Raw genomic sequence first — 57,671 nt, forward strand, 5'->3', positions numbered from 1 at the left:
AGGTTGAGCGCGCGCAAGGCGCGAATCTGCGCTTCGTCCTTGATCTTGAAATTGCTGAAGGCGAAATCATGCTCCCACCAGCTCAGGTCCAGATGAACGTAGAGGCCGACGCAAAGCTGATCGGGGGTGATGGTGGGCAGAGGGGCGGGCATGCCGGGCTCGTCGATCGATGGCTAATTGCCCGCAGTTTAGTCCGGCTGATGGCCTGAAGGCATTAGTTGTTCAGGCCATCACGTCGATGCTGTTGCCCAGGTTGGGCGGATTGCTGGGGGCGCTGACCGGTGCAGCTGACTGCACTAGCCCTGTGATATTGGCGGCCTGCAGCTCCAGCGTCTTGCGCAGCAGCAGAAGCGACATCTGCGCGGAGATCTGCGCCGATGCCTGACTCGATACCTGGCTGGAAATGCTGCTCAGCTCCACGACCCGTTACCCGTGCTCAAGATTCAGGGGGTAGACATACGCCTGTTCCGCCGAGGCCGCAATAGCCGCCCGGATTCTTCGCCAGGTATTGTTGGTGATAGGTCTCGGCGTAGTAGAAGGTCGGCGCCTCGGCGATTTCAGTGGTGATGCTGCCCACTCCGGCCTTGTCCAGCTCGGCCTGGAAGCGTGCCTGGCTGGCCTTGGCGGCGCGAAGTTGAGCGTCGTCCTGGCAGTAGATCGCCGAGCGGTACTGAGTGCCCTGGTCGTTGCCCTGGCGCATGCCCTGGGTTGGGTTATGCACTTCCCAGAACACCTTGAGCAGCGCTTCGAAGCTGGTCTGCTGCGGATCGAACACCACCAGTACCACTTCGGTGTGTCCGGTCAGGCCCGAGCAGACTTCCTCATAGGTGGGGTTGGGCGTGAGGCCACCGGCATAGCCGACCGCCGTGCTGAACACGCCAGGCTGTTGCCAGAAGCGTCGTTCGGCGCCCCAGAAGCAGCCGAGACCGAACACCGCCTGTTGCAGGCCGGCGGGGAAGGGCGCTTTGATCGGATTGCCGTTGACGTAATGAGTGTCTGCCACTGGCATCGCCTCTGCGCGGCCGGGCAAGGCCTGCTCGGCAGACGGCAGGACATCCTTGTTAACGAGAATCTGGGAACGCAGAACCATGTCGGTCTCCTGGAAGTGGGTAGGTAGTGGACTACGCGCAGTGAGGCGTATTACGTCCGTTGGTCGGCCTGTGGCCGGCAGGGGTAGCGGCGCAGGCTGTCGATCAGTTCGCGGCCGGGAATCGGCTTGTCGAACAGGTAGCCCTGACCTACGTCGCATTGCTGGCGGCGCAGGAAACCGAGCTGGGCACCAGTCTCGATGCCTTCTGCGACCACCTTGAGCTTGAGGTTGTGGGCCATGGCAATCACCGCTGAGGTGATCTCCATGTCGTCCTGATTGTCGGGAATGTCCTTGATGAAACTGCGATCGATCTTGATCACGTCGATGGGGAATTTCTTCAGGTAGCTGAGCGAGGAATAACCGGTGCCGAAGTCGTCCATGGCCAGGGTCAGGCCCAGGCTCTTGAGGCGGCCGAGCTGGTGGCGGGTGTCCTCGGTGGCTTCCAGCAGCAGGCTCTCGGTCAGCTCCAGCTCCAGCAGGCGCGGGTCGAGCTGTTCTTCGTGCAGGATGGCGGCGATGGAGCCGACCAGATCGGGGTCGGAGAACTGCTTGGGTGACAGGTTGATCGCCACCTGCAGTTCGCCCATGCCGATGGCGGCGATCTGCTTGCTCATGCGGCAGGCCTGACGCACTACCCACTTGCCGATGGGAATGATCAGGCCGGTTTCCTCGGCGACGCTGATGAACTGGTCAGGGCGGATCATGCCCTTCTCCGGATGGTGCCAGCGCAGCAGCGCTTCCAGGCCCAGCAACTGGCCGTTTTTTAGGCACAGCTTGGGTTGGTAGAACACCTCCAGTTCACTCTGGGTCAAGGCTCGGCGCAGATTGTTCTCGACGAACAGCTTGTAGTTGGCCTCGGCATTGAGCTCTTCGGTGAACAGCTGCACCTGATGCTTGCCGTTGGCCTTGGCCTTGTGCAGGGCAAGGCCGGCGTGCTTCATCAACGTCTGCGGGTCGTCGCCGTGTTCCGGGGCCAGGGCCAGGCCAAGCGAGCCGGTGATGCTTATCAACTGGTTATCGACGAACAGCGGCTTGTCCAGGGTCTGCAGCACCTGATGAGCGACGCGCAGGCCAGTGTCCTGATCGCCACCGTCGAGCAGGATGGCGAATTCGTTGCTGGCAAAGCGTGCCAGTGTGCCCTTGGCGCCGAGGCTGTTGCGCAGGCGCCGGGCCAGGGCCGAGAGCAGCTTGTCGCCGGTCTGGTGGCCGAGGCTGTCGTTGATCCGCTTGAAGTTGTCGATGTCCACCAACAGCAGGACCAGCGGCTGCTGCGTATTCTGAGCAAAGCGTTGTTCGAGGCTGCGGATGAACGAGGGGCGATTGCCCAGATTGGTCAGGTTGTCGGTATAGGCCAGGCGTTCGATGCGCTGCTGCGCCAGCTTGGCTTCGGTGACGTCTTCGTAGATGCCGATGTAGTGGGTCAGCTCGCCATCGTCGCCATACACCTTGGATATCGACAGATGGCCCCAGTAGGGGTCCAGGTTCTTGCGTCGGCTGCGGAACTCGCCCTGCCAACTGCTGTGCTCGGCCAGGCTCGAGCCGGCATCGAACAGCAGGTCGCTGAGGTTGTTCAGCGCCGGCAGCTCGGACAGGCGGTGACCACAGACCTCGTCGCTGCTGTACAGGGTGATGGCCGTGAAGCTGGGGTTGACGTACTCCACCCGGCCGTCGCGGTCGACGAGCAGAAAGGCGCTGGCGCTCTGTTCGACGGCGCGCTGGAACAGATGCAGGGCGCTGGTGGCGCTGCGTTTCTGTTGGTTGATCAGCACCTGGGCGAACTGATCAGCCAACTCGCCGGCGAAGGCGATCTCGTCGGCCTGCCAGGTGCGCAGGCCGCCGATATGCTCCAGGCAGAGCACGCCGACTACTTCACCTTCGATGCGTATGCTGGCGTCGAGCATCGAGCAGATATCCAGCGGCTGCAGGTAGCTGGCGGCCAGTTCGCAGGTGCGCGGATCGCGCTGGGCGTCGTGCGCGTCGATGGCGCGGCCGCTGTGCAGCGCTTGCAGATACTGCGGAAAATTACGTGCGTTTATCGACGGTAGTTGTTCGTGACGATCCAGGTCGCGGCGGTACAGCGACACGGAATCCAGGTGATGACTGCTCAGCTTCCAGATGCCGGCGCGAGCGACACCGTAGACCTCGCAGGCGGCCTGGGTGATCAGTTCGGCCGCTTCCTGCTGAGGGTCGCTGGAGGTGTAGCGCTGGCGCGCCAGACGCACGATCAGCTGCTGCTGGGTACGCGAACGGGCGAGGTGTTGTAGGTGGTCATTCTGAGTGCGCTGATATTGCTGCAGAGAGCTGCGCAGTTGCTGATTTTGCGTGTACAGCTCCTGTTCGGCAGGGGCGAACTGATCGAGGCTCTCGTCCGCTACCAGCAGATAGCCGCGCAGCAACTGGCGGTTGCGCTGTTTGAAGGGTTCGCCCATCTCCAGCAGGGTCAGAGCACCTTGCGGGGTATGCAGGGTGTAGCGCACCAGGTAATGCGGGCCTTGCAGCAGTTGCTGCTGGATGGCGTCGTGCAGGCGATAGCGCGCTTCGGGCTCCATCAGGCTGGCGTAGGGGGCATCCACCAGTGCACAGAGATCGCTGGCGCTGATACCGAGCTGGCGTTCACAGGCCGGGTCTAGAAACAGCAGCGCCCAGCTTGGCTCGTTCAAGCGCTCGAAACGCAGCATGCCGAGCCGCGAGGGCACTGGCAACTGCGTCACAACCTCGGCTGCCGAGCGTGCGCTGGCATCGGGATGGCTTTTCATTGGGCGGCGGGCTTCCAGTATGCTGACCAGGCGAGGCATCCGTTCTCAGTACAGGGCCGCTGCTGCCAGAGGGCGCAGCGGCACGGACGGAGGCTAGGGCTCAGGCCTACTTCACTATAGCGTTCGGCAAGGGTGCATCATGCAAGCGAGACTGACAAGAAAACTCATGGCCATGGTGCTTGGCGGAGCACTTTTTACGGCCATACCCGCGGTTGCCGGCGCCGATGATGCGGCGACGCTGCAGGGCGCCGAGCAGGCTGCTTATCTGGACGGGCTCAAGCGTCTTTATCTGACCGACAACGAGCGCAATGCGTTGCTCGCGCACAGCAATGCATTGCTGGAAACCTACGCCCTGCGCGCGGGTTACCAGGTTGGCCAGGCGCAGCGGCAGGACCTCCTGTATCGCTTCAATGTCGGCAATGTCGGCAATGCCGGCGAGCTTATCTTGCGTGAGGAGAGTCGTGGCGCGCAGGGCACCGCCATCTCGGTGCGCAATCAGCGTGTTGCGGTGTTCGGTATCGATCCGTTCATCCGCTACGAGTGTCCGACCGGCGGTATCCGCTGTGTGCTGTTCAATCCGGCTGATGGCAGCCCGTTGCTGAGCATCGTGCGTGATCACCAGGGCGCGGGCGAGTTGGCCAAGGCGCTGAGCTTTCTGATTCGCAATGTGCAGAAGGGCTGAGAGGCCTCACACCGCTCTGAAAGAATGCAAAAAAAACCCCGCCTGAATGGGCGGGGTTGAGGATGCGAGCGTGGCGTGCTCGAAACGATTTACAGCAGGATGGTGCGGATATCGGCCAGCAGCTGCGACAGACGCTGAGTGAAGCGTGCGGCGGCAGCGCCGTTGATCACGCGGTGGTCGTAGGACAGCGACAGCGGCAGCATCAGCTTGGGCTGGAAGGCCTTGCCATCCCACACCGGCTGCATGGTCGCCTTGCTGACCCCCAGGATCGCCACTTCCGGCGCGTTGACGATCGGCGTGAAGCCGGTGCCGCCAATGTGGCCGAGGCTGGAAATGGTGAAGCAGGCGCCCTGCATGTCATCAGCCGAAAGCTTCTTGGTGCGCGCTTTTTCTGCCAGTGCGGCGGCCTCAGCCGCAAGCTGCAGCAGGCTCTTCTGATCGACGTTCTTGATCACCGGCACCAGCAGGCCGTCCGGCGTATCGACAGCGAAGCCGATGTGCACGTACTTCTTGCGGATGATCGCCTTGCCACTCGGGGCCAGCGAACTGTTGAAGTCCGGCAGTTCCTTGAGCAGGTGGGCGCAGGCCTTGAGCAGCAGCGGCAGCACGGTCAGCTTGACTCCGGCCTTTTCCGCCACGGCTTTCTGCGCGACGCGGAAGGCTTCCAGGTCGGTGATATCGGCCGAATCGAACTGGGTCACATGCGGCACGTTGAGCCAGCTGCGGTGCAGGTTGGCGGCGCCGACCTGCATCAGGCGGGTCATCGCCACTTCTTCGATTTCGCCGAACTTGCTGAAGTCCACGGTCGGGATCGGCGGGATGCCGGCGCCACCGGTGGCAGCAGCAGTCGCCTGCGGTGCGGCCTTGGCCTTGTGCATCATCGCCTTGACGTACACCTGCACGTCTTCCTTGAGGATGCGACCTTTCGGGCCGGTGCCGGCGATATCCGCCAGTTCCACGCCGAAGTCACGAGCCAGCTGACGCACAGCCGGGCCAGCATGCACCTTGGCGCCATCGCGCTTGGGTGCGTTGGCGACTTCGGCGGCAGCAGCCGACAGCGAGGCAATGGCGCGTACTTCGGCGGCCACTTCCGGTGCGGCGCCTTCCGGTACGCGGTGCACTTCCTGGCTGGCTTGCGCCGGCGCGGCTGCCGGGGCAGAACCGGCCACCTTGAGCTTGAGAATCAGGTCTCCGGTGCCAACTTCGGCGTCCAGCTTGACCAGCACTTCTTCCACCACGCCGGCAGCCGGCGAGGGGATTTCCATGGAGGCCTTGTCGGACTCCAGGGTGATCAGCGACTGGTCGGCTTCGATCGTGTCACCGGCCTTGACCATGACCTCGATGACCTTGACCTTGCCGTCGGTGCCGATGTCCGGCACGTGCACGTCCTGCACCGAAGCAGCAGTCGGGGCTGCGGCAGCGGGGGCAGGTGCGGCGGCTGGCGCAGCAGCGGGTGCTGCGGCTTGAGCCGGAGCAGTGCTGGCGGTTGCGCCACCTGCGGTACGCAGCTTGAGGATCAGGTCGCCGGTGCCAACTTCGGCATCCAGCTTGACCAGCACTTCTTCCACCACGCCGGCAGCCGGCGAAGGGATTTCCATGGAGGCCTTGTCGGACTCCAGGGTGATCAGCGACTGATCGGCTTCGATTGTGTCGCCGGCCTTGACCATGACTTCGATGACCTTGACCTTGCCGTCGGTGCCGATATCCGGCACGTGCACGTCCTGCACGCTGCTGCTGGTTGCAGCGGCGGGCGCGGCAGCCGGAGCGGCCGCTTTCGGTGCTTCGGCAGGTGCTGCTTCGGCTTTCGGCGCAGGCGCGGCTTGCGCGGCACCTTCGACTTCCAGCACCAGCAGTTCGTCGCCTTCTTTCAGGCGGTCGCCGATCTTGACCTTGATTTCCTTGACCACGCCGGCTTTGGGCGAGGGCACTTCCATGGAGGCCTTGTCGGACTCCAGGGTCAGTACGCTCTGGTCGGCTTCGATACGGTCGCCGACCTTGACCAGCAGTTCAATCACCTCGCCTTCACCGCCGAGGTCGGGTACGCGAATCAATTCACTCATCGCTACGCTCCTTAGCAGTCCAGGGGGTTGGCTTTGTCGGCGTCGATACCGAACTTGGTGATGGCATCAGCCAGCACCTTGGCTTCGATCTCGCCACGGTCTACCAGGGCTTCCAGGGCAGCCAGCACGACCCAGTTGCGATCCACTTCGAAGAAGTGACGCAGCTGCTTGCGGCTGTCGCTGCGGCCGAAGCCGTCGGTGCCCAGGACCTTGTATTCCTTGCTCGGCACCCACTGACGAACCTGTTCGGCGAACAGCTTCATGTAGTCGGTCGAAGCGATGACCGGACCCTTGCGACCGCTCAGGCATTGCTCGATGTAGGTCTGCTTGGGCTTCTGGCCCGGGTGCAGGCGATTGCTGCGCTCGACGGCCAGGCCGTCGCGACGCAGTTCGTTGAAGCTGGTAACGCTCCACACATCGGCGCCGATGTTGAACTCGTCACGCAGGATCTTCGCTGCTTCGACGACTTCACGCAGGATGGTGCCCGAGCCCAGCAGCTGCACGTGATGCGCAGCTTCCTTCTTGTCTTCCTCAAGCAGGTACATGCCCTTGATGATGCCGTCTTCCACGCCCTGCGGCATGGCCGGCTGCTGGTACGACTCGTTCATCACGGTGATGTAGTAGAAGATGTCCTGCTGCTCTTCGGTCATCTGGCGAATGCCTTCGCGGATGATCACGGCGAGTTCGTAGCCGTAGGTCGGGTCGTAGGTGCGGCAGTTGGGGATGGTCGCTGCCAGCATGTGGCTGTGACCGTCTTCGTGCTGCAGGCCTTCGCCGTTGAGGGTGGTACGGCCGGCGGTACCGCCGATCAGGAAACCACGGGTGCGGCTGTCGCCGGCGGCCCAGGCCAGGTCACCGATACGCTGGAAGCCGAACATCGAGTAGAAGATGTAGAACGGCAGCATCGGCTGGTTGTGGTTGGAGTACGAGGTGCCGGCGGCGATGAAGGAACTCATGGCGCCCGCTTCGTTGATGCCTTCCTCGAGGATCTGACCCTTCTTGTCCTCTTTGTAGAACATCACCTGGTCTTTATCGACCGGCTCGTACAGCTGGCCGACCGAGGAGTAGATGCCGAGCTGACGGAACATGCCTTCCATACCGAAGGTACGGGCTTCGTCCGGAATGATCGGGACGATGCGCTGGCCCAGTTCCTTGTCCTTGACCAGCTGCGCGAGGATGCGCACGAAAGCCATGGTGGTGGAGATTTCGCGGTCGCCCGAGCCGTCGAGGATGGCCTTGAGGGTATCCAGCGGCGGGGTGGGGATGCTGAAGCTCTGCTGGCGACGCTGCGGTACGAAGCCGCCTAGCGCGTTGCGGCGCTCGTGCAGGTACTTGTACTCGGGGCTGCCCGGCTCCGGGCGCACGAACGGCAGGTTTTCCAGGTCTTCGTCCTTGACCGGGATATCGAAGCGGTCGCGGAACTGACGCAGGCTGTCGACATCGACCTTCTTGGTATTGTGCGCGGTGTTCTTCGCTTCACCGGCGCCGGTACCGTAGCCCTTGATGGTCTTGGCCAGGATCACGGTCGGCTGGCCGCTGTGGTTCACGGCCTGGTGGTAGGCAGCGTAGACCTTGTACGGGTCGTGGCCGCCACGGTTGAGCTTCCAGATCTCGTCGTCGGAGAGGTCCTTGACCATCTCCTTGAGCTCAGGGGTGTTGAAGAAGTTTTCGCGCACGTAGGCGCCGTCTTTGGCCTTGTAGTTCTGGTATTCACCGTCGACCACTTCGTCCATGCGGCGCTGCAGGGCACCGTCTTTGTCCTTGGCGAACAGCGGATCCCAGAAGCGACCCCAGACCACCTTGTTGACGTTCCACTGGGCACCGCGGAACACGCCTTCGAGTTCCTGGATGATCTTGCCGTTACCGCGCACCGGGCCGTCGAGGCGCTGCAGGTTGCAGTTGATGACGAAGATCAGGTTGTCCAGCTTCTCGCGGCCGGCCAGGGAGATGGCGCCGAGGGATTCCGGCTCGTCGCACTCGCCGTCGCCCATGAAGCACCAAACCTTCTGCTTGCCGGCCGGGATGAAGCCGCGCGCTTCCAGATACTTCATGAAGCGGGCCTGGTAGATCGCCTGGATCGGGCCGAGGCCCATGGACACGGTGGGGAACTGCCAGAAGTCCGGCATCAGCCAGGGGTGCGGGTAGGACGACAGACCTTTGCCATCCACTTCGCGGCGGAAGTTCTTCATCTGGTCTTCGCTGATGCGGCCTTCCATGAAGGCGCGGGCGTAGACGCCAGGGCTGGCGTGGCCCTGATAGAACACCAGGTCGCCGCCGTGTTCGTCGGTCGGGGCCTGGAAGAAGTAGTTGAAGCCGATGTCATACAGCGTCGCGGAGGAGGCGAAGCTGGAGATGTGGCCGCCCAGATCCGGGTCGTCCAGGTTGGTGCGCATCACCATGGCCAGGGCGTTCCAGCGCACCAGCGAGCGGATGCGGCGTTCCATGAACAGGTCGCCGGGCATGCGAGCTTCATGGGTTACCGGGATGCTGTTGCGGTAAGGCGTGGTGATCGCGTAGGGCAGTTGCGCACCGCTACGGGTGGCCAGCTCGCCCAGACGGGTCATCAGGTAATGGGCACGGTCTTCACCCTCACGGTCGAGGACGGATTCAAGGGCGTCCAGCCATTCCTGGGTTTCGATCGGATCGAGGTCTTGCATGGCTTGCTCCAGGGCGGAAAGGCTTCCAGAATCGGAGGCCAGTTGGGTCTCACCGGCTTTTTGGGCGGGCGAGTTGAAATTCTTGGATTTACCGGGGGTAGGACCGGCCGCTTGTAGTTTTACTACATTTCGACGACGGATTCAGCCCTCTGGATACAATTCTTTCGTAGTAAAACTACAATCCGCGGCTCCGCCGGCCGCGCGTGCCCCGTTGGAGCGGGGCTGCGGGCGATTGCACCGCGCGTCCGGCAGTCCGCCAAAAGGATAGACCATGAGCCTGCCGTTGCTGGTCGAGTTGCCCCCTTCTCTTGTCCCCCTGGCCGAACGCGCCGAACAATCATTGCAAACCGCTTTGGCCGAACATCAAGCTCTGGCTGAACGTGTCGCCGCCTGGCCGCAAGAACGCCGCAATACCTGGCGGCAGGTGTCGGCGCTGAGCGATTTCGTCGCCGAGCAGGCTCAGCGTGATCCTCAGATGTTCGTCGCGCTGGCCGAGTCCGGTGAGCTGGAGCGCAGCCTGGCATCGGGCGAGCTGCGCCAGCAACTGGAGGCGCAGTTGGCCGAGTGTGCCGATGAGGATGCCTTGGGGCGCTGCCTGCGGCGTTTTCGTAATCGTCAGCAGCTGCGCATCATCTGGCGCGACTTCAGCCGCCAGGCGGCGCTCGGTGAGACCTGTCGCGATCTGTCCGATCTCGCCGATGCCTGCATCGATCTGGCCTATCACTGGCTGTACCCACGCCATTGCGCGCAGTTCGGTACGCCGGTGGGGCGGCGCAGCGGCCTGCCGCAGCACATGGTCATCCTCGGCATGGGCAAACTGGGCGCGCATGAACTCAACCTGTCTTCGGACATCGATCTGATCTTCGGCTATCCCGAAGGTGGCGAGACCGAGGGTGTGAAGCGCCCGCTGGATAATCAGGAGTTCTTCATCCGTCTGGGGCAGAAGCTGATCAAGGCACTGGATGCGATCACCGTCGACGGCTTCGTGTTCCGCACCGACATGCGCCTGCGCCCTTATGGTTCCAGCGGTGCGCTGGTGTTCAGCTTCAATGCGCTGGAGCAGTACTACCAGGATCAGGGCCGTGACTGGGAACGCTACGCCATGATCAAGGCGCGCGTGGTGGGTGGCGATCAGGCCGCGGGTGCCGAGTTGCTGGAAATGCTGCGGCCCTTCGTCTACCGGCGCTACCTGGATTTCTCCGCCATCGAGGCGCTGCGCGCGATGAAGCTGCTGATTCAGCAGGAAGTGCGGCGCAAGGGCATGAGCGAGAACATCAAGCTCGGCGCCGGCGGCATTCGCGAGATCGAGTTCATCGCCCAAGCCTTCCAGCTGATTCACGGCGGGCGCGACCTCAGCCTGCAGCAGCGGCCGCTGCTCAAGGTACTCACCACGCTGGAGGGGCAGGGCTATCTACCGCCTGCCGTGGTTGCGGAGATGAAGGAAGGCTACGAGTTCTTGCGTTATGCCGAGCACGCCTTGCAGGGCATCGGTGACCGGCAGACGCAGATGCTGCCGACCGACCCGCAGGATCAGGCGCGGGTGGCGGCGATCATGGGTTTCGCTGACTGGACGAGTTTTCATGAGCGCCTGATGCACTGGCGTGGCCGCATCGAATGGCATTTCCAGCAGGTGATCGCCGATCCTGACGAAGATGAGTCGGATGCTGGCGAGGCCTGCGTTGGCGCCGAGTGGTTGCCTTTGTGGCAAGGGGCTCTGGACGACGAGGCTGCCGCGCTTCAGCTGCAGGAGGCAGGCTTCATCGAGCCAAGTGCAGCCTGTCGGCGTCTGGGGGATCTGCGCAACGGTCCGCAGGTGCGCGCCATGCAGCGCCTCGGTCGTGAGCGTCTGGATGCTTTCATTCCAAGACTGCTGGCACAGACTGTGGAGCACGACAAGCCGGATCTGGTGCTGGAGCGGGTGCTGCCGCTGGTGGAGAAGGTCGCACGGCGTTCGGCCTACCTGGTGCTTTTGAGCGAAAACCCAGGTGCGCTGGAGCGCCTGATCAGTCTTTGCGCAGGTAGCCCGTGGATTGCCGAGCAGATCGCCCGCTATCCGCTGTTGCTCGACGAGCTGCTCAACGAAGGGCGGCTGTATTCGCCGCCGCTGGCGCCGGAGCTGGCGGCCGAGCTGCGCGAGCGGTTGATCCGTATTCCCGAGGAGGATCTGGAGCAGCAGATGGAGGCGCTGCGCCACTTCAAGCTGGCCCACAGTCTGCGCGTGGCGGCGTCGGAAATCGCCGGTACGCTGCCCTTGATGAAAGTGTCGGACTACCTGACCTGGCTGGCCGAGGCGATTCTCGATCAGGTGCTGGCGCTGGCTTGGCAGCATACGGTGCAACGTCATGGTCGCCCGCAGCGTGCCGATGGCACGCTGTGCGACCCGGACTTCATCATCGTCGGTTATGGCAAAGTCGGTGGCCTGGAATTCGGCCATGGCTCGGACCTGGATCTGGTGTTCATTCATGACGGCGACCCGCAGGCCGAGACCGACGGCGCCAAGCCCATTGATGGCGCGCAGTTCTTCACCCGTCTGGGCCAGCGCATCATTCACCTGCTGACCACCCAGACCACCTCCGGCGCGCTCTACGAGGTGGACATGCGCCTGCGACCATCGGGCGCAGCCGGGCTTCTGGTCAGCTCGCTCGGCGCCTTCCAGCGCTATCAGGAAAACGAGGCCTGGACTTGGGAGCACCAGGCGCTGGTGCGCGCACGGGTGCTGGTGGGATGTTCGCGCCTGGCCGGCGAATTCGCTCGCGTGCGCGCCGAGGTGCTAGGCCGTCAGCGCGATATCCAGGCACTGCGCGTCGAGGTCAGCGAGATGCGCGCGAAGATGCGCGACAACCTTGGCAACAAAAATACCGCAGCCGGAACGGCGCCGAATGCCTTCGAGGCCACGTCCTCCTTCGATCTGAAGCAGGACGCCGGTGGTATCGTCGATATCGAATTTATGGTGCAATATGCGGCTCTGGCCTGGTCGTGGCAACACCCGCAGCTACTCGAGTTCACCGATAACATCCGCATTCTGGAAGGTCTGGAGCGGGTCGGTCTGATGAGCGCCGAGGATGCCGCATTGCTGCGCGAGGTCTACAAGATCTATCGCTCGGCTGCCCATCGCCAGGCACTGCAGAAGCAGCCTGGGGTGGTGCCGGGGGATCAGTTCCAGGATGAGCGCCGCGCCGTGATGCGCCTGTGGCGTGAGCTGGGGCTTGAGTTGAACAACGGGGCCTGAGGCCCCACCTACTGATCGAACCGTGAAGCGAATTTGAGGAGCAGGCAAGATGTCGATGTCCGACCGTGATGGCGTGATCTGGTACGACGGCAAGCTGGTGCCGTGGCGCGAAGCCAACACCCATGTGCTGACCCATACCCTGCACTACGGCATGGGCGTGTTCGAGGGCGTGCGTGCCTACAACACCCCGGATGGCACCGCGATCTTCCGCCTGCAGGCGCACACCGACCGCCTGTTCGATTCGGCGCACATCTTCAATATGCAGATTCCTTTCAGCAAGGAAGAGATCAACGAAGCGCAGCGCGCCGCCGTGCGTGAAAATGGTCTGGAAAGCGCCTACCTGCGCCCGATGGTGTTCTTCGGCAGCGAAGGCATGGGCCTGCGCGCCGCTGGCCTGAAGGTGCATGTGATCGTCGCTGCCTGGCACTGGGGCGCCTACATGGGTGAAGAAGCGCTGGAAGCCGGCATCAAGGTGCGTACCAGCTCCTACACCCGTCACCACGTCAACATCTCCATGACCCGTGCCAAGGCCAACGGCAACTACATCAACTCGATGCTGGCCCTGCAGGAAGCCATCTCCGGCGGAGCCGACGAGGCCATGCTGCTGGATCCGGAAGGCTACGTGGCCGAGGGTTCGGGCGAGAACATCTTCCTGGTCAAAGACGGCGTGGTGTACACCCCGGAGGTGACCTCCTGCCTCAACGGCATCACCCGCAGCACCATCCTGACCCTGGCCGAAGAGCACGGCATCAAGGTGGTCGAGAAGCGCATTACCCGCGATGAGGTGTACATCGCCGACGAGGCCTTCTTCACCGGCACCGCCGCTGAAGTCACGCCGATTCGTGAAGTAGATGGCCGCAAGATTGGTGCCGGCCGCCGTGGCCCGGTCACCGAGAAACTGCAGAAAGCCTACTTCGACCTGGTCACCGGCAAGACCAGTGGCCACGCCGAATGGCGTACGCTGGTTAAGTAAGCGATTGCTCGAAGGCTCGACGGGGAGGCGAAAGCCTCCCCGGTCGTTTCTGGAAAGAATATGAAGATACTTATCGTTGGGCCAAGCTGGGTAGGCGACATGGTGATGGCGCAGACGCTGTTCCAGTGCCTGAAGCAGCGCCATCCCGAGTGCGAGATCGACGTGCTGGCGCCCGAGTGGAGCCGGCCGATTCTCGAGCGCATGCCTGAAGTGCGCGCCGCATTAAGCCTGCCGCTCGGTCACGGCGTGCTCGATCTGGCCACGCGCCGGCGCATCGGCAAGTCGCTGGCCGGCCAGTACGACCAGGCCATCCTGCTGCCCAACTCGCTCAAGTCCGCCTTGGTGCCCTGGTTCGCCGGCATCCCCAAGCGCACCGGCTGGAAGGGCGAGATGCGCTATGGCCTGCTCAACGATATCCGCACGCTGGACAAAGAACGCTACCCGCTGATGATCGAGCGTTTCATGGCGCTGGCCTATGAGCCCGGTGCTATGTTGCCGCAGCCTTATCCGCAGCCGCGTCTGGTGATCGATGAGGCCAGTCGTGATGCCGCGCTGGTCAAGTTCGACCTGCAGCTGGATCGCCCGGTGCTGGCGCTGTGTCCAGGCGCAGAGTTCGGCGAGGCCAAGCGCTGGCCGGCCGAGCACTATGCCAAGGTGGCCGAGATCAAGATTCGCGAGGGCTGGCAGGTGTGGCTGTTTGGCTCGAAGAACGACCATGCCGGCGGCGAAGATATTCGCATGCGCCTGATTCCGGGGCTGCGTGAGGAAGTCAGCAACCTGTCCGGGCAGACCAGCCTGGCCGAGGCCATCGACCTGATGTCGGCGGCCACTGCCGTGGTGTCCAACGACTCCGGGCTGATGCACGTGGCAGCGGCGCTGAACCGTCCGCTGGTGGCTGTCTACGGCTCCACCTCGCCAGGTTTCACCCCGCCGTTGGCTGATCGCGTCGAGATCGTTCGCCTGGGGTTGGAGTGCAGCCCCTGCTTCGATCGGACCTGTCGTTTTGGTCACTACAACTGCCTGCGCGAACTCAAGCCGCGCCCGGTGATCGAGGCGCTGGATCGGCTGGTCGGTGAAACCTTGAGCCTGGTCGAGGGCGACTGATTTGCGGGTACTGATCATCAAGACCTCGTCGCTGGGCGACGTGGTGCATACCCTGCCGGCCCTGACCGATGCGGCGCGTGCCATTCCCGGCATCCGCTTCGACTGGGTGGTGGAAGAGGGCTTCGCCGAGATTCCCGCCTGGCATCCGGCGGTGTCCCGGGTGATTCCGGTGGCGATCCGCCGCTGGCGCAAGCATCCCCTGCGCACCTGGCGCAGTGGAGAATGGGCGCGCTTCAAGCAGCGTCTGCGTGAAACCCGCTACGACCTGGTGATCGATGCCCAGGGCCTGCTCAAGAGTGCCTGGCTGACGTGTTACGTCTCGGCGCCGGTGGCCGGTCTGGATCGCGATTCGGCGCGTGAGCCACTGGCCAGTCGCTTCTATGACCGCCGCTATGCGATAGCCAAGGATCAGCATGCCCTGGAGCGTGTGCGCCAGCTGTTCGCCAAGGCGCTCGGTTATACGCTGCCGTCCGGCAGTGGTGACTACGGCCTGAATCGTGCGGCGATGATGGACGCTACCGCGCAGCCCTATCTGGTATTCCTGCATGGCACCACCTGGGCCAGCAAACACTGGCCGGAAGCCGACTGGCGTGCGCTGGCCGAGCGCATGGACGAGCTGGGCTGGGCCGTGCGCCTGCCCTGGGGCAACGAGATGGAGAAGGCACGTGCCGAACGCATCGCTGCCGGCCTGACGCATGCCGCCGTGCTGCCGAAACTGAACCTGGCCGGCGTGGCCAAGGTGATCGCTGGCGCCAGCGCCTGCGTTTCCGTCGACACCGGCCTCGGTCATCTGGCTGCTGCGCTGGATGTACCCAATATTTCTTTGTATGGCCCGACGTTGCCCGGCAAGGTGGGTGCCTACGGTCGTAGCCAGATTCACCTGTGTGCCAGTGGCCCGGGCGCCGGCAGCGGTGACCGTGACCAGCCCTGCTTCGATGGTCTCGGCGCCGAGCGCGTCGGCCTGGAACTGGAGGCGCTGCTGCTGGCGCCTCCCGGCACCCTTTAAGGAGCGGCTATGCAACTGGCCTTCGTCCTCTACAAATATTTCCCCTTCGGCGGGCTGCAGCGCGACTTCATGCGTATCGCCCTCGAATGCCAGGCACGTGGTCATGCCATCCGTGTTTACACGCCGATCTGGGAGGGCGAAAACCCCGGCGGCTTCGATGTGCGCGTGGCGCCGGTGCGTGCGCTGTTCAATCATCGCCGCAACGAGAAATTCAGCGCCTGGCTGCAGGCTGATTTGAAACGCGACCCGGTCGACCGGGTGATCGGTTTCAACAAGATGCCGGGCCTGGATGTTTATTACGCTGCTGACGGCTGTTTCGAGGACAAGGCGCAGACCCTGCGCAACCCGATCTACCGCCGCTGGGGCCGCTACAAGCACTTCGCCGATTACGAACGCGCGGTATTCGCGCCGGAGTCGAAAACCGAGATTCTGATGATCTCCGAGGTGCAGCAGCCGCTATTCATCAAACACTACAAGACCCCGCTGCAGCGCTTCCACCTGCTGCCGCCCGGCATTGCCTTTGACCGCCGCGCGCCGGCCAATGCCGCCGAGATTCGCGCCGAATTCCGTCGCGAGTTCAAGCTGGCCGACGACGACCTGTTGCTGGTGCAGATTGGTTCTGGCTTCAAGACCAAGGGTCTGGATCGCAGTCTCAAGGCGCTGGCCGCGTTGCCGCGCGAGCTGCGCAAGCGCACGCGGCTGATCGCCATCGGCCAGGACGATCCAAAGCCCTTCCTGCTGCAGATCAAGGCGCTGGGTCTGTCCGATCAGGTGCAGATACTCAAGGGGCGTAGCGACATTCCGCGCTTCCTGCTCGGTGCCGATCTGCTGATCCATCCGGCTTATAACGAGAACACCGGCACCGTGCTGCTGGAGGCTCTGGTATCCGGCTTGCCGGTGCTGGTCACCGATGTCTGCGGCTACGCCCACTACATCACCGATGCCGATTGCGGCCGCGTGCTGCCCAGCCCCTTCGAGCAGAACCATCTCAATCGCACGTTGGCCGATATGCTGGCTGACCCTGAGCGCCGCGCTTTCTGGAGCCGCAACGGCCTGCTCTATGCCGATAGCGCCGACCTGTATTCGATGCCGAAGAAGGCCGCCGACGTGATCCTCGCGGAGAGACGCGCGTGAAGCTGATTCTTGCCGAACCCTTCAAGAGCCTGTGGGCGGGCCGCGATGCCTTCGAGGCCGTCGAGGTGCTGCAGGGCCAGGTCTATCGTGAGTTGGAAGGGCGTCGCACCCTGCGCACCGAAGTCGATGGGCGCGGTTATTTCGTCAAGATTCACCGTGGCATCGGCTGGGGTGAAATCGCCAAGAACCTGCTGACGGCCAAGGTCCCTGTGCTCGGTGCTGCGCAGGAGTGGCAGGCGATCGCTCGCCTGACCGAGGTCGGTGTGCCGACCATGACCGCCGTGGCCTATGGGGAGCGTGGCAGCAATCCGGCGCGTCAGCACTCGTTCATCGTCACCGAAGAGCTGGCGCCGACCGTAGATCTGGAACAGCTCAGCCTCAACTGGGCGCAGCAACCGCCGAAGGCCTCGCTCAAGTGGGCGCTGATCCGCGAAGTGGCACAGATGACCGGCAACATGCACCGCGCCGGGGTCAACCATCGTGACTGCTATATCTGCCATTTCCTGCTGCACACTGATCGACCGATTCAGGCCGATGACCTGCGCCTGTCGGTCATCGACCTGCACCGTGCCCAGGTACGAGACACAGTGCCCCGCCGTTGGCGTGACAAGGACCTGGCCGCCCTGTATTTCTCGGTGCTGGACATCGGCCTGACCCGCCGCGACAAGTTGCGCTTTCTACGCACCTACTTCCAGCGTCCATTGCGCCAGGTGCTGCACGAGGAAGCGACCCTGCTCGCCTGGCTGGAGCGCAAGGCGGTGAAACTGTATGAGCGTAAACAACGTTATGGAGGTCGACTGTAAATGTCGGCAGAGAAGACATTTATCCGTGCGGGGATGAAAGTGGCGGTGGTCTCGTGCTCGGCTCTGGGAGACACAACCTTGTTTCTACGCCTTGCTTGGCGTCTGCAGGCCGCTGGTGCTCAGGTCACGGTCGTCTCTGCTTCTTTGTCGGCCGTGCGCGAGTATTTACCAGGCCTAGAGATCATTGGAGATACGCAGCCAGATGTTGCAGCACTGGCTGAAAGCAATGATCTGGTGATTTGCTACATCGACTGGCTGATCAAGGCGTCTCAAGCCGGAGTTGAACTGTTGTCATTGAGTAACGTTGCTTACTTATCTGGTAAGAAGCTTCCGGCCAGATTTCAGCTCGATCAACGTTCCGTGTTAATTGATGGGGTTCTAATTCCCGCTGCCCACAATGTCATTTGCCGCGATCCGAAAGCTGGAAAAACCATGGTGCAGTGGATCGATCTCTATGCCGAGGAAGTGCTTGGGCTTGATCCGGCTATTCCTCTGATGGGGTTTCAATTCTTGCCCGCTGTGGCAGGTGATGCTGGATTTCGTATCGCGATTTTCCCAACTACGCCGCATGCCAAAAAGAATTATTCGAGTCGTGGCTATCGGCGTCTGGCTCGGAGTTTGGTTGCTAAGGGGTGGCAGGTCGAGTTTGTTGGCACCCCTGCCGAAAGGGATGTATTGCAAGCGCAGTATGAGGGTTTCACCGTACATGCTTTCACCGACTTGAAGGGGCTGGTGGATTTTCTCTGTAGCTGCTCCATCGTGATCAGCAATGATTCGGGTGGCGGACATTTGGGTTCGTTATTGGGGCTGCGAACCTTCACTATCACTCGACGTCGTTTGGACTTTACTTGGCGGCCTGGTTTCAATTCTCTCAATAGGGTTATTAATCCGCTGTTCACCTTCAAGTGGATGGGAAAAACTGTTTGGCGACCGTTTATTCCATTGAGCCGCGTTTTACGGGAAATTCCCACGGTGGTGAGGCGATAACCATGTCAGCTTGGAAGCATGAGGTTGATAGCGATCCGCTGTTTTTGAGCGCTTTTGATAGCTTGGAAGCGGTTTTCCTGCTCGAAGGTGAGCGCCTGACCTCTGATCCATTGTCCGAGGTTGTTCGTGTAGAAATTTCCGGCATTCGCTACTACGTCAAGCGTTACTGGGGAGCAGGGAAGGGACTGCGTCACTATATTGGGCGCCCGCGAGTCAAGGCGGAGTGGCAGAACCTCAAGTTGTTCGCCAAATGGGGTATTCCTACCGCACCTATCGTAGCGCATGGGCTGGAGCGACGAGGCGGAGCATTTATACGCGGGGCTTTAGTGACGCGCGAGCTGGAAAACACACGTGATATGGCTGAGATGGCCAGTCAGGGAGATGCTCGGCTTGCCAATCCACATTGGGTTGCAGGTATCAGTCAGCAATTGGCGCAGCACACCCGTACCTTGCATGACCACCATTTCACCCACAATGATTTGAAGTGGCGCAACCTGCTGGTTAACGAGGCGGGAAAGCTGTTTTTTATCGATTGCCCTACCGGCAGCTTCTGGTGGGGGCCGCTGTTGCATTACCGCATCGTCAAAGACCTAGCCTGTCTGGACAAAGTGGCCAAACGGGTGCTTTCACGCACGCAGCGGTTGCGCTTTTATCTGCAGTATCGTGGCCGTGCTCGGTTGAGTCAGAGTGACAAGCAGCGGGTGCGACGTATCCTGAAATTCTTCGAGGGCAGGGAGTGACCGATTTTATTGCTGCGCATGATCGTGCATTGCTGGAGCGTCACGGTCTGGCCAGCTTCGACGCGCTGTGGGCCCTGCAGTTGGAGGCGGTGGATGAGCCCAACACCGAGCGTGGTGGTTGGAGCAGTGTCTATCGGCTTGAGCTGGATAACGCTGCCTATTACCTCAAGCGGCAGAGCAATCACTTGACGCGTAGTCTGCTCCGTCCGCTTGGTGAACCTACCTTCGCTCGCGAGTTTCGCAATATCCAACGCTACTCTGTGTTGGGCATTCCTTCGCTGCAGGTTGCGTTATTCGCACAGCGCCGTTTCTCTGGCGAGCAACGTGCCGTGCTGCTGACCCGTGCGCTGGATGGTTGGCAGGATCTCGAACACTGGTTGATGCAGTGGTCAGGATTGGACGAGGTGCATCGATCCGGCATTCTCCGTGCGTGTGGCGAGCTGGCACGCTGTCTACACCAGGCAGGGCAGATACACGGCTGCTTTTACCCCAAGCACATTTTTCTGCGCGAGGGCGCTGCGGGTTTTCAGGCGCAACTGATCGACCTGGAAAAAACTCGTCCTTTGCTGTTTGGTAGGCGTGATCGGATCAAGGATCTAGAGCCGTTAGTGCGTCGGGCCGCAGTCTGGAAAGCAACAGATATACGTAAGTTACTGGCAGCTTATCTCGGTAGCGAAGTAGGGCTGGAGCACTGGTTTGCACTATTGGGCGCGCGTCGATCACACAAGGAGTCGCGCTGATGCAGCTGGAGCAACTTTCTCATGCTGGGCGGGCTCCCTCGCTACCGCTAACGCTGCAGCTGGACGGTGATTCATTGCAGCTGGAGTCTCTACTACGCGTATTGCCGGGGCAGCGTTACGTTGGCCTGGCGCGCTGGCGCGGTCGTTCGGTGCTGGCCAAGTTGCTGGTAGGGGCGAAGGCAGAGCGTCATTTTCAGCGTGAGCTGAGAGGCGCGCGCCTTCTGGTCGAGCAGAACCTCCTCTCGCCGGCATTGCTATCCGAGGGTTTCATCGATGGGGTAGGTGGCTGGCTGCTGTTCGAATACCTGGAAAAGGCCGAGAGTCTTTGGCAGGCCTGGCGGAACGTCGCGCGTTTACCGCTACTGGCTGATGCCCAGCAGGCAGTCCTAGGCGAGGCTCTAGCAGTTATCGGACATATGCACTCGCGGGGTCTTTGGCAGGCTGATCTGCACCTGGACAATCTGTTGCGGCAGGACGGCGAGTTGTTTCTTATCGATGGGGGAGGCGTGCAGGTCGAACAGGCGGGACAGCCGCTGTCGCGTGCACGGGTGTTGCAAAACCTCGGCGTATTCTTTGCCCAGTTACCAGCGGAGTTAGATCCCTTTATCGAAGAGTTGCTGATCCACTACCTGCTGGCCAATGGTGAGCATGCACTGCCGCTGGAAGCGCTGCTGGTCGAGGTGAGTAAAGTGAGGCGCTGGCGGCTGCGCGATTATCTGAGCAAGGTCGCGCGCGATTGCAGCCTGTTTTCCGCGAGTATTGGGGCCTTTGGCCTACGTGTGGTGCGCCGCGAGTACGCAGCAAGCCTGGAGCCCATACTGGAGGCTCCGGATGTTGCGCTGGCGAGCGGGCAGGCTTTGAAGCTTGGAGGCAGTGCCACGGTTGCGCATGTCGAGTTCGAGGGCCGCCCGCTGGTGGTCAAACGCTACAACGTGAAGAACTGGCTGCACTGGCTCAAGCGCTTCTGGCGCCCGAGTCGCGCCTGGCACAGCTGGCGCGAGGGTAATCGCCTGCAACTGCTCGGCATCGCCACGCCGACGCCGCTGGCCGTGCTCGAGCGGCGCTGGTGCTGGCTACGCGGTCGCGCTTACCTGATTACCGACTATTGCGGCGGGCAGGATATAATCGCCCGTTTCGAGGCATACACGCAGGCTACGCCCCCGGAAACCGAACTGCTGGCGCTTGATCGCCTTTTCGCTGCCCTGCTGCGCGAACGCATCAGCCACGGTGATTTCAAGGGGCACAATCTGTTTTGGGATGATGCGCTGGACACCTGGTCGCTGATCGACCTGGATGCCATGCGGCAGCATCGCAGTACGCGCAGTTTCGCCCGGGCCTATGCCCGCGACCGCGCCCGTTTTCTGCGCAACTGGCCAGTGGACTCGGCTCTGCACCAGTTGCTCGACCAACGTTTACCGCAGGTGCCCGGCACCTGCCCGAATTAGAGGCTCAAACCTGTGGCACTGACCATTCTCGGCCTGTCCGGCGCTCTCAGTCACGATCCGTCCGCTGCGCTGTACATCGACGGCAAGCTGATCGCGGCGGTGGAAGAAGAGCGCTTCGTGCGCGATAAGCACGCGAAGAACCGCATGCCCTACGAATCGGCCAAGTTCTGCCTGGAGCAAGCCGGGATCAAGCCGTCCGACGTCGACGTGGTAGCCATTCCCTTCGCGCCCATCAGCATCTTCGAGAAGGCCCGCTGGCAGTACGCCAAGCGCTATGCCTACGCGCCGGATCGCGCTCTCGATGCCATCCTGTTCGGTAACCGCCGCTACAAGCGCTACAAGAAGCGCATCGAGTGGTGCCTGGTGCAGCTCGGCTTCGACCTGAAGAAGGTCAAGATCGAGCCGGTCGAGCACCACCTGGCGCACGCCTCCAGCGCCTACCACTGCTCGGGCTTCAAGGAGAAGACCGCGATCCTCGGCATCGACGGCAAGGGCGAGTACGCCACCACCTTCTTCGGCTACGGCGAGAACGGCAAGATCCACAAGATCAAGGAATTCTACGATCCTGACTCGCTCGGCGGTCTCTACGGTGCGATCACCGAGTACCTGGGTTTCGAGATGCTCGATGGTGAGTTCAAGGTTATGGGCATGGCGCCTTATGGCGATGCCGCCAAGTACGACTTCTCGCGCCTGGCCAAGTTCGAGAATGGCGAGCTGATCATCAACACCGAGTACGCCAACGTCATCGGTTTCCGTCGCTACAAGGAAAACGGCAAGGGCTATTACTTCTCGCCCAAGCTGATCGAATGGCTCGGCCCGAAGCGTGAGGGCGATATCGCCGACGACCCTTACATCCACTATGCGGCCAGCATGCAGGCGCTGTTCGAGAAGCTGGCGCTGCAGATGATGGAGTACTACCTCGGCGACATCCTCAAGGAAACTGGCAAGATCGCCTTTGCTGGCGGCTGTGCACTGAACGTTAAGCTCAACCAGAAGATCATCGCCCGCGATGACGTCAAGGAACTGTTCGTGCAGCCGGCCTCTGGCGACGCGGGCACGGCTGTCGGCGCAGCTGCCTACGTCTCGCACAAGCGTGGCGTGCCGGTGGAGAAGATGGAGCACGTCTACCTCGGCCCCTCGTATAGCAACGAAGAGGTCATCGCCGCCTGTGCAAAACACCCGAACAAGCCGGTGTTCAAACGCATCGACAACACGCTTGAGCGCATCGCAAAAATCATGGTCGATGGCAATCCGGTGGCCTGGTTCCAGGGCCGCATGGAGTTCGGTCCGCGCGCCTTGGGTGGCCGCTCGATCATCGGTTGCCCGAGTATTCCTGGCGTGGCCGACCGCATCAACGAGCAGATCAAGTTCCGCGAGCGCTGGAGACCCTTCTGCCCGTCCATGCTCGACACCGTGGCAGCGAAGATGCTCAAGGTGGATCACCCGAGCCCGTTCATGACCTTCACCTTCGAGGTGAACGAGGAGTGGAAGGAGCGCGTCAGCGAAGTGGTACATGAAGACGGCACCTCGCGCGCTCAGGTGCTGGAGCGCCAATACAACCCGCGCTGGTATGACCTGATGCTGGAGCTGGAGAAGCTCACCGGCAACGGCGTGTCGCTGAACACCTCGCTCAACCGCCGCGGAGAACCGATGATCTGCTCGCCGACCGATGCTCTGAACATGTTCTACGGCTCGGATCTGCAATACCTCATCATGGAAGACGTACTTGTGGTCAAGGGCGACAAGGATTGGTATGACGGCCTCTGAGCAGACTTCTGGCCAGGAGCAGCGCTGGGTTCTGCAGTTCTGTCATGGTTATGACGGTCCCTTTTTGGACTGTGCACGACAATACGCCGCCCTGTTCGCTGATACAGGCTACAAGGTGTGTACTGTCTATCTGACAGGAAAGCCGAGTGAAATCGTCCGGCTTGGCTCAGCTTCGGACGAGGTGATTTTTCTTGATTACACGAGTGCTGATGTACGGGGTCTCAAGCTGGCGGCGATCCGTGATATGCGTCGTTTGGTTATCACGCGTAATTTCAAGCTGTGTATTGCCCACCGAGGTAAGCCGATTTATGTCGCGTTGCTGGGCAGCACCCTGCCTGTGATTGGTGTACACCATGCATTCGGTGACTATCAGCGCTTCTCGCGTAGGCTGTTCGCCAGCCTTTTCAAAGCACGCCTATGGTTGTTGGGCGTTTCCAATGCTGTGCGTGATGACATTCGTGCCAGTCTACCGGGCTGGGATGCGTCGCGTATTTCTACGCTATATAACCGCCTGGACATCGAGGCTGTTCAAGCCCAGCTTCATGACCGTGACTTTGCTCGCGAAGTGTTGAAATTGCCGGCTGATGCTTGGGTCATCGGCAATGTTGGCCGCCTGCATCCGGATAAGGATCAAGCGACCTTGATTCGTGGTTTCGCTCAGGCTTTACCTGGATTACCTGCCGGCAGTTTGCTGGCAATCATGGGTAGCGGTCGACTCGAGAAGACTTTAAAAGAGCTAGCTGCCGAGCTGGGTATTGAGCAGCAAGTTCGTTTTCTCGGCCAGGTTACCAACGGCCGGCGTTATCTCCGTGCGTTTGATTGTTTCGCTCTGACCTCTGATCACGAGCCCTTCGGCATGGTGCTGGTCGAGGCTATGGCCGCTGGCCTACCGCTTATTTGTACAGATTGTGGCGGTGGTCGTGAGGTCGTCGATGGTGTCGGTGAGTTGTTCCCATTGGCGGATACGGATGGTTTGGCTTTGGCACTGCAGCGTGTCGCCAGGCTTGACGGAATAGCCCGTGCTGCATGCGCTGCACGTATGACTCAGCGTCTGCAGGCGCATTTTTCCGACCAGGCTGCGTTTAAGGCGTTCTGGAGTCTGCCGTGGCCGGTGCTCATTCGATTGCGTGATTGAGTCGAGACGAAAAGCGATGGTTGTGCTCTGACCCTGGTGCTTCATGCATCATTCGAGGCCCATGCCGATGTTGGGCTGTTAAGTGGGAAGCGGTTGATTGCATTGAGTTCGCTTCGGCCCTTTATCGTGATGATGATCGGCTACATGTTCTGAGTGAGAACGATTTTTTCAATTTCTGTGGCTGTTTTGTATCCGCTCTAATAGAGCACTCGAGCGGCTTTTCAAATTGGTTCACTGATTCATACGCTTGAGATCAAGCGTCAATAGCTCCTAGGGAAGTCCCATTGAAAGTCTTGTTCCTGGTGCAGAAAGAGCAGCGCGCGATTCTAGATCGCCTGTACGACGGTATCGCTGCGCAGTGCGAGTGCGATATTCGCTGGTTGAGCAGCGACGAGCAGGCCGATCTGCGGGGTTATTTTCACAAGCACGTAGATACCGCGCGCTATGATCGCATCCTGTTTTTCCTGCGCTTCAAGAAGGAAATGCGTCAATGGCGTTTCATTCGTACCGTGCCGAATCTGGTGATTTTGGAGCACGACGCGTACCAGAATTACATTTCCTGCAAATACACCGGTCTGTTCAGTGCTCACTATCGGCGCATGCCTTGGGTGCGGATCATTAGTTCGGGCGCGGATGTGGCCAAGCGTCTGCAGGACGAAGGATTCGATGCCGTGTTTGTACCCAAGGGTTACGATCAGACGCTGCTTTCCTACCGGGAGCGAGAGCGGGACATCGAGCTGGCGTTCGTCGGCAGCACCAAGAGTGTCGCCTACTCAGGGCGTAAAGCGCTGCTGGACGAGCTAGGGCGGGTTGAGAACCTCCTGGTGACCAAGACCCGCTCGGGCGAAGAGTACTGCGAGACCCTGAATCGAATCCGCTTCTTCGTCAGTGCAGACGTCGGTATGGGTGAGTACATGATCAAGAATTTCGAGGCCATGGCCTGTGGCTGTGTTTTGTTGGCCTACGATCAAGGCGATAGGGAAAACTCTGCGCTGGGATTTCGAGATATGGAGAATCTTGTGCTCTATCGTGACGTTGCAGAGCTGCGTAAGAAGTTGTCTCTGCTGCGTAACGATCCTCAGTTGGCTGCACTTATTGCTGACGCGGGAAGGTTGCTCGCTGAGCGGCAATACAGTTTTCAGATGATTGGCCAGAAGATCGTTGAGGCGATGGCGCTGCCGTTGCGGGCATCCACATTAAGTAAGGGTTGGTTCTCTTGGTTCAGGTAAAAACAAGAGGTTTTGTTGCCTCGGTTCTTTTCTATGTTTTGAGTGGCGTCTCGGTTTATGAGTGATAACCCCAAGCACGACGATTTAACCGGGAAGCCTCTGGTTTCGGTGATCATCGCTTCTTATAACCATGCCCCGTACATTGAAGCCAGCATCCGTAGTGTTCTGGCACAGAGCTATCCGAACATCGAGTTGCTGGTTGTTGACGATGGTTCCAAGGACGACAGTGTTGAGCGTATCCGTGTATTGCAGGCGGAGTACGATTTCGATTTCCAGCAGCAGTCCAACCAGGGGTTGAGTCGTACCCTCAACGCCGCTATCGCCCGCGCCAAGGGCTCGATTATCGTGCCCTTTGGTTCCGACGACATCATGCGTCCTGAGCGCATCGCCAAGCAGGTCGCATATCTGCACGATAAGCCGGAAGTAGGTATCTGCTCGGCAAACATTGATTTTATCGATGCGCAGGGCAATCCATTTCCTGACAGTGAACAGAAGCTACGTCACTTGCCGTTCCGCCGCCTGGACTTCGATGATCTCTTTCTTGATCGCAAACCTGGTCCACAAGCAGCTACGCTCATGTTTCGTCGTGAGGCGCTCGAGGCCGTAGGAGGCTTCGATCCGGATATCCGGCTCGAGGATGTATACATTTGTCTAAAGATCCTTCGGGCAGGCTTTTACATCGATATCTTGGGCGAAGTACTGGCTGACTACCGTAAGCACGAGAGTAATACCTATAAGCATTTACGCTTCATGGCTGACAATATGCTCAAGACCTATGCCTGTTTCTCTGATCATCCAAGTTACGAGGCGGTGACACGGCGTTATCTGGTCTCTATGTTTCTCAAAGCATCAAATCGCGACAAGCCCCTGGCACGTGAGCTGATTCGTCAGATTCCGGTGCGTTACTGGAATGCCAAGGTGGTACGTGGCGCATTGCGCCTTCTGTTTGCCTGACTCAAGGGTATTTGGCGGCTGCTTTCTGATATGGGCAACCGCTTCAGTGATCGGTTTAGGGGGAAGTTTCATTGGCGGGCTGGCGAGAGCGGATTTACAACGGCTATGTGGGCTACTGGGCGCCTCTTGCGCTTCTGGCGTTTCTGACCGGAATGTTCTGGATCGGTGATCGCTCGCTCTACCACAAGCTTTATTACGCCACGTTGGCATTGCCGACGCTGTTAGTCGCGCTAGTATCGCCAGTGCGTTTTCTGCATCAGTTGCGTCAGCCCTATCTGGTTCTTTTCTTGGTTTTTTCGTTGTATGTGATGCTTTCGTTGTCCTGGTCTCCCGAGCAGAATTACTCCAAGCTCAAGCAGCCGCTCTATGTGCTGATGTTGTTGCTAGCTGTGGGGGCCATGGCGGAACACGATATGCGCCGGCTGGTGCAGTGCGTCGCACTGGCTGCCGTTTTTGCAAGCCTCTTTGCTCTGATCACCATGCTCATGTATGGCATGGATGAGAACAGGCCTGAGCGCCTGGAGGGCATGGGGGCACTGTACAATCCTTTGCTGACCACGCACGTGTATGGTTTTTTCACGGTGATGGCGATGGGAGCGTTGGTTACCAGCCGTCGGTACTTCGCTGTAAAGCTGTCGATGTTCGTTGTGTTGCTTTGCTTGCTGTTCCTGACCGGGTCGCGTACACCGTTGCTGGCATTGCTGGTCTGTGTGGGCTGGCTGGTGCTTCTGTTGGGCGATCGTCGTGTAGTCGTCTTGGCGGCGGTGGTATCGCTGGCGATCATATTGGGTTTCTGGGGGTTGGATTACAACCCCCTGGAGCGGGGCTTGTCGTATCGTCCGTTCATATGGCAGGACGCTTGGCGTCAGACCTTGCCTGTGTTGTGGCTGGGTCATGGCTACGACGCCTCCATTGATATTTACCTGCCGGACCTTGATTACTTGCTGGCAGATACTCACAACCTGACGCTGGGGGTCATCTACCAGACTGGTCTGGTAGGAGGAGTGATGTGGCTGAGCCTCTATGTCTACGGCTTCTCCCAGGCTTGGCGTTACAGGTCGTCTGGCTTGGTGATCATCAGTTCGGTGTTACTTGTATATGGTTTCGTGGCCGGTATGACCGAAGGTAGTGCCTTTATGTCGAGGCCCAAGGAGCATTGGTTCATCATTTGGATACCTATTGCCCTGCATTTTGCTGTCTTGCGCAAAGTTGGCACGGGTATGAAGGGGGTGTCTGCTTGATAGCAGCCCCATCATGGGCTTGTCACGAGTTGGTGGTATCGTTTAGGGCTGGCTTACGCGCTTTACAAGGGTGTCGAAGGGGAAGTCGGCTAGACCGTTATGCTTGAGGTAGCGCTCGAAGTGGGCAAGATTACGGCGGATCTTGTCCTTGGACAGTGGGCCTGCAAGAAACTGTAGGTCGGCGATATCGATCAGACCCAGTTGCCCTTCGGGTGTGCGAACGATGTTGCCTAGGTGTAGCGAGCGAAAGTAGATACCCTTGCGATGCAGATCTTTGAACAGCTCGATTAGCTGTTCGAACAGGGAGGCTGAAAGTTCTCCATGCTGAGTGAACAGATCCCTCAGTGTTTCCCCCGGCAGTGCTTTGTAGCGGATCGCAGTCCAGCCTGCTGTTGCCAGTTTGAACAACTGTAGAGGTTGCACCGTGGGTATGCCTAGCTCTTCTAATCGTGATGCATTTTCCCAGAAGCGTTGCGAGTAGGGGCGCAGTAGGGCAGATGACAGTAAGCGCTTGCGTCTGAAGACCTTCAAATATTCGCCATTTTCAAAACGATAGACCTTAGGGCCGTGGCTATCTTCTTCAATGCTCTCTGCGCCCTGAATTAGCTTCTGGAATGCCTCTTGCGTTAGTGGCTGAGCGGTGGTCATATCAATCGTTTTCTAATGCTGGATATTTAAGCCTGCCAAGGTTTCGTCACTCTTGCTGTCTTGAGTGTTCGCGTATGGCAGGCATGAAAATTTAGCCTGCTAGGGTACGTAAAATCGTCCGCTTAGGCCACTGATCGTGCCTTGTCTTTTGTCGGCCCTCAGAGCCCGAAAGCCTGCCCTGGCTCAATGTGCTGGTTTGAGTCTCTCTAGCTGCCCGGTTTTGGGGATGAGGTGACGTTCCTTGCGATCTGCACCGTGGTGCTTGAAGTGATCATAGAAGAGTCGAAAGCGAGATGGTTCAATGCCTCTAAGTCTGGCAAGCTGCGCGCTTACAAGCCCGTCATAGAGCGACTCGCTTATGAAATCGTGTAGCTGATACTGGTACAAGAAAGCAAACTGAAAGCCTAGCGTTTCACTGGAGTGAGGGTTGTCACCAATGTAGCAATTTTCCAGGTCAATCACCTTCAGGTCTTCAAGATTGCCCTCGTGGATCATGACGTTACCCGCCCAAAGATCTAGATGGTAGATACCTGAATGATTGAGTTGTGTGATCAGTTCCAGGCAAGCTTCTGCGAATAAATTGGCCTGTAATGGGTTTTGCTGCAGCCAGTCAAAACCATCAAGCCAGTCGGCTAGATGTTCATAATTCAAAAACACCTCGGTAACCAAACCGCTACGCTGGCGAACCAAGCCGTAGCCAAGCAGTTTGGGAACCAGCGTAGTTCGCTTCTGCGCTTCTGCGTGATTGTTTAGCTCTTCAAGAACCCAATCATATAGACCTGATCGGCGCCTGATCCCTAGCGTTGTTCTGATTCGCGCAGGGATGCTGTCTATTGTGGATGCCTTGATGAAAAGTGCGCTTGCGGTTTCTCGAGTGAGGGGGCGCGCAAGTCGCTTTTCTCCCGTTTTTCGGCGCTTTGAGAGCAATTCCCTGATCTGCGGCCAGAGGCTTTTCAAAGACTTTCCAGTCTCTGTATCTGTCGCGTAAAGAGTTGTGTTCTGGAGCTGCTGGGCGTGATGCTTGCTTTTGCTCATCCATCCGTGAGAGATCACTACTGGGTCCTTGTCTACTGAGGTGCGAGCGGCTTCGCTGTCTTGGGGCAGAACAGATCATCGTAGTGGCATTTTGATGTGATGTCTACGAGTTGGTGCCTCTGAATGCCACTATGATGGCAAAACTTCTGATGCACCTGGGCGCTTAAATAGGCAGTGCTGGTACAATCGCTTCTTGCTAATCCTGCCTGTGAGACGAGCTGAATGGCCAATCCTACCCAACAATCGAGCCTGAAGGTCTATCTGCGATTGTTGCGCTACGTAGTTCCCTACTGGGGACTGTTCACCATCAGTCTCGTCGGGTTTCTAATTTTCGCTTCTACCCAGCCGATGCTGGGGTACATGCTCAAGTTCTTTGTCGACGGGCTGAGCAACCCCGACGCTGGTCTGTTTGCTGGAGTGCCTTGGGTGCTTGAGCATGCGCCCTGGCTTGCTGAGCTAAAGCTGTTGCAGGCAGTGCCATTACTGATCGTTCTGATCGCGCTATGGCAAGGTATCGGCTCGTTCCTTGGGAATTACTATCTTGCCAAGGTCTCCATGGGGCTGGTACAGGATCTGCGTATTGCTTTGTTTAACAATCTGCTGACCTTGCCCAACCGATATTTTGACAGCCACAACTCCGGTCACCTGATTTCCCGCATCACCTACAACGTGACCATGGTAACCGGTGCTGCTACCGATGCGATCAAAGTCGTGGTGCGTGAAGGGATGACCGTAGTGTTCCTTTTTGCCACGCTGCTGTGGATGAACTGGAAGCTCACCTTGGTGATGGTGGCTATCCTGCCTGTCATCGGTCTGATGGTGACGAGCACCAGTAAGAAGTTTCGCAAGCAGAGCAAGAAGATCCAGACCAGCATGGGTGATGTCACCCACGTCACCTCCGAGAGCATCCAGGGCTACCGCGTGGTGCGCAGTTTTGGTGGTGAGGATTACGAGAAACAGCGCTTTCTCGGTGCCAGCGAGGAGAACAAGCTCAAGCAACTGAAGATGGTCAAGACTAATGCGGTCTATACGCCTTCGCTGCAGCTGGTGATCTACAGTGCCATGGCCGTGCTGATGTTTCTTGTCCTGTGGCTGCGGGGCGATGCCTCGGCGGGTGATCTGGTGGCCTATATCACTCTGGCGGGTCTATTGCCCAAGCCGATTCGCCAACTGTCTGAGGTCAGCTCGACCATCCAGAAAGGTGTGGCAGGTGCCGAGAGCATCTTCGAGCAGCTCGACGAGGAGCCGGAGGTCGACCGCGGCACTCAGGAGCGCGAGCGCGTCAGCGGCCGACTGGAAGTAAAGGAGCTGAGTTTCAGCTACCCCGGCTCGGAAAAGCCCGTTCTGAACAATATTTCCTTCGTCGCCGAACCGGGGCAGATGGTGGCGCTGGTCGGGCGTTCCGGTAGCGGTAAGTCGACCCTGGCCAGCCTGATTCCGCGTTTCTATCACCACGAGCAGGGCAGCATCCTGCTCGATGGGGTGGATGTGGAGGATTACACCCTGCGCAACCTGCGCCGGCACATTGCCCTTGTCACCCAGCACGTCACCCTGTTCAACGATACGGTGCGCAACAATATTGCTTATGGCGATCTGGCCGGCGCACCGCTCGAAGCCGTTCAGCAGGCGGCGAGCGATGCCTATGCCGCCGAGTTCATCGAGAAGATGCCGCAAGGCTATGACACCCTGGTCGGCGAGAACGGCGTGCTGCTGTCCGGCGGTCAGCGCCAGCGCCTGGCTATCGCCCGCGCGCTGCTCAAGGATGCGCCTGTGCTGATTCTCGATGAGGCTACCTCAGCACTGGATACCGAATCCGAGCGACATATCCAGGCCGCACTGGACCAGGTGATGCAGGGCCGCACCGCACTGGTGATCGCTCACCGCCTGAGCACCATCGAGAAGGCCGACCTGATTCTGGTGATGGATCAGGGGCAGATCGTCGAGCGCGGCAGTCACGCACAGTTGTTGGAGCGTAATGGATATTACGCTCGCTTGCATTCCACGCAATTTGAAGACGCTGGCACTGATAATTCAATCGAGAAGGATACTTGATGCTTGGCTATCTGCGTTTCTGGAGGGAGCGTGGCTGGGAAGTGATCGAGGCAGCGGACTATGCTTTAGCCTGGGCTCGATTCGGGGGAAGCGTCATTACCCACCCGCTAGTGGTCGAGCGGCTTTCTGGGCTTGCTGGTATACCCGTGCGTTACCTCGGATGCATTGTTGGGGGCGAAATTCAGGCTGCCATTCCTACATGGGGGCGCTACCTCGCACTTTCGCGCAAGGTTCTGAAGAGCAAAGGGCAGCGTGAACTCTTTGACCTTGGCAATGCTGAAATCATTCTCCCTGCCGCTGTGGACGCACGAGCACCGTTGCGGCATGAGGTGAGCTACATCTCCGAACTTAATCGGGTGGCTTTTCCAGGGCTTCGTCTGCAGAAAGAGCAGTTGGCGATGGCTCGAGCCCCTGAAGAGCTTTCGAAGAAGTTTCGCTATAACCAGAGGCGTGAGCTGCGCCTGTTCGAGGAGGCCGGCGGTACAGTACGCTCTGTGGGCGAATTCGCTCCAGATGACTTCGCCGCTATCTATACCGAACTGTTCGAGCGACGTTGGGGCTTTTCTGTGCCGGGGAAACGCCATCTGAGTGAAGTATTTGCGTTGTTACGCGAGCTGCTTCAAGGCTCCCTGCTGATGTTGGATGGTGTTCCTACTGCTGTTCAGGTGTTGTACAGGGTTGAGTCGCCAAACTGGCTCAGTTACGAGTACATCAATGGCGGAGTCGACCCTCGTGCTCAACACCTCAGTCCGGGCAGCGTCCTGAGTTTCATCAATACTCAAGCTGCATGGTCTGACGCTCGACAACAAGGAAAGGCATTGCGCTACTCTTTCGGCAGAGCCGATCGAGAGTACAAGGATCGTTGGTGCAGCAGGGTTGCCGCGTTTCGGACATAAAAATGGAAACACGTAAGCAAGGACTGTTGCGCCGTCATCGGCGCAACAAGCGCATTACTATGGCTGTTGCGTTACCGATTATGGTGGCGCTGGACTGGTTTGCTGGCTGGAGTAGTCTGCCAGTACTTCTACTGTTGGCTTGGATTGCTCACGAGGCATGGTTCTCTGACCATCTCTTTTACTCGCCGCGAGACGACTATCAGTATTCATTTCCTGCTTCGAGCCAAGTCGCTACCGGGACATTGAGCAAGGGGCGGATAGCTCTGGATGCAGTCGATCTTACGAATTCGATGGACACGCTCATTCTTGAAGTGTTCATCCATAGTTCCTGGCTGGGACGCTGGCTAGACCCCCATATTCTGATCTGTGCTGAGGCAGTACTTGATAGGCAGGATTTCGAGCAGGGCGCGAGTGGTCGGCGTTACCTCAATATTTCTGGTCTGTTGCCCGAGCTGCAAAGTGGAAAACTGCGATTGCGTACGCGGTTTTGCCGGCTCTCGCCTGAAGTACGATTATACGCATTTTCAAACCCTGACTATGCAATGCGACGCGTGATGGTCATTGCGCCGCATGCGGACGATGCCGAGCTTGCTGCCTTTGGTCTCTATAGTCGAAGTGATGAGGCCTGCATTGTGACGCTCACTCAAGGTGAAATCGAGGCTCATAACTATGCGCGTATGGGCCTCGACAAGGCCGCGGCGGCCCGTCTCAAGGGGCGCCTGCGCAGCTGGAGTAGCCTGGCTGTTCCGCTGTGGGGGGGCGTACCTGCAAGCAGGTGCGTGCAGTTGGGGTACTACTGTCTTCAACTGACGCCCATGGCCTCGGCTCCAGAGCAGGCTTTCCCGTCTTTGGAGTCGGGGGATTCGGATATACGCAGTGTGCGCCGTTTCAATCCCATTACTTTGCCTGGCGATGTCGACGGAGTGCCATCGTGGCGGAACCTTGTTGGTGATCTGGCTGCTCTGCTTGTCGCTTTTCGTCCAGAGGTAGTGGTTCTGCCTCATCCGGAACTTGATCCTCATCCTGATCATATCCAGGCCAGCAAGCTTCTCGACGAGGCAGTTGCCCTGAGTGAATGGAGCCCTGAGGTGCGTCTGCTCTATGCCAATCACCTATACGATAATGATCGTTGGCCCATGGGGCCTGTTGGCAATGGCATATCGTTGCCCCCTTGCCATACAGGTCTGCCGATCGATGGACTGTGGAGCCCGCTTCTGAAAGATTCAGTGCGGATGGACAAGGCGCAGGCGTTGGCCATGCAGCATGATTTGCAGACACCATTGCCTCTCAAAAAACGCCTTCGTCGCTTAATTCAATGGGTGCTGGCTGGGCGGCGTTGGCCCGAAGTCGGCCAGGACGATTTCTTCCGCAAGGCAGTGCGTCGTCACGAGCTATTCTGGGTGCGCGTTAGCCGCTAGGGATGCTCGGGTTGACTGAGTGGCCATGTTATTATTTTCTCCATTTTTTCTCTGGAGCTCCCATGAAACTGACCATGCCCCGCTATGACCAAGCCGCCGTTCTGGTGGTGGGCGACGTGATGCTCGATCGCTATTGGCATGGCGGCACCTCGCGGATTTCTCCGGAGGCGCCGGTTCCGGTGGTGCGTGTCGACCAGATCGAGGATCGTCCCGGTGGTGCTGCCAACGTGGCCCTGAATATCGCCGCACTCGGTGCGCGGGCCGTGCTGGTTGGCGTGACCGGTAATGATGAGGCCGCCGAAAGCCTGAGCGACAGCCTGCGTGGCGCGGGCGTGGATGCACATTTCCAGCGTCATGAAGGCCAGCCGACCATCGTCAAGTTGCGGGTGATGAGCCGTCACCAGCAACTGCTGCGCATGGACTTCGAGGAGCCGTTCAACACCGACACCGTCGCCTTGGCGCGCGAGATCGATGCGTTGCTCGATGGAGTCAAGGTGCTAGTGCTGTCGGACTATGGCAAGGGAGCGTTGCAGAATCATCAGGCGCTGATCCAGGCCGCGCGCAAGAAAGGCATTCCGGTGCTGGCCGATCCCAAGGGTAAGGACTTTTCCATCTACCGTGGCGCCAGCCTGATCACCCCCAATCTGCACGAGTTCGAACTCATCGTTGGCGGTTGCGCCGATGAAGCCGAGCTGGTCAGCAAGGGGGCCACGCTGATGCGCGAACTGGAGCTCGGGGCCCTGCTGGTGACCCGCGGCGAGCACGGCATGACCCTGCTGCGTCCGGATCATGCCCCGCTGCACCTGCCGGCTCGCGCCCGCGAGGTGTTCGACGTCACTGGCGCAGGCGATACGGTTATTTCCACCCTTGCAGCTTCCATTGCTGCGGGCGAAGAGTTGCCGCTGGCAGTGGCCCTGGCCAATCTGGCTGCCGGCATCGTTGTCGGTAAGCTGGGCACTGCTGCCATCAGCGCACCCGAGCTGCGTCGCGCGGTCCAGCGTGAAGAGGGGTCCGAGCGGGGCGTACTGAGCCTGGACCAGTTGCTGATCGCCATCGACGACGCCCGCGCCCATGGCGAGAAGATCGTCTTCACCAACGGCTGCTTCGACATCCTTCACGCCGGCCACGTGACCTATCTGGAGCAGGCCCGTGCGCAGGGCGACCGTCTGATCGTGGCGATCAACGATGACGCCTCGGTCAGCCGCCTGAAAGGCCCGGGCCGGCCGATCAATGCCGTCGACCGGCGCATGGCGGTGCTCGCCGGCCTGGGTGCGGTGGATTGGGTGGTGAGCTTTGCCGAAGACACCCCCGAGCGCCTGCTCAAGCAGGTGCAGCCGGATGTGCTGGTCAAGGGCGGCGACTACGGCATCGATCAGGTGGTAGGCGCCGATATCGTCCAGGCCTATGGCGGCGAAGTGCGTGTGCTTGGCTTGGTGGAAAACAGCTCCACCACCGCTATCGTCGAGAAGATTCGCAGCAAATGACTGCAGGCTGAGTAAGACGCAGGTCTTGCTCAGCCAGTACGTTTCCCTGGCGATGGCTTGACCCGATTGCCGCCGCGGCGCGTCTTGAGGGTCATAGGCGTGCGCCAGTCGGCAGCGCATCATCGATGGCATCTCTCATGTGGAGCGAGATGCCATGATCGTCGATACCCAGGGCCAGGCTCTGAGCGTACTGAGCAAGCTGGCCCAGGCCGACTGGCCAGACCGCCTCAAGGTACGCAAATCCTTCGAGAAGCTCGTCTACAGCGGTAGCCGCGCCAGTTTTCGCCTGGCCGCCGGCGGCACCAGCAACAAGCCGCGCGCGGCAGCCGATGACCTGTTTGATCTATCACTGACCGAAGAGCAGCAGATGCTGGTGGACATGCTCCAGGGCTTCGCGCTGGAGGTTCTGCGCCCGGCTGCGCACAGGGCAGACGCCGAGGCTCACGTGTCTGCGGCACTGCTCAATCAGGCGCATGAGTTGGGCCTGGCCCACTATGGCGTTGCCGAGGCACAAGGTGGTCTTGCTGGGGCGCGCACCGTGCTGAGCAACGCGCTGATCGCCGAGAGCCTGGCGCAGGGCGACTTTTCTCTGGCCGCCGCCTTGCTGGTGCCGCTGTCCGCAGCCAATTGCATTCGGCGCTGGGGAAGCGCTGCGCAGCAGGCTGCCTGGTTGCCGGCATTCGTCAGTGAACAGGGTGCGCCAGGCTTCGCGTTGGCGGTAACAGAGCCCGGCGTATTGACCGATGCTGGTCAACCCGCGACGCGGGCGCGCAAGCGCGGCAAGCACTATCTGCTCGATGGGGAGAAGGCGCTGGTCATCGCCGGTCTGGATGCCAGTCGGTTGATCGTAAGCGCCCAGGCAGTTGATGGCCCGGCGCTATTTATCGTCGATGCGGCGAGCGAGGGGGTCTGTCGCCGTGCCGAGCCGGGCATGGGGCTCAAGGCTTGTGGGTTGACACGTATTGAGCTGAAAGGCGTCAAGGTTTCGAGCGAGTGCCGTCTGGCAGGTGATGGTTTCGACTTTCCGGCCTTTCTCGATTATTCGGCCTTGGCATTCTGTGCCCTTGCAGTCGGTACGGCGCAGGCGGCGCTGGACTACGTGACGACCTACTGCAACGAGCGCCAGGCGTTCGGCGAGCCGATCAGTCATCGCCAGGGTGTGGCCTTCATGGTGGCCGACATCGCCATCGAGCTGGACGCCATGCGCCTTCTGCTCTGGCGTGCCTGCGCCCGTGCAGAGTCTGGCCTGCCGTTTCGCCGTGAGGCGTACCTGGCGCGCCTGCTCTGTGTGGATAAGGCGATGAAGATCGGCTCCGACGCGGTGCAACTGCTCGGCGGCCATGGTTTTACCCAGGAGCACCCGGTCGAGCGCTGGTATCGCGACCTGCGCAGCGTAGCGGTGCTCGCTGGCGGCCTTCATCTCTGAACAGGCAGGCAACCATGAATCTGGAAACCCCGAAGAAATTCCGTGGCCTGCAACAGCAGGCGCAGCTGGTGGCCAAACACTACTTCCGGCCGATCTCGCGCAAGTATGACAAGGTCGAGCACGCTTACCCCAAGGAGCTGGATCTGCTCGCCGCGTTGCTCGATGGCATGAACGAAGGCTCACCCGATGCCGTCGGTGCTGGCTCGGCCAGCAAGCGTGGGGCAGCACGCGAGCAGCAGGCAGGCATCAAGAATGGCGGCAACATGGCTGCGCTGCTCGGCGTGATTGAGCTGTGCTGGGGCGACGTCGGCCTGTTGCTGGCCATGCCGCGTCAGGGCCTGGGCAATGCGGCCATTGCCGCGGTGGCCAATGACGAGCAACTGGCGCGGTTCGGCAAGACCTGGGCGGCCATGGCGATTACCGAGCCGGGCTGTGGTTCGGATTCGGCGGCGATTCGCACCACGGCGGTAAAGGATGGCGAGCACTACATCCTCAATGGTGAAAAGATCTTCGTCACCTCCGGCGAGCGTGCCGATGCCGTGGTGGTTTGGGCCAGCCTGGACAGGAGTCTGGGGCGTTCGGCAATCAAATCCTTCGTGGTGGAGAAGGGCACGCCAGGCATGGCGGTTACTCGCCTGGAGAAGAAACTCGGCATCAAGGCCTCGGATACCGCCTCGATCAGCTTTAGCGACTGCCGGGTGCCGGCGGTCAACCTCTTGGGCAACGCCGAGATCGACGTGCAGAAGGGCTTTGCCGGGGTCATGGAAACCTTCGACAACACCCGACCGCTGGTCGCCGGCATGGCGGTCGGCGTGGCGCGCGCGGCGCTGGAGCGTACCCGTGAATTGCTGAGCAAGGCCGGTTGCCGCTTTGATTACGCCAAGCCACTGCTGAGCGTTACCCATGCCGAGGCCACGTTGTATCGGCTGGAGGCGGAATGGGAGGCAGCGCGCCTGCTGACGCTAAAAGCGGTATGGATGGCCGACAACAAGCTGCCCAACTCCAAGGAGGCGTCCATCGCCAAGGCCAAGGCAGGGCGTGTGGCCAGCGAGGTGACGCTCAAGTGCGTGGAGTTGGCCGGTGCGCTGGGCTACGGTGAGGATGAATTGCTGGAGAAGTGGGCGCGCGATTCGAAGATTCTCGATATCTTCGAAGGCACCCAGCAGATTCAGTTGCTGATCGTTGCCCGGCGCCTGCTGGGCAAGAGTTCCAGCGAGCTCAAGTAATCAAGGTAATCCAATCCGCCGCGAGCTTGCTGCACGTGGCGCCCCCTACAAGAAAAAGCCCGCATCAGCGGGCTTTTGCTTAGAAACGGAAGACTTCCGTATCGATCTTGATCGGTTCCGCCACCGGAATCTTCGGCCCGGCAGCGGCGGGGTCCTGCGGTTTGGCTTTGGCCACTGGAGGCTTCTTGCGCGGCGGCTCGGGGGTAGGCTCAGCTGCAGCGATGGGTTGAATAGCCACAGCCAGTTCAGCCGCCAGACGTTGCAGCAAGACACTCTGTGCCTTGACCTGTTCGGCCATGGGCCCACCGTGCGCTTCTTCCAAACGAATCAGCCGGCTGTCGCGCAGTTGTCCGCGGCGGTCGAGCAAGCGCCACTGAGCTTCCAGCACGGCAGGTTGAGTCGGGCCGGAATCCAGGCGGGTAATGGTCAGCATGACCTGAGCATCGGCACTGAAGCCTGGTGCCGCCGGGGCTAGAACCAGGCGCTGGCTATCCAGGCGCCAGGCCAACTGGCGCAGCATCTGCTGGTCGATATCGTTGGCCAGACCGCTGGCCCAGCGGGCATCATGCGCGGCCACCAGGCTGCCATCGGCCTGACGTTGCAGCAGATTTTGCTGGCGCAGGTAATCGGCCACGCTGATCGGGCCGACCAGTACGGTCACACCGTTGTCCTGGGTCGGCGTCACGGCGCTGCCGCTATCGAGTTGGTAAAGAGGAACCGGCTTCTGCTGCAGCAGACTGCAACCACTCAATACGAGCAGCGTGGTCAGAAGCAGAGCCACAGGGCGTACTACAGTCATCATTAATTCCAGGCAGCCGCTTCTGGGGCAGCTGCATATCGATCCCATATCATGCTGTGGGGTCATTTGTGCATGACCCGGGGCGCGTATCATCCGTCAAACCGCGCTACGACTCCAGCCTTGCCTGCTGGCTGGTAGCGCGGATATCCCGGACGAACGGGGCGTGTTGCCGACGCTATTCCACCAGCAGCTGGTCGACGCGCTGGAAGCCTCGCGGCAGCTTGTTACCGCGGCGGCCGCGCTCGCCCTTGTAGTGTTCGAGGTCGTCGGCTTTCAGTGTCAGGGTACGCTTCCCGGCCTGCAAAACCAAACTGGCGCCGCTGGGCAGCACGGCCAGATCGGTCAGATATTCCTCACGCGAGGCTACGCGCTCGCCGGGAATGCCGATGATCTTGTTGCCCTTGCCTTTACCCAGTTGTGGCAGATCGGTGACCTTGAACAGCAGCAGGCGACCTTCGGTAGTCACCGCGGCCAACCAGTCGTCGTCCAGGTTACTGACTGGCTTGGGTGCGACCACCTTGGCGCCGTTGGGTAGAGTCAGCAGCGCCTTGCCCGCCTTGTTCTTGGCTTGCAGATCCTCACCCTTGACCACGAAACCGTAACCAGCGTCGGAGGCGATCACGTACAGGGCGCTGTCTTCCGGCAGCATCACGCATTCGAAGGTCGCCCCTGGTGGTGGCGTCAGACGACCGGTCAGCGGTTCGCCCTGGCCGCGAGCCGACGGCAGGCTGTGGGCGGCGAGCGAATAGCTCCTGCCTGTGGAGTCGATAAACACCGCGTACTGGTTCGAGCGCCCCGGCGCGGCGGCCTTGAAGCCGTCGCCAGCCTTGTACGACAGGCCGGTGGCGTCGATGTCGTGACCCTTGGCGCAGCGAACCCAACCTTTTTCCGAGAGCACCACGGTGACCGGCTCGGTCGGCATCAGCTCGGTTTCCGAGAGGGCCTTGGCCTCGGCGCGGGCGACGATCGGCGAGCGGCGGTCATCGCCGTACTTCTCGGCGTCCTCGATGATTTCCTTGCGTACCAGCTTCTTCAGCTTGGCTTCGCTGCCGAGCAGGGCCAGCAGTTTTTCGCGTTCCTTGGCCAGCTCGTCCTGCTCGCCGCGGATCTTCATTTCTTCCAGGCGCGCCAGTTGACGCAGGCGGGTGTCGAGGATGTAGTCGGCCTGCACGTCGGTCAGGCCGAAACGCTCCATCAACACCGGCTTGGGAGAATCCTCGGTGCGGATGATGCGGATCACCTCGTCGAGGTTGAGGAAGGCGATCAGCAAGCCTTCCAACAGGTGCAGGCGCTTTTCCACCTTGTCCAGGCGGAACTGCAGGCGGCGGCGCACGGTGCCGACGCGGTACACCAGCCACTCGCTGAGCAGGGTGCGCAGGTCCTTGACCTGTGGCTTGCCGTCGAGACCGATGACGTTGGTGTTGACTCGGTAGCTGGACTCCAGATCGGTGGTGGCGAACAGGTGGGTCATCAGTTCGTCGGCATCGACACGGTTGGAGCGCGGGATGATGACGATGCGGGTCGGGTTCTCGTGGTCGGACTCGTCGCGCAGATCGGCGACCATCGGCAGCTTCTTGGCCTGCATCTGCGCGGCGATCTGCTCCAGTACCTTGGCCCCGGACACCTGGTGCGGCAGGGCAGTGACGACGATGTCGCCGTCCTCGATGCGATAGACGGCGCGCATGCGCACCGAGCCGCGGCCGGTCTCGTATACCTTCAGCAGGTCGGCCTTGGGCGTGATGACTTCGGCTTCGGTGGGGAAGTCCGGGCCCTGAATATGCTCGCACAGCTGCTCGACCGTGGCCCCCGGCTCGTCCAGCAGGCGTACGCAGGCCGCGGCTACCTCACGTAGATTATGCGGCGGCACGTCGGTGGCCATGCCCACGGCGATGCCGGTGGTGCCGTTGAGCAGCAGGTTGGGCAGGCGCGCCGGCAGCGTCGCCGGCTCGTTCATGGTGCCGTCGAAGTTCGGTACCCAGTCCACGGTGCCCTGGCCGAGTTCGGAGAGCAGCACCTCGGAGTAGCGCGACAGGCGCGCCTCGGTGTAGCGCATGGCGGCGAAGGACTTGGGATCGTCCGGTGCACCCCAGTTGCCCTGACCGTCGACCAGGGTGTAGCGATAGCTGAACGGCTGCGCCATCAGCACCATGGCTTCATAGCAGGCGCTGTCGCCGTGCGGGTGGAACTTGCCAAGCACGTCACCGACGGTACGCGCGGATTTCTTGTGCTTGGAGTCGGCGTCCAGGCCCAATTCGCTCATGGCGTAGACGATGCGCCGCTGCACCGGCTTCAGGCCGTCGCCGATGTGCGGCAGGGCGCGGTCCATGATGACGTACATGGAGTAGTTGAGATAAGCCTGCTCGGTGAAATCGGCGAGTGACCGGCGTTCAACGCCTTCCAGGCTCAAATCGAGGGATTCGCTCATGCGGGCCTCATTGCAAGGTTGATTGGCGCAGCACCAGGGTGCCGCCCTTCTGACTGAATTCGAGTTGTTTCAGGGCGCTCATGCCCAGCAGCACTTCGTCGCCGTCCATGCCTGGGGCGATCAGTGCGGCGACGTCACGTAGTTCGATATCGCCCAGACGCAGGCTGTCCAGGCGTGTGCGATGCCCGGTAGCACGGCCATTGGCAGTGCTGATGATGATCGGGGCGCCGCGTTGCAGGCCAAGACGCTCGGCCACCGCGCTGGGTATTGCCACCTGGGTGGCGCCGGTGTCGAGCAGAAAGGTCACGTCATTCCCATCAATCTGGCCATTGACCAGGTAGTGACCCTGACGACTGCTGGCCAGGCTCACCTCGACGAAACCATCGCCATGCACCGACTGCGGCGTCTGGTTGGGGTTGCGCTGGCGGTCTTCCCAGTTACCGAAGAAGTGCGTGGCCAGCAGCAGGCCGGCGCCCCAGGCGAGCACCAACATCACTCGTCCAGCACGACGGCCTGGCGTCTGTTCGCTCACGGGCGCCGGCTCCAGCCGCCCTTGGGCGCGGCAAAACGCCAGACGATGGGGCGTTCTTCGCCATCGGCGCGGGTCTGGGTGCCGTTGTCGACGCCGATCCAGGCGCCCTCCTTGTCGATCCACAGCGCTTCGGCCATGCCGTAGTCCGGTGCGTAGCGGCGTGGTTCGCTCAGGGCTTCGCTGGCGAACGACCAGCAGATTTCCGCGACACCGTCGCTCAGGGTGCGCCGGCAGACACGGTGGGCCTGACGCTCCAGGGTAAAGAGCTTTTCACCGAAATAGGCCAGGCCGGAGAAGTCGCGTGGTGTCATATGGCCACCGAGCGCTTCGGGCGACGCCTCGTCACCACTTTCGCTGGTCAGCACGCAGCCGCCGGTACAACGCCAGCCGCTGCCGCGACGATGCAGTACAGTGAGGCCGCGGCGGCGCTGTTCGGCAGCCAGCCACAGGCGATCACCGGCCGGATCGATGGCGATGCCTTCGAAGCCTTGGTTGAAATGCAGCAGCATGCCGCTTGCGCGCGCCTGGCGCACCAGCCCGCTGGGCAGGTTGAGCCACTGGGCGTTGCCGTTGCTGCTCACCTGCAACACGGCGGCGCGGGTTTCACTGACCAGGTAACGGTTGCCTTGTGCGTCACACGCCAGGCCCTCGAAATCCAGTGCGCCACCGCGTACCAGGCCGGCCACCCAGTTGCGCATGCGCAGGCCCCAGGGCAGAGCGCTCTCGGGGGGCTCGGGAGCAACAAAGGTTTCTGCTTCGGCGCGCAGCAGGCCTTCTTCGCGATGCAGTTGATAGAGACGATCGTCGTCACGGTCGGAAACTGCCCACAGCGTTTCGCCGCACAGGGCCAGGCCGGACAGGTTGCCGCCCGGCATTTCCGTCACCGGGTATTCGGCCTCCAGCTTGAGCTCTTCCAGCACCACTGGCTCGGCGTTCGCGACGCCGGCCAACAGACCGAGTGCAAGGAGGTGATTACGCATCAGGCCAGTACCTCGGCCAGGTTGCCCTTGGTTTCCAGCCAGCTCTTGCGATCACCGGCGCGTTTTTTCGCCAGCAGCATGTCCATCACTTCGCGGGTACCTTCGAAATCATCCAGGGTCAGTTGCACCAGACGCCGGGTGTTGGGGTCCATGGTGGTTTCGCGCAACTGCGGCGGGTTCATCTCGCCGAGGCCCTTGAAGCGGGTGACCTGTGGCTTGCCGCGACGTTTCTCGGCTACCAGGCGGTCGAGAATACCGTCGCGCTCGGCGTCGTCCAGGGCGTAGAAGATTTCCTTGCCCAGGTCGATGCGGTACAGCGGCGGCATGGCCACGTAGACGTGACCGGCATCCACCAGTGGGCGGAAGTGACGCACGAACAGGGCGCAGAGCAGGGTGGCGATGTGCAGGCCGTCGGAGTCGGCGTCGGCGAGGATGCAGATCTTGCCGTAGCGCAGCTGGCTCAGGTCGCTCGAGCCGGGATCGATGCCGATGGCCACGGCGATATCGTGCACCTCCTGCGAGGCCAGGACTTCGCTGCCGTCCACTTCCCAGGTGTTCAGGATCTTGCCGCGCAGCGGCATGATGGCCTGGAACTCCTTGTCGCGCGCCTGCTTGGCACTACCGCCGGCCGAGTCGCCCTCGACCAGGAACAGCTCGCAGCGCAGCGGATTCTGCCCCGCGCAATCGGCCAGCTTGCCGGGCAGAGCCGGGCCTTGAGTGATCTTCTTGCGCTCGACCTTCTTGCCGGCCTTGAGACGACGGCCAGCGTTGCTGATGGCCAGTTCGGCCAGCGCCAGGCCGGTTTCCGGATGGGCATTGAGCCACAGGCTGAAGGCATCCTTGACCACGCCGGAGACGAAGGCGGCGGCTTCGCGCGAGGACAGGCGCTCCTTGGTCTGGCCGGAGAATTGCGCGTCCTGCATCTTCATCGAGAGAACGAAGGCAATGCGTTCCCAGACGTCTTCTGGGGCGAGTTTCACGCCACGCGGCAGCAGGTTGCGGAACTCACAGAACTCGCGCATGGCATCGAGCAGACCCTGGCGCAGGCCGTTGACGTGGGTGCCGCCCTGCGCGGTGGGGATCAGGTTGACGTAGCTTTCCTGCACCGCGTCGCCGCCTTCAGGCAGCCACAGCAGGGCCCAGTCCACGGCTTCCTTGTTGCCAGCCAGACTGCCGACGAAGGGCTCGGCCGGCAGACGCTCGAACTCGCTGACGGCATCGACCAGATAGGAGCGCAGGCCGTCCTCGTAATGCCACTCGACCTTCTCGCCCGAGGCCTTGTCTTCGAAGCTGACGTTCAGGCCCGGGCAGAGCACGGCCTTGGCCTTGAGCACATGCTTGAGGCGGCTGAGGGAGAACTTGAAGGAGTCGAAGTATTTTGCATCCGGCCAGAAATGCACGCTGGTGCCGGTGTTGCGCTTGCCGACGCTGCCGATGACTTCCAGTTCGCTGGCCTTGAAACCGTCGGCGAAGCTCATCTGGTATTCGTTGCCGTCACGCTTGACGGTGACCACCACGCGGGTCGACAGGGCATTGACGACGCTGATGCCGACGCCATGCAGACCACCGGAGAACTGGTAGTTCTTGTTGCTGAACTTGCCGCCGGCATGCAGCTTGGTAAGGATGAGCTCGACGCCCGGCACGCCTTCTTCCGGATGGATATCCACCGGCATGCCGCGGCCATCGTCGAGCACTTCCAGCGAATTGTCCTCGTGGAGGATTACCTGGATCGACTTGGCGTGCCCGGCCAGGGCTTCGTCGACGCTGTTGTCGATGACTTCCTGGGCCAGATGGTTGGGGCGCGTGGTGTCGGTGTACATGCCCGGGCGCTTGCGTACCGGGTCGAGGCCGGAAAGGACTTCGATGGCGTCTGCGTTATAGGCGTTCTGCTGGGCCATAGGGTCTCTTGGTCGTCAATTGAATGCGGAAAAGTCGGTATCGCGCCAAAGTGTGGCGTTAATGCCGGCAAAAGCGAAGAGTGCCGGCAGGCGTTCGGCGAAGCCCTGGAAGCCGTGGTCGCCCCCGGCCTGGATGCGCAGGGCGCAGGCGCGGTAATAACGCTCGGCGTCACGGTAGTCGAGGGTTTCGTCGCCGGTCTGTAGCCAGATCTGGTAACGCGTCGGGTCGCTCGGCGGCGCAACGTCGAGTTCGGCCAAGGCCTGGACGTGATCTTCGGTAAGGTCCCAGGTCTCGTCGCTGTAGTAGTTCTTCTGTGGGCCCAGGTAGCCGTCGAAACGCAGGTGCGGCTGCACGGCCGGGTTGATCAGCAGCGCCTTGAGCCCATGCTGTTCGGCCAGGTAAGTGGCGTAATAGCCGCCCAGGGAACTGCCCACCAGCACCGGCGCGCCGAGGTCGCTGATCAGCGCCTGCAACTGGGCGATGGCCTGACGCGGATGATGATGCAGGGCCGGTACGCGCAACTGGTTTTCCAGACCCAGGTGGGCCATGGCGCGGCTCAACTGGCTGGCCTTGTGCGAGGCTGGCGAGCTGTTCAGGCCGTGTATATAGAGGATGGATGCGGTCATGGAGCGGGAGGCTACTCGTCCGGGGCCTCAAGCTGCAAGCTTCAAGCTGATTGGGGGTATGTCAGTAACCCTTGACGCTGTAGTCCACTTCGAAATGGATGCCGGTGACGCGCGATACACCGGTATCCAGCTTGCCGTCGGCATGCAGGCGCAGCCAGCGATAGCCGGGGGCTTCGCTGTCCACCTGAAACTCCTCGCTGCCCGGCGCGAACTGCACGCAGGTCGAAGGCGAGGCGAGCAGGCGCAGATTACCGCGCTGCTGGTCGAACTCCTGATGGATATGCCCCCAGAGCACGGTGCGCGCCTGCGGGTAGCGGTCGAGCACGGCGAACAGGGCGTCGGGGTTGCGCAGACCGATGGGTTCCATCCACTTGCAGCCGATGGAGACCGGATGGTGGTGCAGGCAGATCAGGTGATGGCGCTGCGGCGCTTCGCTGAGGGCGCGATCGAGCAGTTCGAGTTGACTGTCGGCAAGAAAACCGGGCACCGCGCCGGGGATCGAGGAGTCGAGCATGACGATGCGCCAGGCGCCAAGGTCGATTACCGGCTCCAGCAGCTCGCTGCCCTGGCAGGCGGCCTGCATGGGGGGGATTTCGTCATGGTTGCCGGCCAGCCAGCGGATTGGTGCGTTGATGGCTGAGGTGAGTTGGCGAAAACGCTGATACGACGCTTCGCTGCCATCCTGCGAAAGATCACCTGTAGCCAGAATCAGATCGATCTGCGGCTGCTCCTGCAGGACCCGTTCGATCACCCGCTGCAGGCTGTCGCAAGTATCCATGCCCAGCAGCTTGCCGTCCGCTTCGGCGAACAGATGGCTGTCGGACAACTGCACCAGCAGTACCGAGGAATCAGTGGATTGGGTGGGCAGGCTCGGCAAGACCGTCTCCTAGGGCGCAATCGGGTGAATTATGGTGGTTGCCGCAGTAAAGGGAAAACCCGGGAAGCAGACGCAGGTCACAGAAAAAACGCCAGAAGCGCTTTTTACCGTGATTCGCGACAGTCGTCAGGCAGTGCGGGCTATCCAAACAGTACAACGCCGCGCTATCGGCAAGGCAGCGAAAAGCTTGATCGCCGCCTTACATCACCGGCTGCGGTTCGTGCCCACAGGCCAGGCAATGGCTCAGCCATTCGCCGAGGAACAGGTTGAGCTGACTCTTCTCGTCCGGTTGATGCATCGCCGCGTTGGGGTAGGGGTAGCGAATATGCAGGCGACGCGCGTTCTCTGCGCTGACGACCTCGGCCATACGCGCATCGTGATAGACCCGCACTTCCAGCTGCGGCACCGGCAGCCAGGGCAGGCTGTGTTCCTGGCGCACGCACAGGGTGGTGGTGTAGGGGCAACTTTCCAACACGTCCAGCGCCAACACGCCGAGCAGATGCTCACCCTGGCTCAGCGCCACGCGGCGGCTTTCCGTGTGTTCGCGCATGTTCGGCAGCAGGCGCATCAGGCGCGCATAGTTGGCCTCGCAAGCCGCTTGCAGCTCGACCAGGTCGACCCGATAGCGCTCGCGTAGCAGATTCACGACCACATACCCCGCACTTCGTCGCGGTTCAGCGCCAGCCATTGCAGGGCGATGATGCTGGCGGCGTTGTCGATACGCCCGTCGCGCACAGCGGCCAGGGCATCCTCCAGCGGCATCACCTGTACCCGGATGTCCTCGCCTTCTTCGGGCAGACCATGCACACCGCCGGCACCTTCACTGCTGCAGCGACCGACGAACAGGTGCACGCGCTCGTCCGAGCCTCCAGGCGAAGGGTAGTACTGGGTGATCGGCCACAGCGACGTCAGGGGCAGATCGGCTTCCTCGATGGCTTCGCGACGCGCGACCTCCTCGGGCTCCTCGTCCTTGTCGATCAGGCCGGCCACCAGTTCCAGCAGCCAGGGGTTTGCGCTCTTGTCCATGGCACCGACGCGAAACTGCTCGATCAGCACCACTTCGTCGCGCTGCGGATCGTAAGGCAGCACGCATACGGCGTCGTGACGCACGAACAGCTCGCGGGTCAGCTGCGGGCCCATGTTGCCGGCGAACTGGCGATGGCGCAGCTTGATCCGGTCGAGGCGGTAGAAGCCGCGAAAGCAGTTCTCGCGCTCGATGATGTCGATGTCGTCTTTGCCCATGGCAGCTCCCCAGATAGTCGTAACGGGCCAAACTGCGGCCCGTTACCTGTCACACTAGCGAGCATAGCGCTGCCAGATCAAGCTTCCATGACTGCCTGCTACACGCGTTGGTAGAGTTGGCTGCCTTGCGCCTTGAATTCCTCGGCCTTGGCCTGCATGCCTTGCTCGGCATCCAGATCGACGGCGTCGATACGCTGCTCCTTGGCGTACTCGCGCACTTCCTGGGTGATCTTCATCGAGCAGAACTTCGGCCCGCACATGGAGCAGAAGTGTGCCACCTTGGCCGAATCCTTCGGCAGCGTCTCGTCGTGGAAGGCACGGGCGGTGTCCGGGTCGAGGCCGAGGTTGAACTGGTCTTCCCAGCGGAACTCGAAGCGCGCCTTGCTCAGGGCATTGTCGCGAATCTGCGCGCCCGGGTGACCTTTCGCGAGGTCAGCAGCATGCGCGGCGATCTTGTAGGTGATGATGCCGGTCTTCACGTCATCCTTGTTCGGCAGGCCCAGGTGCTCCTTGGGCGTGACGTAGCAGAGCATGGCGCAGCCGAACCAGCCGATCATCGCCGCGCCGATGCCGCTGGTGATGTGGTCATAGCCCGGTGCGATGTCGGTGGTCAGCGGGCCGAGGGTGTAGAACGGTGCCTCGTCGCAGCATTCCAGCTGCTTGTCCATGTTCTCCTTGATCAGTTGCATCGGCACGTGGCCAGGGCCTTCGATCATGCACTGCACATCGTGCTTCCAGGCGATCTTGGTCAGTTCGCCGAGGGTTTCCAGTTCACCGAACTGCGCTTCGTCGTTGGCGTCGGCAATCGAGCCCGGACGCAGGCCATCGCCCAGCGAGAAGCTGACGTCGTAGGCCTTCATGATTTCGCAGATGTCTTCGAAATGGGTGTAGAGGAAGTTTTCCTTGTGGTGCGCCAGGCACCACTTGGCCATGATCGAGCCGCCGCGCGAAACGATGCCGGTGACGCGTTTTGCGGTCATTGGCACATAGCGCAGCAGTACGCCGGCGTGGATGGTGAAGTAGTCCACGCCCTGTTCGGCCTGCTCGATCAAGGTGTCGCGGAACAACTCCCAGGTCAGGTCTTCGGCGATGCCGCCGACCTTTTCCAGCGCCTGGTAGATCGGCACGGTGCCGATCGGCACCGGCGAGTTGCGGATGATCCACTCGCGGGTTTCGTGGATGTGCTTGCCGGTGGACAGGTCCATCACCGTGTCCGAACCCCAGCGGATGCCCCAGGTCAGCTTGGCCACTTCTTCTTCAATCGAGGAGCCGAGCGCCGAGTTGCCGATATTGCCGTTGATCTTCACCAGGAAGTTGCGGCCGATGATCATCGGCTCCAGCTCCACGTGGTTGATGTTGGCTGGGATGATGGCGCGGCCGCGAGCGACTTCGCTGCGTACGAACTCGGGGGTGATCTCTTTCGGGATGGCAGCGCCGAAGCTGTGGCCTGCGTGCTGTTCGCCCAGCAGACCGGCTTCACGCGCCTCGGCCAGCTTCATGTTTTCGCGGATGGCGACGTATTCCATCTCGGGCGTGATGATGCCTTTCTTGGCGTAATGCATCTGGCTGACGTTGTGCCCGGCCTTGGCCCGGCGCGGGTTGCGCACGTGGGCGAAGCGCATCTTGGTCAGCTCGGCATCGTTGAGGCGGCGCTGGCCGAACTCGGAGGACAGGCCCGGCAGTTTCTCGGTGTCACCGCGGTCTTCGATCCAGGCGCTGCGCACGTCGGCCAGGCCCTTGCGCACGTCGATGGTGACGCTCGGGTCGGTGTAGGGGCCGGAAGTGTCGTAGACGGTGACCGGGGCGTTGATCTCGCCACCGAAGTCGGTCGGTGTCACGTCCAGGCTGATCTCGCGCATCGGCACGCGGATATCCGCTCGTGTGCCTTGTACGTAGACTTTCTGCGAACGGGGGAAGGGCTGTACCGACTGTTGGTCGACCTGGGCGCTTTCGCTCAGGTTCTTTTGTTGTTGTGTGCTCATCAAGGCTCTCCGGGATAGATGTCGGAGTTGGAACCTGAGCGGACGAAGGGCGCGAGATACACCGTGGGCGGTGTCGAGAGGACTCACCGGTCTACTGGCGAGGACATCTTGTTCCCTACGCAGGCCTTAACCTGATCAGGTTCAACGGGATCCGGCAGCTGCCAATCTCAGCCCCGCATTTGGGGCACCCCGACAAGAACTCGGGCAGTCTAAACAAGCTGGTGGGAGAAAACCAACTCGGTGGTCAATAAATATCGACCCGTGCGTCGGAAAGCGACTGCTCGCGCTGCTGGTGGCGGATTGTTCCCGACGAGCAACATAGCTTGCCGCCAGCTAGACTGATGCCGTCCATGGCGCGCTTGACCCCCGACTGTGGCGACCCGTAGCCTTGCCGATTACCGCCTATTCAAGGATCGACATCCATCATGTTGCGCAGACTATCCCTGGCAATCGCCGTGGCCGCCGCTTCGGTGGGCCTGATTCAGGCCGAAGAGGCCCCGCTGTCGAGCAAGACCGACCTGGTCACCGTGTATCAGGAAGCGGCGAAGAACAATGCCGATATCGCCGCCGCGCGCGCCGATTATCAGGCGCGCCGCGAAGTCGTACCGCAGGCGCGTGCCGGCTTGCTGCCCAACCTGTCCGCCGGTGCCAATTACGGCGACACGCGAACCGAGGTTGATTCGCCCAGCGTGACGCTCTCGCGCAGTGGCCTGGTCTATCAGGCCAACCTCAGTCAGCCGCTGTTCCGTGCCGACCGCTGGTTCCAGTTGCAGGCTGCCGAGGCCACCAGTGAGCAGGCTTCGCTGGAGTTGTCTGCCACTGAACAGAATTTGATTCTGCAGAGCGCCGAAACCTATTTCGCCGTGTTGCGTGCGCAGGACACCCTGGCCTCGACCAAGGCCGAGGAAGCGGCATTCAAGCGTCAGCTGGACCAGGCCAATGAACGTTTCGATGTCGGTCTGTCCGACAAGACCGATGTTCTCGAAGCGCAGGCCGGTTTCGATACGGCCCGTGCCAACCGCCTGCTCGCCGAGCGTGCAGTGGATGACGCCTTCGAAGCCCTGGTGACCCTGACCAACCGCGATTATCTGGCCGTCGAGGGGATCGTCCACACCCTGCCGGTGCTGGCGCCGACGCCGAATGATGCCAAGGCCTGGGTCGACACCGCCGCGGCACAGAACCTCAACCTGCAGGCCAGCCTTTACGCTGTGGCGGCTGCCGAAGAGAATCTGCGCCAGCGTAAGGCCGGTCATGCGCCGACTCTGGATGCCGTGGCCAGCTATCAGCAGGGCGATAACGACAGCCTGGGGTTCACCAATTCCGGCTCCTTTGGTGCGCCGCGTTACAGCGGCGACGTCTCGCAGCGCTCCATCGGCTTGCAGCTGAATATCCCGCTGTACAGCGGCGGTCTGACCAGCTCGCAGGTGCGCGAGGCCTACCAGCGCCTCGGCCAGACCGAGCAACTGCGCGAGAGCCTGCGTCGCCAGGTGGTGCAGAACACCCGCAACCTGTTCCGTGCGGTGAACACCGACGTGGAAACCGTGCAGGCGCGTCGCCAGTCGATCATCTCCAACCAGAGCGCGCTGGAGGCCACCGAGATCGGCTATCAGGTCGGTACCCGCAACATCGTCGACGTGCTCGACGCCCAGCGTCAGCTGTACAGCGCCGTGCGCAACTACAACGACGCGCGCTACGACTACATCCTCAACAACCTGCGCCTGAAGCAGGCTGCCGGCACCCTCAGTCCGGCCGACCTGGAGGCGCTGGGCAGCTTCCTCAAGCCGGACTACAACCCGGACAAGGACTTCCTGCCGCCAGATCTGGCCTCTGCCGCCGAAGACCGCCTGCAGAACAATCAGGATTTCTGAACCGTTCGCAGCAAACGAAAAGCCCGACTTGCGTCGGGCTTTTCGTTTCGGCGATATGGCACGTAGGGTGCGCTGCGCGCACCGATCGGGTTGGCGGTGCGCACGGCGCACCCTACCCCTGTTTGATCCGAACTAAATCAGGCGACGTAACCCACTCAGCAAGCGCTCCAGCGCGCCTTGGTTGGCCTTGAGCACGCTCAGGCCCGCCTGGCTCATGCGCTGCATCTCGCTCGGTTCGTTCAGCAGCGTCGCAACCTTGTCCGCCACCTGCACGGCGTTCTCCACTTCGCTCAGGGCGCCGGCTTCACGCAATTGCGCGGCGATTTCCAGGAAGTTGAACAGGTGCGGGCCGCTCAGTACCGGCTTGCCCAGTGCGGCTGGCTCCAGCAGGTTATGGCCGCCGTTGGCCACCAGGCTGCCGCCGACGAAGGCGATATCCGCCAGCGCATAGAGAAACAGCAACTCGCCCATGGTGTCGCCGAGCAGCACCTGGTCGCCGGCTTGCACGGTTTCACCCGCTGAGCGTCGGCGCGTCGTCAGTCCCTGGCTAAGGCAGAGTTCATTGACCGAGTTGAACCGCTCTGGATGACGCGGCACCAAGATCAGTAGCGCATCGGGGTGATTGCCGAGCAGTTGGCGATGGGCGGCGAGGATGATCTCGTCCTCACCGGCATGGGTGCTGGCGGCAATCCACACCGGGCGCTGCTCTGCTTTCCACTGACGGCGTAACTCGACCGCGTGCTGCAGCAGCTCGGCATCGATCTTCAGGTCGAACTTGATCGAGCCGGTGACCTCCACACAGCCAGGGCGAGCGCCCAGGTCGAGAAAACGCTGCGCCTCGGTCTGGGTCTGCACGGCGATCAGCGACAGTTCGCCAAGCATCGGTGCGGTGAGTTTGCCAAAGCGCGCATAGCCGCGTGCCGAGCGCTCGGAAAGGCGCGCATTGGCCAGGGCTACGGGAACGTTGCGCTTGGCGCACTGATGGATGTGGTTCGGCCACAGCTCGGTTTCCATCACCACGGCTAGACGCGGTTGCACTCGGTTGAGAAAACGCGCGGCAGCCCAGGGCAGATCGTAGGGCAGGTAGCAGTGCTGCACGCTTTCACCGAACAGTGCCTGGATGCGCTCAGAGCCGGTCGGCGTCATGCAGGTCACGGTGATCGGCAACTCGGGATAGTTCGCCTGCAGCGCACGAATCATCGGTGCGGCGGCAATGCTTTCACCGACCGATACCGCATGTACCCAGATGCCGCCTGGTTTCATTGCCGGCAGGCTGAGGGAGAAGCGTTCATTGATACGCCGCGCATAAGCCGGTGCCTTGCGTGCGCGCAGGGCCAGACGCAGGGCAATCAGTGGCAGGGCCAGGTGCAGCAGCAGGGTGTAGAGAAGTCTGTTCATGGGGGCGCAGCTTATCGCCGCCGGTCATCCTCTGGAAGCGCGATCATGCCTGCGGGCGCAGCAGTTCGCGCGCCAGGCAGTCGGCCAGCCAGTTGGCAGCGGGGCCGAGCGCGCCGTCGCGACGGCAGACCAGTTCCACCACCAGCGGCAGCGGCGCCCAGTCGCTGCGCAGCTCCTGCAGGTGACCCTGATAGGTCGGGTACTGCGCCACATGGCGCGGCAGCCAGGCCCAGCCAACGCCGCGTATCACCAGCTCGGCCATGACGTAGAAGCTGTCGGCGCGCCACACCAGCGGGCTGATCTGCTCGCCACCGGGGTAATGGCTGTCCTGGGGCGTCATCAGCAACTGTCGATGCTCGGCCAGGTCGCGACGTTCCACGCTGTCGAGCTCGGCCAACGGGTGGTGCGGGCTGCATACCGTGACCATTTCGATGGTGCCCAGGCGCTGGCTTTCCAATGCGCGTGGCATCTGTTCGTGATGAAACAGCAGGCCAAGATCGGCCTGGTGCTGCAGCAGCTTGCGCGCCACGTCGCCCTGGGCGCCGCTGGAAAGCTGCACTTCGAGCAGGGGGAAGGCGTCGGCCAGTGCCTCCAGGCTGGCCAGTACCGGCTGGTAGGGCATGGCCTCGTCCTGCGCCAGACGCAAGCGCGCCTCCTCGCCTCGTGCCAGACCCAGCGCGCGGCCATCGAGGCGCTCGCACTGCTGCAACACGCTGCGGGCCTGCTCCAGCAGCGCCGCGCCTGCCTCGGTCAGCTGTGGCTGGCGACCGCTGCTGCGTTCGAAGAGGGTGACGCCAAGATCGCTTTCGAGCAGGGCGATGGCGGTGCTGACCGCCGATTGCGCGCGTCCGGTTTGCCGAGCTGCAGCAGAAAAGGAGCGGCTCTCGGCGGTACGGACGAACAGTTGCAGTTGATCGAGATTCCAGTTCATGGCTGACCTATCTCAAAAGCAGATAGGTAATGACTTTATCCCATCATGGAAGAACTTAGAATTGTGGCCATCTTTCAGGAGTCGCCATCATGCCCGGATACCTCTATCTCGCCATTGCCATCGCGGCCGAAGTGGTCGCCACCACCTCGATGAAGGCTATCGACGGCTTCAACAAGCCCTTGCCGCTGTTGCTGGTGATCGGCGGTTACGCGATCGCCTTCTGGATGCTGATTCTGGTGGTACGCACCATCCCGGTAGGTATCGCCTACGCCATCTGGGCAGGGTTGGGCATCGTCCTCGTCAGCATCGCGGCGATGTTCATCTACCAGCAAAAGCTCGATCTGCCGGCCGTGCTCGGCATGGGGCTGATCGTCAGTGGCGTGGTGGTGATTCAGCTGTTCTCGCAGTCGACCGGGCACTGATGGGCCGCGGGCGAGGGAGCTGACGGGTTATACTGCGCGCCTGTTTTTCGCCGAGGCCCGTTCATGTCCCAGTCTCTCAGCACCGATGTCCTGATCGTCGGCGGCGGTATCGCCGGCCTCTGGCTCAACGCGCGCCTGCGTCAGCAGGGTTTCTCCACCGTTCTGGTGGAGCGCGGCAGCCTGGGCGGCGGGCAGAGCCTGAAGTCGCAGGGCATCATCCATGGCGGCGCCAAGTACGCCCTGCATGGCGCGCTGACCGGTGCCTCCGAGGCCATCGCCGATATGCCGCGCCGCTGGCGCGAGGCGCTGGCCGGTAACGGCGAGCTGGATCTGTCCGGTGTGCGCATTCTTTCCGACGCGCATTACCTGTGGTCCCCCGGCACCCTGGCCGGCAACCTCACCAGCTTCTTCGCCAGCAAGGCGGTACGGGGGAGGGTCGATCAGGTCAAGGGCGAGCAATTGCCGCCCGCGCTGCAGCATCCTAAGTTCAAGGGCAAGGTCTATCGCCTGGCCGAGCTGGTGCTCGATGTGCCGAGCCTGATCGCGCGTCTGGCCGAGCTGGCGGGTGACAGCCTGCTGGCCGCCGAGCGTATCGAACCGCTGCAGGAAAACGCTGAGCTGTGCGGGCTGATCATCGACGGACGCGAGATTCGTGCGCAGCGTGTGGTGCTCAGTGCCGGTGCCGGCAATGCCGAGCTGCTCGCCGCACTGGGCGTCGAGCAGCCCGCGCAGCAGTTGCGCCCGCTGCATATGGTGCTGGCCAAGGGGCCTGCATTGAAGCCGCTGTACGCCCATTGCCTTGGTGGCGGGCCGAAACCTCGGGTCACCGTGACCACCCATCCGGCGGCCGATGGCCAATGGGTCTGGTACCTCGGCGGCGATCTGGCCGAAGCCGATGGCGTCGCTCGCGACGAGGCGGCGCAGATTCAGGCCGCACAGAAGGAAATGGCAGCGTTGTTGCCCTGGGTCGACCAGAGCCAGACACGCTGGGCCACGTTGCGCGTGGATCGTGCCGAACCCGCGCAGTCGGGGCTGGTGCGCCCTGATAACGCGTTTCTCGCCGAGCAACAGCGTCTGCTGGTGGGCTGGCCGACCAAGCTGGCGTTGGCGCCGGACTTCGCCGATCGTGTGCTGGCTACCTTGCTACGTGAGCATGTACAGCCGGCAAGTCATGCGCCACTGCCCGAACTGCCACGCCCAGCGCTGGGGCAGCCAGTGTGGGAGGCGCTGCTGCCATGAGCACGCTGCACGATCTGCATCGTCCGCTGGGCTCCACTGGTTTTCAGGTTTCGCCGCTGGGCCTGGGCACGGTCAAGCTGGGCCGCGACCAGGGCGTCAAGTACCCCAACGGCTTCACCATTCCCGACGATGCGCAGGCCCTGGCCTTGCTGCAGCAGGCCCGCGAGCTGGGCATCAATCTGATCGATACTGCGCCGGCCTACGGCATCAGCGAGCAGCGCCTTGGCCCGCTGCTGCGTGGCCAGCGTGATGAGTGGGTGATCGTCAGCAAAACCGGTGAGGAGTTCGAGCAGGGCCGATCGCACTTCGATTTCTCCCCCGCACATACTCGCCTTTCGGTCGAGCGCAGCCTCAAGCGCCTGGAGACTGACCGTATCGATCTGCTGCTGGTGCACTCCGACGGCAACGATCTTGCCGTGCTGCGCGAGACAGGTGTGTACGAGACGCTGGCCGAGCTCAAGCGTGAGGGCAAGATCCTTGCCTACGGGATTTCCGGCAAGACCGTCGAGGGTGGGCTGCTGGCGCTGGAACAAGGCGACTGCGCCATGGTCACCTATAACCTGAGTGAGCAGGGCGAGAAGCCGGTGTTGGACTACGCTGCCAGTCACGCCAAGGGCATCCTGATCAAGAAGGCGCTGGCCAGCGGGCATGCCTGCCTGGCCGAGGGTGTCGACCCGGTGCGTGCCAGCTTCGAGCTGATCTTCAGCCACCCGGGCGTCAGCAGTGCCATCGTCGGCACCATTACGCCCGCGCACCTGGCGGCCAATGTCGCGACTGTCGCGGCGGTTTTACAGGGCATCCGCTGAGTCCCCGGTCACGTCCTCTTACAGCCTTGGGTTGTACTGGGTGGTCGGCTTGGGGCAGCCTTGAGCGGTTTTCGCTTCAACCTGACCCTCGCGTGAGCGCTGGCTGCCGAGCCGTCTCATGCCCAGCCGGAACAAGGAGTCGAGATGCCGCGTACGCTGATCCGCAAGGACCCGAGTAACTTCAAGACCCTGCCGCTGTTCGTCGAAGCCAGCCCGGATGGGCTGAGCTACCAGAGCCTGGGGCAGCCGCTGAATTTCCAGCAGATGCTCGAACGCCGCCGCCCGGTCGAGGTGGCGGACAGCTCGCGGTTTTCTATCGAGCTGGCCAACCTCGGCGTCTCGGTGCGTCTGACCCTGCGCCTGCATGGCCGTGATTACTGGTTGCTGGTGCGCCAGCGGCGGCCGGATCGCGGCGACACTGTGCTCAAGCTGATTTCCGGCTATGTGCCAGCGCACGAGTTGAATCTGCCGCTGCTCACCGCCATTCAGGAAGTCGCCGAGGAGTGCCTGCTGGAGAGCGCCGATGGCTGGCTGAGCGGGCGTTTTGCCGATACCTGGTTGCCCACGCCCTATCAGGGCGCGCTGCGTTATCGCGAGTCGAGTCATTTTCGCCTCAGCCCGCTGTCCGGCGCTGCGCGGCCCGTGCAGTGTGGCAACCTGACCTTGCTAGAGCGCCCGCGCGCCTACGTGCACCTGCCTACCGCATCCTTGCAGCTGGTCTACGACCTGAGCCTGGAGCTGCCGCGTGATGCTCGTCAGCTGAGCCTGTTCCATGTCGATGAATGCCTGGAAGACGGCCGCCTGGTGGCGCGTCTGGAGCGTCGTCGGCCGGATATCTACTTGTTGGCATTGCAGCGCGGCGTGCCCAGTGGAGGTCTGTTCACCCTGCGCAAGGGCGAGCTGCTGCCTGCCAGTACCCGAGGGGTGTGGCTGTCGGAGAGTTTTGCCGAACAGGATGGCTGGCTGGTGCGGGACGAACGGATTCGCTGGAAGGACTGGCTGCAGCGCTACGGTGTAAAGACGCCGCAGCGGCGCGCATTGGCCAGCGCTTGAGTGACGCCGGGCCTCAGTGCGCCCGGCTGTCGTGCATGCGCGTCAGTTGCCGCTCCAGTAGTGCCGGATAAGGATCGAGCAGGCGCTCCACGCAGCTGGCTCCTTCCGGGCTGGCAATCGGGCGAATGCGGGCGCGCTGGCGGGCCAGAGCATCCTGCGCGACGCGTTGCTCGACCAGCAGCAGATTGCGGCTGTGCTGCGACAAGGCCAGGGCGTCCAGGGCGCTGTCGCTGAGCAGCAGGTCGGCTTGGCCCAGCTCTTCCAGATCACTGCCCAGGGTCAGGCCCAGCTGCAATTGCAGGGTGATGCCGCTGTCGGCGACCTCGATCTGCAGGGCGTGGCCCAAGGCGCGCATCAGCTCGCCACAACAGATCGCGTGGGTCAGGTGATCCTCGCCGCATTCGCGCTCGTGGAACAGCATCAGGCTGCTGCCGTCCTTGAGTGTATGAAGCTGACCCTGATAGAGGGCAGCAGCCTGTTCCAGGCAACCCCGATAACGATCCAGCAGGTCCAGCAGGCGCGTGCGCGGCAGGCGACGCAGCTGCTCCTGGGCGCCAAGTTGAATGGCCAGTACGGCACTCGCCTGCGATGGGCGCGGAGCCTTGGCGACCGGCGCAGGCGCCTCGGACTCGTCACGCAGGTCGGCAAAGGGATCATCCGGCTCTATCGTGTCAG

48 protein-coding genes and 1 riboswitch (2 of these 49 cut by a window edge) are annotated in these 57,671 nt (G+C 61.5%); of the genes, 27 read left to right on the top strand and 21 right to left on the bottom strand.

The window, feature by feature from the left end; all coding sequences use genetic code 11:
* The 4 genes from BM186_RS05120 to BM186_RS05135 form a co-directional block, all read right to left on the bottom strand.
* Window positions 1-152, bottom strand: partial view of a cyclic di-GMP phosphodiesterase gene (locus BM186_RS05120; protein WP_074913761.1) — the 5' end (the start) only. Its footprint begins 1,102 nt before the window's first position; the window shows 152 of its 1,254 coding nt (coding positions 1-152); the start codon lies at window positions 150-152; the stop codon falls past the left edge of the window.
* A 70-nt stretch (window positions 153-222) separates the two neighbouring features.
* The gene (locus BM186_RS05125) at window positions 223-420 is read right to left on the bottom strand and encodes a putative motility protein (RefSeq protein ID WP_017678604.1); all 198 of its coding nucleotides are present in this window, start codon (window positions 418-420) and stop codon (window positions 223-225) included.
* 16 nt (window positions 421-436) lie between these two features.
* Window positions 437-1,090, bottom strand: a complete 654-nt coding sequence (msrA, locus tag BM186_RS05130; protein WP_074913762.1) for a peptide-methionine (S)-S-oxide reductase MsrA — start codon at window positions 1,088-1,090, stop codon at window positions 437-439.
* Window positions 1,091-1,140: 50 nt separating this feature from the next.
* Window positions 1,141-3,846: a putative bifunctional diguanylate cyclase/phosphodiesterase gene (locus BM186_RS05135; RefSeq protein ID WP_072423758.1), complete on the bottom strand. Its 2,706-nt coding sequence runs from the start codon at window positions 3,844-3,846 to the stop codon at window positions 1,141-1,143.
* A 139-nt stretch (window positions 3,847-3,985) separates the two neighbouring features.
* Between BM186_RS05135 and BM186_RS05140 the strand changes: the two genes are divergently transcribed.
* On the top strand, window positions 3,986-4,528 hold the full coding sequence (locus tag BM186_RS05140; RefSeq protein ID WP_244157409.1) for a hypothetical protein: 543 nt from the start codon (window positions 3,986-3,988) through the stop codon (window positions 4,526-4,528).
* A gap of 89 nt (window positions 4,529-4,617) precedes the next feature.
* Here BM186_RS05140 and aceF read toward each other — a convergent pair whose 3' ends face one another.
* Both aceF and aceE read right to left on the bottom strand, forming a co-directional pair.
* Window positions 4,618-6,588, bottom strand: a complete 1,971-nt coding sequence (aceF, locus tag BM186_RS05145) for a dihydrolipoyllysine-residue acetyltransferase (RefSeq protein ID WP_074913764.1) — start codon at window positions 6,586-6,588, stop codon at window positions 4,618-4,620.
* Window positions 6,589-6,599: 11 nt separating this feature from the next.
* Entirely contained in the window at window positions 6,600-9,245 is a 2,646-nt protein-coding gene (gene aceE / locus BM186_RS05150) for a pyruvate dehydrogenase (acetyl-transferring), homodimeric type (protein ID WP_072423333.1), read from the bottom strand.
* 271 nt (window positions 9,246-9,516) lie between these two features.
* Between aceE and glnE the strand changes: the two genes are divergently transcribed.
* The 15 genes from glnE to BM186_RS05225 all read left to right on the top strand — a co-directional run bounded on the left by glnE (window position 9,517) and on the right by BM186_RS05225 (window position 27,732).
* Window positions 9,517-12,474 (top strand): bifunctional [glutamate--ammonia ligase]-adenylyl-L-tyrosine phosphorylase/[glutamate--ammonia-ligase] adenylyltransferase, encoded by a 2,958-nt coding sequence (glnE, locus tag BM186_RS05155; RefSeq protein ID WP_074913765.1) that lies wholly within the window; start codon window positions 9,517-9,519, stop codon window positions 12,472-12,474.
* Between the two features lie 49 nt (window positions 12,475-12,523).
* Entirely contained in the window at window positions 12,524-13,447 is a 924-nt protein-coding gene (locus BM186_RS05160; RefSeq protein ID WP_072423331.1) for a branched-chain amino acid transaminase, read from the top strand.
* A 60-nt stretch (window positions 13,448-13,507) separates the two neighbouring features.
* Complete coding sequence (gene waaF / locus BM186_RS05165) at window positions 13,508-14,551, top strand: lipopolysaccharide heptosyltransferase II (protein ID WP_074913766.1); 1,044 nt, start codon at window positions 13,508-13,510, stop codon at window positions 14,549-14,551.
* Between the two features lies 1 nt (window position 14,552).
* Entirely contained in the window at window positions 14,553-15,557 is a 1,005-nt protein-coding gene (gene rfaC, locus BM186_RS05170; protein WP_074913767.1) for a lipopolysaccharide heptosyltransferase RfaC, read from the top strand.
* Window positions 15,558-15,566: 9 nt separating this feature from the next.
* Window positions 15,567-16,691, top strand: a complete 1,125-nt coding sequence (locus BM186_RS05175; RefSeq protein ID WP_072423328.1) for a glycosyltransferase family 4 protein — start codon at window positions 15,567-15,569, stop codon at window positions 16,689-16,691.
* Window positions 16,688-17,494, top strand: a complete 807-nt coding sequence (gene rfaP / locus BM186_RS05180; RefSeq protein WP_074913768.1) for a lipopolysaccharide core heptose(I) kinase RfaP — start codon at window positions 16,688-16,690, stop codon at window positions 17,492-17,494. The genes BM186_RS05175 and rfaP overlap by 4 nt, the downstream gene beginning before the upstream one ends.
* Entirely contained in the window at window positions 17,495-18,481 is a 987-nt protein-coding gene (locus BM186_RS05185; protein ID WP_074913769.1) for a glycosyltransferase family 9 protein, read from the top strand.
* 2 nt (window positions 18,482-18,483) lie between these two features.
* Window positions 18,484-19,221, top strand: coding sequence for a lipopolysaccharide kinase InaA family protein (locus tag BM186_RS05190; protein ID WP_074913770.1), 738 nt, complete (start codon window positions 18,484-18,486; stop codon window positions 19,219-19,221).
* Window positions 19,218-19,961, top strand: coding sequence for a lipopolysaccharide kinase InaA family protein (locus tag BM186_RS05195; RefSeq protein WP_074913771.1), 744 nt, complete (start codon window positions 19,218-19,220; stop codon window positions 19,959-19,961). Before BM186_RS05190 ends, BM186_RS05195 begins: the two co-directional genes overlap by 4 nt.
* Window positions 19,961-21,406: a lipopolysaccharide kinase InaA family protein gene (locus tag BM186_RS05200; RefSeq protein WP_074913772.1), complete on the top strand. Its 1,446-nt coding sequence runs from the start codon at window positions 19,961-19,963 to the stop codon at window positions 21,404-21,406. Before BM186_RS05195 ends, BM186_RS05200 begins: the two co-directional genes overlap by 1 nt.
* A gap of 12 nt (window positions 21,407-21,418) precedes the next feature.
* Window positions 21,419-23,173 (top strand): carbamoyltransferase family protein, encoded by a 1,755-nt coding sequence (locus tag BM186_RS05205; protein ID WP_074913773.1) that lies wholly within the window; start codon window positions 21,419-21,421, stop codon window positions 23,171-23,173.
* Window positions 23,160-24,308: a glycosyltransferase gene (locus BM186_RS05210; protein WP_074913774.1), complete on the top strand. Its 1,149-nt coding sequence runs from the start codon at window positions 23,160-23,162 to the stop codon at window positions 24,306-24,308. The genes BM186_RS05205 and BM186_RS05210 overlap by 14 nt, the downstream gene beginning before the upstream one ends.
* A gap of 284 nt (window positions 24,309-24,592) precedes the next feature.
* Window positions 24,593-25,537, top strand: a complete 945-nt coding sequence (locus tag BM186_RS05215; RefSeq protein ID WP_074913775.1) for a glycosyltransferase family protein — start codon at window positions 24,593-24,595, stop codon at window positions 25,535-25,537.
* A 57-nt stretch (window positions 25,538-25,594) separates the two neighbouring features.
* A complete protein-coding gene (locus BM186_RS05220; RefSeq protein WP_074913776.1) occupies window positions 25,595-26,491 on the top strand; it encodes a glycosyltransferase family 2 protein in 897 nt (298 codons plus the stop codon).
* Window positions 26,492-26,562: 71 nt separating this feature from the next.
* Window positions 26,563-27,732 carry an O-antigen ligase family protein gene (locus BM186_RS05225; protein WP_074913777.1) on the top strand — a complete coding sequence of 390 codons (1,170 nt, stop codon included), beginning with the start codon at window positions 26,563-26,565 and terminating at the stop codon, window positions 27,730-27,732.
* Window positions 27,733-27,774: 42 nt separating this feature from the next.
* Here BM186_RS05225 and BM186_RS05230 read toward each other — a convergent pair whose 3' ends face one another.
* On the bottom strand, window positions 27,775-28,380 hold the full coding sequence (locus BM186_RS05230) for a BUD32 family EKC/KEOPS complex subunit (RefSeq protein ID WP_074913778.1): 606 nt from the start codon (window positions 28,378-28,380) through the stop codon (window positions 27,775-27,777).
* Window positions 28,381-28,563: 183 nt separating this feature from the next.
* Entirely contained in the window at window positions 28,564-29,415 is an 852-nt protein-coding gene (locus BM186_RS05235) for a lipopolysaccharide kinase InaA family protein (protein ID WP_072423756.1), read from the bottom strand.
* A 222-nt stretch (window positions 29,416-29,637) separates the two neighbouring features.
* Between BM186_RS05235 and msbA the strand changes: the two genes are divergently transcribed.
* The 6 genes from msbA to BM186_RS05265 all read left to right on the top strand — a co-directional run bounded on the left by msbA (window position 29,638) and on the right by BM186_RS05265 (window position 37,917).
* Window positions 29,638-31,467, top strand: a complete 1,830-nt coding sequence (gene msbA, locus BM186_RS05240; RefSeq protein WP_074913779.1) for a lipid A export permease/ATP-binding protein MsbA — start codon at window positions 29,638-29,640, stop codon at window positions 31,465-31,467.
* Window positions 31,467-32,363, top strand: a complete 897-nt coding sequence (locus tag BM186_RS05245; RefSeq protein WP_074913780.1) for a GNAT family N-acetyltransferase — start codon at window positions 31,467-31,469, stop codon at window positions 32,361-32,363. Before msbA ends, BM186_RS05245 begins: the two co-directional genes overlap by 1 nt.
* A gap of 2 nt (window positions 32,364-32,365) precedes the next feature.
* Entirely contained in the window at window positions 32,366-33,781 is a 1,416-nt protein-coding gene (locus BM186_RS05250; RefSeq protein WP_074913781.1) for a PIG-L deacetylase family protein, read from the top strand.
* Between the two features lie 62 nt (window positions 33,782-33,843).
* On the top strand, window positions 33,844-35,265 hold the full coding sequence (hldE, locus tag BM186_RS05255) for a bifunctional D-glycero-beta-D-manno-heptose-7-phosphate kinase/D-glycero-beta-D-manno-heptose 1-phosphate adenylyltransferase HldE (RefSeq protein WP_074913782.1): 1,422 nt from the start codon (window positions 33,844-33,846) through the stop codon (window positions 35,263-35,265).
* A 154-nt stretch (window positions 35,266-35,419) separates the two neighbouring features.
* Window positions 35,420-36,691 (top strand): acyl-CoA dehydrogenase family protein, encoded by a 1,272-nt coding sequence (locus BM186_RS05260; RefSeq protein WP_074913783.1) that lies wholly within the window; start codon window positions 35,420-35,422, stop codon window positions 36,689-36,691.
* A 14-nt stretch (window positions 36,692-36,705) separates the two neighbouring features.
* Window positions 36,706-37,917, top strand: a complete 1,212-nt coding sequence (locus BM186_RS05265) for an acyl-CoA dehydrogenase family protein (RefSeq protein ID WP_074913784.1) — start codon at window positions 36,706-36,708, stop codon at window positions 37,915-37,917.
* A 79-nt stretch (window positions 37,918-37,996) separates the two neighbouring features.
* Here the strand turns inward: BM186_RS05265 and BM186_RS05270 are convergent, their stop codons facing one another.
* The 10 genes from BM186_RS05270 to thiC all read right to left on the bottom strand — a co-directional run bounded on the left by BM186_RS05270 (window position 37,997) and on the right by thiC (window position 49,279).
* Complete coding sequence (locus BM186_RS05270; protein ID WP_072423310.1) at window positions 37,997-38,719, bottom strand: PqiC family protein; 723 nt, start codon at window positions 38,717-38,719, stop codon at window positions 37,997-37,999.
* A gap of 172 nt (window positions 38,720-38,891) precedes the next feature.
* Window positions 38,892-41,141, bottom strand: a complete 2,250-nt coding sequence (parC, locus tag BM186_RS05275) for a DNA topoisomerase IV subunit A (RefSeq protein ID WP_074913785.1) — start codon at window positions 41,139-41,141, stop codon at window positions 38,892-38,894.
* Window positions 41,142-41,148: 7 nt separating this feature from the next.
* A complete protein-coding gene (locus BM186_RS05280; RefSeq protein ID WP_394327881.1) occupies window positions 41,149-41,634 on the bottom strand; it encodes a retropepsin-like aspartic protease family protein in 486 nt (161 codons plus the stop codon).
* Window positions 41,635-41,669: 35 nt separating this feature from the next.
* Window positions 41,670-42,653 carry an esterase-like activity of phytase family protein gene (locus tag BM186_RS05285; protein ID WP_074913786.1) on the bottom strand — a complete coding sequence of 328 codons (984 nt, stop codon included), beginning with the start codon at window positions 42,651-42,653 and terminating at the stop codon, window positions 41,670-41,672.
* Window positions 42,653-44,551 carry a DNA topoisomerase IV subunit B gene (gene parE / locus BM186_RS05290; RefSeq protein WP_074913787.1) on the bottom strand — a complete coding sequence of 633 codons (1,899 nt, stop codon included), beginning with the start codon at window positions 44,549-44,551 and terminating at the stop codon, window positions 42,653-42,655. The genes BM186_RS05285 and parE overlap by 1 nt, the downstream gene beginning before the upstream one ends.
* Before the next feature lie 15 nt (window positions 44,552-44,566).
* The gene (locus BM186_RS05295; protein ID WP_074913788.1) at window positions 44,567-45,178 is read right to left on the bottom strand and encodes a YqiA/YcfP family alpha/beta fold hydrolase; all 612 of its coding nucleotides are present in this window, start codon (window positions 45,176-45,178) and stop codon (window positions 44,567-44,569) included.
* Window positions 45,179-45,239: 61 nt separating this feature from the next.
* Complete coding sequence (gene cpdA / locus BM186_RS05300) at window positions 45,240-46,055, bottom strand: 3',5'-cyclic-AMP phosphodiesterase (RefSeq protein WP_072423304.1); 816 nt, start codon at window positions 46,053-46,055, stop codon at window positions 45,240-45,242.
* A gap of 199 nt (window positions 46,056-46,254) precedes the next feature.
* Window positions 46,255-46,707, bottom strand: coding sequence for a DUF1249 domain-containing protein (locus tag BM186_RS05305; RefSeq protein WP_021487849.1), 453 nt, complete (start codon window positions 46,705-46,707; stop codon window positions 46,255-46,257).
* Window positions 46,698-47,297, bottom strand: coding sequence for an NUDIX domain-containing protein (locus tag BM186_RS05310; RefSeq protein ID WP_021487850.1), 600 nt, complete (start codon window positions 47,295-47,297; stop codon window positions 46,698-46,700). Before BM186_RS05310 ends, BM186_RS05305 begins: the two co-directional genes overlap by 10 nt.
* A 98-nt stretch (window positions 47,298-47,395) precedes the next feature.
* The gene (thiC, locus tag BM186_RS05315; RefSeq protein WP_074913789.1) at window positions 47,396-49,279 is read right to left on the bottom strand and encodes a phosphomethylpyrimidine synthase ThiC; all 1,884 of its coding nucleotides are present in this window, start codon (window positions 49,277-49,279) and stop codon (window positions 47,396-47,398) included.
* Window positions 49,280-49,374: 95 nt separating this feature from the next.
* A riboswitch (TPP riboswitch) is annotated at window positions 49,375-49,481 on the bottom strand.
* Window positions 49,482-49,704: 223 nt separating this feature from the next.
* Here thiC and BM186_RS05320 point away from each other — a divergent pair.
* Entirely contained in the window at window positions 49,705-51,147 is a 1,443-nt protein-coding gene (locus BM186_RS05320; protein ID WP_074913790.1) for a TolC family outer membrane protein, read from the top strand.
* A 132-nt stretch (window positions 51,148-51,279) separates the two neighbouring features.
* Here BM186_RS05320 and waaA read toward each other — a convergent pair whose 3' ends face one another.
* Together waaA and BM186_RS05330 are read right to left on the bottom strand one after the other, a co-directional pair.
* Entirely contained in the window at window positions 51,280-52,545 is a 1,266-nt protein-coding gene (gene waaA, locus BM186_RS05325) for a lipid IV(A) 3-deoxy-D-manno-octulosonic acid transferase (protein ID WP_072423301.1), read from the bottom strand.
* Window positions 52,546-52,588: 43 nt separating this feature from the next.
* Window positions 52,589-53,476, bottom strand: a complete 888-nt coding sequence (locus BM186_RS05330) for a LysR family transcriptional regulator (RefSeq protein WP_059390332.1) — start codon at window positions 53,474-53,476, stop codon at window positions 52,589-52,591.
* Between the two features lie 89 nt (window positions 53,477-53,565).
* Between BM186_RS05330 and BM186_RS05335 the strand changes: the two genes are divergently transcribed.
* The 4 genes from BM186_RS05335 to BM186_RS05350 all read left to right on the top strand — a co-directional run bounded on the left by BM186_RS05335 (window position 53,566) and on the right by BM186_RS05350 (window position 56,996).
* Window positions 53,566-53,898 carry a DMT family transporter gene (locus BM186_RS05335; protein WP_021487855.1) on the top strand — a complete coding sequence of 111 codons (333 nt, stop codon included), beginning with the start codon at window positions 53,566-53,568 and terminating at the stop codon, window positions 53,896-53,898.
* 63 nt (window positions 53,899-53,961) lie between these two features.
* On the top strand, window positions 53,962-55,137 hold the full coding sequence (locus tag BM186_RS05340; RefSeq protein ID WP_074913791.1) for an NAD(P)/FAD-dependent oxidoreductase: 1,176 nt from the start codon (window positions 53,962-53,964) through the stop codon (window positions 55,135-55,137).
* The gene (locus BM186_RS05345; RefSeq protein ID WP_074913792.1) at window positions 55,134-55,943 is read left to right on the top strand and encodes an aldo/keto reductase; all 810 of its coding nucleotides are present in this window, start codon (window positions 55,134-55,136) and stop codon (window positions 55,941-55,943) included. The genes BM186_RS05340 and BM186_RS05345 overlap by 4 nt, the downstream gene beginning before the upstream one ends.
* Window positions 55,944-56,087: 144 nt before the next feature.
* Window positions 56,088-56,996 (top strand): metal ABC transporter ATPase, encoded by a 909-nt coding sequence (locus tag BM186_RS05350; RefSeq protein ID WP_072423298.1) that lies wholly within the window; start codon window positions 56,088-56,090, stop codon window positions 56,994-56,996.
* 13 nt (window positions 56,997-57,009) lie between these two features.
* Here BM186_RS05350 and BM186_RS05355 read toward each other — a convergent pair whose 3' ends face one another.
* Window positions 57,010-57,671 carry the 3' end of an AhpA/YtjB family protein gene (locus BM186_RS05355; RefSeq protein ID WP_074913793.1) on the bottom strand. The gene runs 868 nt beyond the window's last position, so 662 of the gene's 1,530 nt are visible here — the last part of the coding sequence; the start codon falls outside the window, past its right edge; its stop codon occupies window positions 57,010-57,012.

Source organism: Ectopseudomonas toyotomiensis (genome assembly GCF_900115695.1).
In the GTDB taxonomy this organism is placed as follows: Bacteria; Pseudomonadota; Gammaproteobacteria; order Pseudomonadales; family Pseudomonadaceae; genus Aquipseudomonas; species Aquipseudomonas toyotomiensis.

Coding starts and splice junctions, on each gene's coding strand:
- msrA (WP_074913762.1), bottom strand. CDS start 1,090: ATGGTTCTGCGTTCCCAGATTCTCGTTAACAAGGATGTCCTGCCGTCT.
- BM186_RS05135 (WP_072423758.1), bottom strand. CDS start 3,846: ATGAAAAGCCATCCCGATGCCAGCGCACGCTCGGCAGCCGAGGTTGTG.
- BM186_RS05140 (WP_244157409.1), top strand. CDS start 3,986: ATGCAAGCGAGACTGACAAGAAAACTCATGGCCATGGTGCTTGGCGGA.
- aceF (WP_074913764.1), bottom strand. CDS start 6,588: ATGAGTGAATTGATTCGCGTACCCGACCTCGGCGGTGAAGGCGAGGTG.
- aceE (WP_072423333.1), bottom strand. CDS start 9,245: ATGCAAGACCTCGATCCGATCGAAACCCAGGAATGGCTGGACGCCCTT.
- glnE (WP_074913765.1), top strand. CDS start 9,517: ATGAGCCTGCCGTTGCTGGTCGAGTTGCCCCCTTCTCTTGTCCCCCTG.
- BM186_RS05160 (WP_072423331.1), top strand. CDS start 12,524: ATGTCGATGTCCGACCGTGATGGCGTGATCTGGTACGACGGCAAGCTG.
- waaF (WP_074913766.1), top strand. CDS start 13,508: ATGAAGATACTTATCGTTGGGCCAAGCTGGGTAGGCGACATGGTGATG.
- BM186_RS05175 (WP_072423328.1), top strand. CDS start 15,567: ATGCAACTGGCCTTCGTCCTCTACAAATATTTCCCCTTCGGCGGGCTG.
- BM186_RS05185 (WP_074913769.1), top strand. CDS start 17,495: ATGTCGGCAGAGAAGACATTTATCCGTGCGGGGATGAAAGTGGCGGTG.
- BM186_RS05190 (WP_074913770.1), top strand. CDS start 18,484: ATGTCAGCTTGGAAGCATGAGGTTGATAGCGATCCGCTGTTTTTGAGC.
- BM186_RS05200 (WP_074913772.1), top strand. CDS start 19,961: ATGCAGCTGGAGCAACTTTCTCATGCTGGGCGGGCTCCCTCGCTACCG.
- BM186_RS05210 (WP_074913774.1), top strand. CDS start 23,160: ATGACGGCCTCTGAGCAGACTTCTGGCCAGGAGCAGCGCTGGGTTCTG.
- BM186_RS05220 (WP_074913776.1), top strand. CDS start 25,595: ATGAGTGATAACCCCAAGCACGACGATTTAACCGGGAAGCCTCTGGTT.
- BM186_RS05230 (WP_074913778.1), bottom strand. CDS start 28,380: ATGACCACCGCTCAGCCACTAACGCAAGAGGCATTCCAGAAGCTAATT.
- BM186_RS05235 (WP_072423756.1), bottom strand. CDS start 29,415: ATGAGCAAAAGCAAGCATCACGCCCAGCAGCTCCAGAACACAACTCTT.
- msbA (WP_074913779.1), top strand. CDS start 29,638: ATGGCCAATCCTACCCAACAATCGAGCCTGAAGGTCTATCTGCGATTG.
- BM186_RS05245 (WP_074913780.1), top strand. CDS start 31,467: ATGCTTGGCTATCTGCGTTTCTGGAGGGAGCGTGGCTGGGAAGTGATC.
- BM186_RS05250 (WP_074913781.1), top strand. CDS start 32,366: ATGGAAACACGTAAGCAAGGACTGTTGCGCCGTCATCGGCGCAACAAG.
- hldE (WP_074913782.1), top strand. CDS start 33,844: ATGAAACTGACCATGCCCCGCTATGACCAAGCCGCCGTTCTGGTGGTG.
- BM186_RS05260 (WP_074913783.1), top strand. CDS start 35,420: ATGATCGTCGATACCCAGGGCCAGGCTCTGAGCGTACTGAGCAAGCTG.
- BM186_RS05265 (WP_074913784.1), top strand. CDS start 36,706: ATGAATCTGGAAACCCCGAAGAAATTCCGTGGCCTGCAACAGCAGGCG.
- BM186_RS05270 (WP_072423310.1), bottom strand. CDS start 38,719: ATGATGACTGTAGTACGCCCTGTGGCTCTGCTTCTGACCACGCTGCTC.
- parC (WP_074913785.1), bottom strand. CDS start 41,141: ATGAGCGAATCCCTCGATTTGAGCCTGGAAGGCGTTGAACGCCGGTCA.
- BM186_RS05280 (WP_394327881.1), bottom strand. CDS start 41,634: ATGTTGGTGCTCGCCTGGGGCGCCGGCCTGCTGCTGGCCACGCACTTC.
- BM186_RS05285 (WP_074913786.1), bottom strand. CDS start 42,653: ATGCGTAATCACCTCCTTGCACTCGGTCTGTTGGCCGGCGTCGCGAAC.
- parE (WP_074913787.1), bottom strand. CDS start 44,551: ATGGCCCAGCAGAACGCCTATAACGCAGACGCCATCGAAGTCCTTTCC.
- BM186_RS05295 (WP_074913788.1), bottom strand. CDS start 45,178: ATGACCGCATCCATCCTCTATATACACGGCCTGAACAGCTCGCCAGCC.
- BM186_RS05310 (WP_021487850.1), bottom strand. CDS start 47,297: ATGGGCAAAGACGACATCGACATCATCGAGCGCGAGAACTGCTTTCGC.
- thiC (WP_074913789.1), bottom strand. CDS start 49,279: ATGAGCACACAACAACAAAAGAACCTGAGCGAAAGCGCCCAGGTCGAC.
- BM186_RS05320 (WP_074913790.1), top strand. CDS start 49,705: ATGTTGCGCAGACTATCCCTGGCAATCGCCGTGGCCGCCGCTTCGGTG.
- waaA (WP_072423301.1), bottom strand. CDS start 52,545: ATGAACAGACTTCTCTACACCCTGCTGCTGCACCTGGCCCTGCCACTG.
- BM186_RS05330 (WP_059390332.1), bottom strand. CDS start 53,476: ATGAACTGGAATCTCGATCAACTGCAACTGTTCGTCCGTACCGCCGAG.
- BM186_RS05335 (WP_021487855.1), top strand. CDS start 53,566: ATGCCCGGATACCTCTATCTCGCCATTGCCATCGCGGCCGAAGTGGTC.
- BM186_RS05340 (WP_074913791.1), top strand. CDS start 53,962: ATGTCCCAGTCTCTCAGCACCGATGTCCTGATCGTCGGCGGCGGTATC.
- BM186_RS05345 (WP_074913792.1), top strand. CDS start 55,134: ATGAGCACGCTGCACGATCTGCATCGTCCGCTGGGCTCCACTGGTTTT.
- BM186_RS05350 (WP_072423298.1), top strand. CDS start 56,088: ATGCCGCGTACGCTGATCCGCAAGGACCCGAGTAACTTCAAGACCCTG.